Genomic DNA, 56,237 nt, shown 5'->3' on the forward strand with positions numbered 1-56,237 from the left:
TTCAGCGTGGACTTGAATTGCATTGCGCGGTATGGCCATCCGGTGTCGGTGCGCCACTGCGAGACCACCAGCCCGACACCGCCGGTGACGCCGAAGCGCGAGCCCGGCAGCAGATAGCCGCCGTACAGCTGGGCGACCTTGCTGTCCGCCTGGTCCTCGGCGTCCCACGACGATCCGGTGATCGGTGTCTGAACCGGGGTGGTGTACATGTTGGCCACTGGCGAGGACACCACCCGGTAGCCCAACGCATATGAGGACGCCAGGAATCCGCCGAGGACCCATCGACCGGGGGCGGTGCGGCGAAAGGTCAGCTCACCCCAGTGCTCGTCGGGTGGGGTGATCGGGGTGGCCTGGGTTCCCCACTGCCAGCGCCCGTTGACGAACCCCCAGCTGGAGTACTGCGACCGCCGGCCGATCTGGTCGGGCCGCACCCGCATCAGGATGATGCCCTTGTCGCGCTGAAATCCGGTCGCCACCACGTATACCCAACCATCGTGGGGGTCGAAGTCCCAGGACCAGCATTGCGCGTGACCATCGTGCAGATCTGCCGGGAACTTCGCCTGCTCCCCCATATGGGTCCAGGACACCCCGCTGTCGTCAGAGCGCCAGATCTCGGTCCAGATGACCGTGCCGAAGCCATGGTTGACGATCGCGTGTAGGTACAGCGAGTCGCCGACGCGCAGCAGATCCGACGGGATCACGGTGCTGATGCCGCCGCGCCGCCATCCGGATGCCTCGTCGTCATGGAGGTAATCCCACAGTTGCCGCGCATAGGCGGGGTCAGGTCCACCGGCCGTTTCGTAGACGATCTCGTGGTTGGCGTCGCCGGTGCCGATCAGTACCACCGGTGAACGCCAGTCGCCCTGCCCGACGCGGCTGCCGGAGAACGTGTCACCGAACACCGACACCAACTTGCCGTTGGGGGCGATGATCGACGCGCCGAGATCGGTGGCGGTGACCCCGAACCGGTCGGTGCGTCCCGGCCCGGTGATGTCGACGACCTTGCCGTCGATCAACGGGACGGCACCGCTCACATGCACAAGCGCAGGCCCCAGGTCTGACAATTCAGCGGATAGGTGTCGACCGGAATCTGCAGCGGCCGGTCGTACTTCAAGCTGAACGGAAAGGTGTGGATCGCCGGCGCCAACGTACCGCCACAGGCTTCGTTGTTCGCGACGCTGCGGGTGCCGGTGAGTGCGATGTCGTCGAATTTGTAGGTCTCGTTGGTCGGCGCCCAACTGCCATCCGAGCACTTGATGCCCTCGAGCACCGCAGTTGAATAGACCCACTGTCCGCCCGTCAGCCGGGCATCGCCGCCCTTGGTGCCGCGGGTGGTTTCCACGTGCAGTCGGCACGCCACCGCCAACTCCAGCGGCTCGCGCAGATCACCGACGGTCGGGACACAGGACGGCCAGACCGACCAGGACTCGTGCGCGATGCCCTCCTGCGTGTAGTTGTAGATGCCCTGCATGAGCGGCTCGGCCTGTGCAGGAGCTGCAACCCCCAGGCTGAGTCCGATTCCCAGGGTCGACATCAGGGCGGTCGCGGCCGCCGTGCGCTTGAAGGTCACAATGGGTGAGTATCGCAGTCTTCATCAGCGTCGTCACCGGTATGGGCCCATACGCGTCAATCTGGACCTGCCTGACGGCCCCAGCGGGTGAGCGCACTGGCGGATCGCCCGCGGTGATCCTGGAGAAATCGTGACCACACGACCAGCGGTGAAAACGTTGGCAGCAGTCCTGGCATTCGTGCTGGCCGCCTGTTCGATGGCCTGTTCCACCGGCAGTCGGGTAGACCTCGGCGACGAATCGGCGGGCAACCTCATCGCGGCCATCGCGGGGGAACCCGATCAACTCGACCCGCACCGCACCAGTGCCTACTTCTCGTTCGAGGTGCTGGAGAACGTGTTCGACACGCTGGTCGAACCGGACGAGAACCTGCAGATGCGTCCCGCGCTCGCCCGGTCCTGGGATGTCAGCGACGACCAACTGGTCTGGACCTTTCACCTGCGCGATGGCGTCCGCTGGCACGACGGCACCCCGCTGACCGCCGACGACGTGGTGTATTCGTACCGGCGCATCATCGACGAGCAGCTGACCAACGTCGATAAGTTCAGCGCCGTCAGCGGCGTCACCGCGCTCGATCCCGCGACCGTCCGGATCACGGTCCGCCGGCCCACGCCGAATCTGCTGACCAATCTCGGCGGATTCAAGGGCATGGCGATCGTGCAGCGGGCCAATGTCGAGAGCGGCCAGATCGCAACCCATCCCGTCGGCACGGGTCCGTTCTCGTTCGCCGGACGCCGCAGCGGTGACTCCATCACCCTGAAGGCCAACCCGCACTACTGGGGCGGCCCTCCCCCGATTTCGGGGGTGACGTTCCGGTTCATCTCCGAGCCGACGACGGCCTTGTCGGCGTTGCAGGCCGGCGAGATCGACTGGACGGATTCGGTACCGCCACAGCGCGTCTCCCAGCTGCGTGATGACGATTCGCTGACACTGGCCGTCACACCGGGCAACGACTACTGGTACCTCGCACTCAACGAGGCCCGCGCGCCGTGGAACGACCCGCGGGTGCGGCAGGCCATCGCATACGGCATCGACCGCGACGCGATCGCCACGGCCACCAGTTATCGCACCGCCGCGACCAATCAACTGGCGATCCCGCAGGGCAGCCCGTGGTTCACCGATTACCACCGCTACCGCTACTCCGTCGAAGAAGCGCGAAAACTCCTCGCCGAAGCCGGTGCCGCGCCGCACGACCTGGGCATGCTGGTGACCAGCGAGTACCCCGAGACGGTGACGGCAGCCCAGATCATCGCCGACAACCTTGCGCCCCTTGGCATCACGGTGAACATTCGCACCGTGGACTTCGCCACGTGGCTCGATGAACAGAACACCGGACACTTCGACATGTTGATGATGGGCTGGCTGGGAAACATCGACCCGGACGACTTCTACTACGCCCAGCACCACACGAACGGCACCAGCAACGCCCAGAAGTTCTCCGACCCCGAGGTCGACCGGCTACTGGACGCCGGCCGCACCGAAACCGATGTCTCCAAGCGAAAAGACCTCTACACCAAGGCCGCAACCCGGATCGCCGATGAGGCCAGCTACATCTACCTGTACAACCCGTCGGTGATCCAGGCCTGGGCCAACAACCTGTCGGGGTATCAGGTGCGCCGCGACGGCGCCGTCCGGTTCCGCACTGCCGACCTGGATGGAGGTGAAACCCGGTGAATCTGACAGCTTTCAACAAGGTCCGTGCCAACCACCCGATCGCGGAGTTCCTCGCCCGACGGCTGCTGTACTCGGCGGTGGTGCTCATCGGCGTGCTGATCGTGGTATTCGCCTTGGTCCATCTGGTGCCCGGCGATCCGGTCCGGATCGCGCTCGGCACCCGCTACACCCCGCAGGCCTACGACGCGCTGCGCGCCGCCAGCGGGATGGACCGGCCCATCGTCGAGCAGTTCTTCTCCTATCTCGGCTCCGCGCTGACCGGCGATCTCGGCGTCAGCTTCCGCAACGGTGACCCGGTCACCCTGACCCTGCTCGACCGGCTGCCGGCCACGTTGTCCCTCGGCGTGGTCGGGATCCTCATCGCCCTGGTGATCGCGCTGCCCGCCGGGATCTTCTCGGCGCTGAGGGAAGGTCGGCTCAGCGACGGAATCGTGCGGGTCGCCAGCCAATTCGGCGTGTCGGTCCCGGATTTCTGGTTGGGCATCCTGCTGATCGGGCTCTTCGCCTCGACGCTGGGATGGTTGCCCACCTCGGGATACCGCCCACTGCTTGCAGATCCGGGCGGCTGGGTGCGCCACATCATCCTGCCCGGACTGACCGTGGGCCTGGTGGCCGGCGCGATCATGACCCGGTATGTGCGCTCGGCGGTGCTGGAGGTCGCCGCCATGGGATACGTGCGGACCGCGCGGTCGAAGGGGTTGCCCCCACCGGTCGTAACCTTCCGCCACATCGTGCGCAACGCGCTGCTGCCGGTGTTGACCATCACCGGAATCCAGTTGGCCACGATCCTGGGTGGGGTGATCGTCGTCGAAGTCGTGTTCGCCTGGCCGGGCCTGGGTCGGCTGGTCTTCAATTCGGTTGCCGCCCGAGATTATCCGGTGATCCAGGGAGCGGTGCTATTGATCGCGGTCCTGTTCCTCCTGATCAATCTGCTGGTGGATGTGCTGTATGCGATCGTCGACCCGAGGATTCGGCTGTCATGACCCAAAACCAGGATTCCCGCGTCGCATCGTGGCGACTGTTGCTGTCCAATCCGGTCACGGCGATCAGCGCCGCGGTATTACTCGCTGTGCTGATCGTCGCCGTCGCCGCCTCCTGGATCGCGCCGTACGGGATCAACGACATCGACGTGCCCAGCGCACTGCAGGGCCCCGGCACCGCCCACTGGTTCGGCACCGATGAGCTCGGCCGCGACGTGTTCTCGCGGGTATTGGTCGCGATCGCGGCGTCGCTCCGGGTCGCGGTCGTTTCGGTGATGCTGGCCGCGGTGATCGGCGTGCTGATCGGCGTCCTCGCCGGTTACCGCGGCGGCTGGATCGACACCGTGTTCATGCGCGTCGTCGATGTGATGTTCGCGTTTCCGGTGTTGCTGCTCGCCCTGGCGATCGTGGCGGTTCTCGGCCCCGGTATCACCACCACCATGTTGGCCATCGGGATCGTCTACATCCCCATCTTCGCCCGCGTGGCCCGGGCGTCGGCGCTGGGAGTGCGGGTGGAACCCTTCGTCGCTGTGTCGCGGAGTATGGGGACCGGAGACGGCTACATCCTGATTCGGCACATCCTGCCGAATATCGCCGGGCCGTTGATCGTTCAGCTCTCGCTGTCGCTCGCGTTCGCGATCCTGGCCGAGGCCGCACTGTCGTTCCTGGGATTGGGCATCCAGCCACCGCAGCCGTCGCTGGGCCGGATGATCTTCGACGCCCAGGGATTCGTCACCCTCGCCTGGTGGATGGCAGTGTTCCCAGGTGCGGCGATCTTCGTGATGGTACTGGCGTTCAACCTGTTCGGTGACGGTCTCAGAGATGTCCTCGACCCCAAGCAACGAACGTCCATCGAGGCGAGAAGGGCGGGGCGACAGTGACTTCACCGACCTCACCAGTGCTGAAAGTCGATGATCTACGGGTCGCGATCGGCCGCCGCGAGATCGTGAGGGGTGTGTCGTTCGACGTGCATCGTGAGCAGACGGTCGGCATCGTCGGCGAATCCGGGTCCGGCAAGTCGATGACGGTGCTGGCCGCCACCGGCCTGTTGGACGCACCGGGGGCAGTCGTCGCCGGGAGCAGCACGCTGGCCGGTGACACCCAATTGGTCGGAGCCTCGGCGCGGGCTCTGCGGGCCGTGCACGGAAGCCGGATCGGATTCGTCTTCCAGGATCCCGGAACTTCGCTGAACCCCCTGCTGACCCTGGAACGTCAGATCACCGAAACCCTTGAGACACATCGTAAGATGACCCGCCGTCAATCCCGTGTCCGCGCAGGCGAGCTGCTCGATGCCGTCGGGCTCCCCCAGGACCGGCTCGATGCCTACCCGCATCAGCTGTCCGGCGGGCAACGTCAGCGGGTGATGATCGCGATCGCCCTGGCCTGTGATCCGGAACTGCTCATCGCTGACGAACCCACGACCGCCCTCGATGTGACCACGCAGGCCCAGATCATCGAACTGGTGGCGGATCTGCAGCGGGATTTCGGGACCGCGGTGGTGTGGATCAGCCACGATCTCGGGGTGATCGGTCAGGTGGCCGATGAGGTGACGGTGCTGCGTGACGGCGAGGCTGTCGAGCAGGCGCCGATCCTCGATGTATTCGATCATCCACAGCACGCCTACACCCGTGAGTTGTTGGCCGCCCGCCCCCTGGTGGACGGCCCCGGACCCGAACCTGCCGCCGACGACACACCGGTTCTGTTGCAGACCAAGGGACTTGAGGTGCACTACGGCGCGGTGCAGGCGGTCAAGGACGTATCGTTCGAGATCCGCCGGGCGACGACGCTGGGGATCGTGGGCGAATCGGGCTCGGGCAAATCGACAGTGGCCGCTGCACTGACCGGGCTGGCCGCATCGTCGGCAGGCACGGCGACGCTGGCCGGCGACGACATTCTGGCCGGCGGGCGCGAGTTGCGCCGAAGGATCAGCCTGGTGTTCCAGGACCCGTTCGCCTCACTCGATCCGCGGGCCCGGGTGAGCTCGGCGATCGGTGAGCCGCTGCGGGTGCACCGGTTGGCGGCAGGACGGCGGGCCCGCGCCGCACGGGTGGAAGAACTCCTCGAACTCGTCGGACTACCAACAGATTTCGCGTCCCGATATCCGCACGAGCTGTCCGGTGGGCAGCGCCAGCGGGTCAGCATCGCCCGAGCGCTGGCCACCGAGCCCGAGGTGCTCATCCTCGACGAGTCCACCGCATCGCTGGATGTGTCGGTGCAGTCACGGGTGCTCGACCTGTTGTCCGAGCTGCAGCGTGAGCTGGGTCTGACCTATCTGTTCATCGCGCACGACCTGGCGGTGGTGCACCGGATGTGCCACGACGTGCTGGTGATGCGGGCCGGCGAGGTGGTCGAGTACGGCCCGGCCGCCGAGTTGTTCAGGGCGCCGCAGCACTCCTACACCCGGACCCTGCTGGCCGCGGTTCCGCCGGCCAGGCCGCGTGAGAAGGTGTGAGCCATGACTGCTCTGGATGGAAAGGTCGCGCTCGTCACCGGTGCCTCATCGGGACTCGGCGCGGCAGTGGCCCAGTTGTTCGCCGCGCGCGGCGCGAAGGTGTTCGGGGTCGCCCGCGATGCCGAACGGATGGCCACGGTGTTCGAGGATGTGCGCGGAGGGGCGTACGCATCGGTGGACATCTCCTCGTCGGAAGCCTGCCGGGACGCGGTGGCTCAGTGCGTCGAGAAGTTCGGCCGTCTCGACGCACTGATCAACGTCGCGGGATTCCACCAGATGCGCCACACGATGTCGGTGACCGACGAGGACTGGGACAAGGATCTCGCGGTGAACCTGAACGGCCCGTTCTTCCTGTGCCGGGCGGCGCTGCCACATCTGCTGGAGGCCGGCGGCAACATCGTCAATGTCGCATCCATCGCGGGCATCGAAGGTGAGGTCTACTCGGCGGGGTATTGCGCCGCCAAGCACGGACTCGTCGGACTCACCCGCGCCCTGGCCATTGAGTTCACCTCGGAGCGCCTCCGCGTCAACGCGGTGTGCCCGGGCGGCATGCTCACTCCCCAGACCACCGAGTTCGCCGCTCCGGAGGACGCGGACTGGAATCTCATCATGAGAATCGCTGCGCCCCGCGGAATGATGGACGTGGCCGATGTCGCCAAGACCATCGCGTTCCTGGCCAGTGACGACGCGGCCGCCGTGCACGGTGCGGTCTACATCGTCGACGCGGGCAAGACAGCCGGATGAGCAGGTAAGGCTCCTAGCCGCCCGGCACCACCAGCACCGGCCGGTACGTGCGCTGCAGCGTCGCCGCAGCCACGCTGCCCAACAGCACCTTCTTCAGCGCCGATCGCCCGCGCGAGCCGACGACCACGACACCGGCCCGTTGGTCCTCGGCAAACGCCACGAGCGCGTCGGCCGTGGCGCCGGCGCCTGATCCGCGGAACCTGGGCACGCGGTGCCCAGGTTGGGCGGCAGCCACGTCGACGGCGCCACCGTCGTCCACCCCGACCGAGACCACCTCGCGGTCGGGGAACAGCGCGCCGGCGGTGGCAAGCGCCCGGTCGGATCCCTTTGAGCCGTCGACTCCGACCACGACCGGCCCGTCGGCCACCGCCTCGTATTCGGCCGAGATCATGTTCTGTGACACCACGAGCACCGCGCGGGGGGCGTGGTGTACCACCAGATCCGAGACGCTGCCCAGCTTCGAGTCGCTCGCGCCTGCGCCGCGGGCGCCGACGATCAGCACGTCGGGTTCGAGTTGTTCGGCCACCTGCGCCAGCCCGAGGCCCTCTCCGGCCCAGGTCCGCTTGACCAACGCCTCCGGATTCCAGCCGGCGGCCCGGGCGAGGATCACGCCGGTGTCGACCAGTCGCGCGGCCTCACCTTCGCTTTCACTGTCGACAAGATCGATCAGCTCGTCGACATTGCGTGCCGAGTGCCGCAGCCGGGCCCGCAGTCCCTTGCTGCCGAACGGTGGCGTGCACAGATAGACGACCACCGCATCGGCTGCCGGGAACAGCGCAGCGCCGCTGTTGATCGCCGCGTTGGCCGCCAGCGACCCGTCATACCCGAGCACTACCTTCATGTGCGTCCCCTTGCTCCGTTCGTGCGGTCCGGTTCGTGCCTCCGATCCCAGACTAGAGGGCTGTGGGAGTACCCATCGGGTTTGCACGCCGACCGGGAAGCAGGTAGCCGACTACGCTATCGGCCGTTCTGGTTACGCGCGCAAGCTCAGCTCATGGACGTCACCGTGAACGGCCTGGCCCACCTCAGGGCGCCCGTCGCTGCCGTGTCCGACGTCATCCACCGCGACGCCGGGGCCGAACTTCGGGATCAGACCTTCAAGCGCTGGGTGCGCAGTGCGGCCGTGGTCGGCGCCGGTGGCGGCGGGATAGTCGGCGCCTTCCTGGCCTTCGCTGCTCCCATCGTGTTGAGCCCGGCCGATACCCAACGCCTGCTGATGCGCGGCGGCACCGTACTGATCGTGTTCCTGGCCGTCGCGGTCCCGGTGATGATGCGGGTCCGGCGCCACCGGTTCGCCGCAGGCACCGCCTGGCTCAGCGAGGGCCGTGCGCCCACCCCGAAGGAGCAGCGGATGACGCTGGGCGCCTCCGGGGAGGCGGTGCGACTGTCGGCTGCGGTGTGGGGTGTGGGCGCGGTGATCTTCGGGTCGCTGGCGCTCAGTCAGCAGGTGTCCACCGCGGTGTACATCTTCAGTGTGGTGGCACTGGGCGGTATCTCGACGAGCGCGGTCTGGTACCTGATCGTCGAGCGGGTCATGCGGCCGGTGTCGGCTCGTGCCCTCGACGGCGCCACCCCGGACCGACGGTTCGGGCCGACGATCGGGCGCAGGCTGATGATGGCCTGGCTGTTGGCGACCGGCGTTCCGTTGTTCGGCGTGGCGGTCTTGGCGGTGGGCTATCTGGCCGACGTCGGTTTCCGCGCCCAACGCACGTTCGCGGCGATCCTGATCCTGGTGGCGGTGGCGATCGTGGTCGGGCTGTTCGCGATCCTGATCGCCATCCGCTCGGTCACCGAACGGGTCACCGCGCTGCGCCGGGCCCTGGCCCAGGTGCAGGCCGGCGATTTCGGTGCGCGGGTCGAGGTCGACGACGCCAGCGAGATCGGGCGCCTGCAGGCCGGTTTCAACACGATGACGGCGGGCCTGGCCGAACGCGAGCGCATCCGTCATACCTTCGGCACCTATGTGGATCGCGATGTGGCCGAACACATTCTGTGTGCTGCCGGATCGGTGGAAGCCCAGGAGGTGGACGTCACGCTGATGTTCGTCGACGTCCGCGGATTCACCACGCTTGCCGAGCAGTTGCAGCCCACCGAGGTGGTCACGACGCTCAACCGGCTGTTCGAGCGAATCGTCCCGATCGTGCACGATCACGGCGGCCATGTGGACAAGTACGCGGGCGACGGCCTGATGGCCGTCTTCGGTGCGCCCCGGCACCAGGACCGGCACGCTGACGACGCCCTGGGTGCGGCGCTGCAGATCGCGGCCGCCGTGCACGACGAGTTCAGCGGCACGCTGTCGGTGGGCGTGGGACTGAACTCCGGGCCGGTGGTAGCCGGAAATGTCGGTGGCGCAGGACGTTTGGAGTTCTCCGTGATAGGTGATGCGGTGAACATCGCCTCCCGGGTGGAGACCGCGACCCGCCAGACCGGCGACACCGTGCTGCTCACGGGTGCCACATTGAGCCAACTCACCAGGGACCAAGGGCGTTTCGAGGCTCGTCCCGGGTTAGCTCTCAAGGGCAAGACCAACCCGGTGGCCGTGTACGCCCCGGCGTGTCAGCGCTCGCCGTACTCCAGTGGCGGTTCTGACGAATCAACGTGGCCGTAGCTGCTGATGGTGAGTCCGTCGGGCCCGACCTCGTAGCGGGCACCATCAGCGGGATTGGTGGCCACGAATCCGTTGCCGGAGCGCTCGGCCGTGGGGATCTGAAGATTGGCGCCGTCGCTGAGCCGCTCACCGCGGTAGGAGAAGGAATCGGGGCCGCTCTGGCAGATGACCGCCAGCGACGACGCGGTTCGGATCACGGCGGCCGGGGTGGTCCCCTCGGCGCAGCGCGCGGTGTGATCGATGAAGCCCTGGTCGTCGGTGCCGCTGACGTTGGCGGTCGCCGAGCCGGCCGTGGTGGTGGTCGTCGTCGGCGCCTCGGACGTGGCGTTCGGTGGGGTCGGTGCGGTCAGCGTCTCGTGCGTGGAGGAGCTGTCGCCGCCGCTCGCCAACACTGCGGCCAGCACGGCGGCGATCCCGAGCAACCCCACGGACGCCACGATCAAGCTCAGCTGGGTGCGGCTGACCCGCGGCTTGCGGGCCGGAGCCTGCGGCGCTTGAGGTGCGGGCGGCACCGGCGGGTACGGCGTGAAGCCGGTGTGATCCGGGTTCGGGTAGATCGACGAGAACTCTCGGGTGCCCGGCGGATGTGACTGTGTCGGTGCCGGAGGGGACGGCGTCGGTGACGGCAGCGGTGGCGGCGCGGGAGCAGGAGCGGGCGGTACCGGTGGTGGTGGCGGAGGTGCCGCCGAGGCACCGGATGTGGTGGCAACGCGGGCGGCTTTGGCCAGTTCGCCGGCACTGGGATAGCGGTCGACCGCGTCCTTGGCCATGCCTTTGGCCACGACCTCGTCGAATGCCCGCGGGATGCCGCGACGCATGATGCTGGGCCGGGGGGCCGGGGAGAACATATGGGCGCTCATCAGCTGGCGCAGATCACCGGCCTCGTACGGCGGCCTGCCGATCATCATCTCGTAGAGCAGGCAGGTCAGCGCATAGACGTCGGCGGCCGGTCCGACGGGGCCGCCGGAGAATCTCTCGGGCGCCATGTAGGCGCTCGACCCGATCAACACGCCCGTCATGGTGACGCTGGCCTCACCCCCGACGTGGGCGATGCCGAAGTCCACCAGATAGGCGAAGTCGTCGGGGGTGAGCAGTACGTTCTCCGGCTTGATGTCGCGGTGCACCAGGCCGTCGGCATGCGCGGCGTCCAGCGCGGCGGCCACCTGCGTGACGATGGCAGTGGCCCGTTCCGGGGTGAGCGGGCCGCCCGACCGCAGCAGTTCCTTGACGCTGGCGCCCTCGACCAGGCGCATGTCGATGTACAGGACGCCGTCGATCTCTCCGAAATCGTGTACGGGGATGACGTGGGGTTCCTGTAGCCGGGCCGCCACGCGGGACTCACGCCGAAACCGCTCCTGAAAGCTCGCGTCGGCGGCGATCTCGGTGCGTAGCAGCTTGACCGCCACCGTGCGTTCCTTGACCGTGTCGTAGGCGCGGTACACCTCGCCCATTCCACCGACACCGATCAGCGATTTCAGCTCATACGGTCCGAACCGGGTGCCGAGGCGCGAGGCACCAGGGGGCGGCGTCATTGCACGATCCTTTCAGCCCTCCCCGACTGTCAGCGGTCCGCCGACCGTGTCGCACCGGCGCGGCGCATCGGGGTCCGGTGACGAGGATATACGTGCGCCGTCAGCCGAACGACGAGTGCGGCGCTCCCATACCAGGGTCGATCTTCGTCGGTCCCGAAGCCGACGGGGCTACCGGGAAATCGAAGATGGCTGTCGGGATGTACACCGTCGCACAGGCATTCGGGATGTCGACGACGCCGGACAGCCGTCCCTCGATGGGTGCGGCGCCCAGCAGCAGGTACGCCTGCTCGGGGCTGTAACCGAATTTCGTCAGATATTCGATCGCGTGCAGGCAGGCCCGCTGGTAGGACAGGTGCGAGTCCAGGTAGCGCTGCTCACCGTCGAGGGTGACCGAGGTCCCGGAGAACGCGATCCATTCGGAGTACTGCGGATCGGTGTTGCCCGGCATGAATATGGCGTTCTCGCTCACCCCGTAGGTCTCCATGCCGCCGGGGATCACGTCGACGCGCAGGTCGATGAAGCCGCCCATCTCGATGGCACCGCAGAAGGTGATCTCACCGTCGCCCTGCGAGAAATGCAGGTCACCCACCGAGAGGTTCGCTCCGTCGACGTACACCGGATAGAACACCCGGCTGCCCTTGGTGAGGTTCTTGATGTCCTGGTTGCCGCCGTTCTCCCGCGGCGGCGCGGTGCGGGCAGCCTCGGCCGCTGCCTTGGTGAAGGCGTCCCCGGTCAGCCCGCCCAGAATCGCGTCGCGCGGCTCCGGCGGCAGGGCGAGCGGCGGCACCCGGTCGGGGTCCGTCGCGATCAGTGCGGCCTCGCGCGTGTTCCACTTCCCGAGCAGCCCGGTCGAGGGCGCGGTGCCCATCAACCCGGGATGCACGATCCCGGTGAACTCCACGTGCGGCACATGGCGTGAGGTGGCCTTCTGGCCGGAGAAGTCCCAGATCGCCTTGTAGGCGTCCGGGAACTGATCGGTCAGGAACCCGCCACCGTTGAGCTTGGGGAAGATGCCCGTGTAGCCCCAGCCCTGGCCGGCCAGCGGCCCGGAGTCCTCCTGCGGGATCGGACCGACGTCGAGGATGTCGACGATCAGCAGGTCGCCGGGCTTGGCGCCCTCGACCGCGATCGGGCCGGAGAGCACATGCACTGTGGTCAGCGGGGCGTTGAGGATGTCGTCGGCCGAATCGTCGTTGACGATCGCGCCGTCGAACCACTCGCGACAGTGGACCCGGAAAGAGTCGCCCTGTTTGACGGTCACCGCGGCCGGGATGTCAGGGTGCCACCGGTTGTGGCCCAGCTTCTCCTGATCGGTGAACTTCTTGGTCGAGTCGAGTGGGAATACGACTTCAGGCATTGATCCTCCTTCGAAGACTTCAGGGACGGGGCAACTTCTGATGTAGCGGGTTGGTGGTGATGTTCTGTCGCCGTGCGGACTGGCCCGGTGCCGGTCGTCCGGTGACCACCGTGGGACGGTCCGCCGACGCGCGTGTTGAGTCCTGAAGCGCCATGGCGGTCGAGCCGCCGTGGCCGAGGTTCGGTGCCGCGATGGTTCGGCGCGCCGGTCCCCGGCAGTCGGGGCAGTCGATGACGTCGGGACGTGCGCTCATCGAATACATCTTTTTCGTCACGCCGCAACCGGACGCACAGCGAAATTCGTAGAGAACCAACAGGTTTCCTTTATGTTGCCGGGAGCTGCTCTGTCGACAACGGTCACACTACCGACGAACCCCGCTGTTGGCGCGCCACTTCGGCAATAGAGCCCCAAAGTTTGGACCTTTCCACCCTCGAAGGCCGCGAAGACTGGGCTCAAGTTCCACGCTGTCGACAGAGCGCGCTCTCCACGGCAGGGGCGCTATCGACCCACCCAGTTCATGTCGCGCGCATATGGATCGTCGAACAAAAATGCGACACCCAAATCGGATCCGAATTGTTCGTGTGCGGCCGATGCCTCGGCGATGAACCGGGCGCGCTTGGCCGCGGGGCCGAAGTCGGCGGGATCCCGACGATCCGATACCAGTGCTGGGAGTCGGGTGCTGTCCGAGAGACCGAGTCGGTCGAGAATGAAGGCCAACTCGGGTCCGATCACCGGGTCTCGCAGCAAAAGGCGAGCGATGCGCAACACGACGCGGCCACGTTGAGTGGCACGAAAGTACGACCCATCGACTGCTTGATCGAGCATGCCCGCCGCCAACAAGGACTGAACGCGCGGTCGGAGTGTCGACGGGTTCGCACCGACCGATCGTCCAAGGGCGGGAAAGTTTAAGAATCCTGTTGTCGCGATTGCGTTCAGAGCTGCCAGCAGCAGCCCTGGTATCCCGGTTCCTTGCAAGAGAATTTCTATGTCGACTGCCGCGATTCTGCCGAACAACACGTTGAGTACTAGATCATCTCGTACCTGACGATGAATGTTGTCCTGCACCAACTTTCGTTCCGACTCATTGTCGGCGTCGAATACCGGGTAGCGTATCAACCGCAGAAGCTCGACACGGTCGCCCAGGCGTGGTTGCGCACTGTGAAGAAACTCCCGGACGCGGCCTTCATTTCGGGCTTCAAGTGGATACAGATACACGGGGACCTGGCCTGAGGTGTCCAGCAGGAGCGATGCCAGATCCTTGTCGATGCCCGCCGCGTGATGCGTGAGAGTCTGTCCGACCACTAGCCGGGAATGATCCTGCGTGAGTACGGCGGCGAAATCGAATCTACTTCGATCCGCCTCTGCGTACGTGAACAGTTCCGACTTCGACAGCGACTCCGCGCATTCGATGAAAGCAGCCGTCACGAACTGGTGTTCCGCCGACGTCGCCATAGCGACAAATTACAGTGACGGCCGATGCGTCGCTCTTGCCACAGTGGCGAACGCGCCGGGTTACACGAGTGTTGGCATGAGCCCGGACCCACCGACTGCGGTAGCTTCACGCACACGCGTCGGCAGACCGGAAGAGGCCCCAGTGAACGATCTGAAACCGTTCTCGCCGTCGATCGACTGGAGCGCCGAACCCCTGCACTCGCTGTGGTGGCTGGCCCAGGCCTGGACCATCACCGCGATCTGCACTCTGGCCGTCCTGACCCTGCTCGCCCGGTACACCACCTGGGGGCGGCAGTTCTGGGCTGTCACCGGCGCCTACTTCACCGGACGCCACAGCATCAAGCCCTGGCTGATCCTGGCCGCGATGTTGCTGTCGGTCATCATCGGCGTGCGCCTGTCGGTGTTGTTCAGCTATCAGGGCAACGACCTGTTCACCTCGGCCCAAGTCGCCGTCGAAGGCTTGGCCACCGGCAACGACCAGGTCAGGGACTCCGGGATCCGCGGCTTCTGGATCGCGCTGGCGACGTTCATGGGGCTGGCCGCGATCCTGGTCACCCGGGTCCTGATCGACCTCTTCATGACGCAGCGCTTCATGCTGGCCTGGCGTGCGTGGCTGACCGACCGGCTCACCGGTGACTGGCTCGACGGCCGCGCCTACTACCGGTCCCGGTTCATCGACCAGACCATCGACAACCCGGATCAGCGCATCCAGTCCGACATCGACGTATTCACCGCGTTGTCCGGCCCGCAGCCCAACACCCCGCACCAGACCAGCAACGGCACACTGCCGTTCGGCGCCATCTCGTCGATCGTCTCGGTCGTCTCGTTCACCTCGATCCTGTGGAGCCTCTCCGGTGACCTCTCCTTGTTCGGGGTCGAGATACCGCGGGCGATGTTCTGGTCGGTGTTCGTCTACGTCGCGTTCGCCACGGTGGTCGCCTTCGCCCTCGGTCGCCCGCTGATCCGGCTGTCGTTCAACAACGAGAAGTTCAATGCCGCATTCCGTTACGCGCTGGTGCGCCTGCGCGACGCGGCCGAATCGGTGGCGCTGTACCGCGGGGAGAGGGCCGAGCGGTCACAACTGCGCGAACGCTTCGCCGCCGTCGTCACCAACTACAAGCACTTCGTCAACCGGACCATGGCCTTCACCGGATGGAACCTGTCGATGAACCACATCATCATTCCGCTGCCGTGGATGCTGCAGGCTCCGCGACTGTTCACCGGCCAGATCCAGCTCGGCACGGTCAACCAGTCGGTGGCCGCATTCGGCGCCATCCAGGACGCGTTGTCGTTCTTCCGCAATTCCTATGACACCTTCGCCGGTTACCGCGCGTCGATCATCCGCCTGCACGGGTTGGTCACCGCCGACAAGCAGAGCCGCGAGCTGCCCAAGCTGGACGTCGCGGGGCTCGCCGCGGACACCGACAGCCTGGTCGAACTGGACGACGTCGAGGTGCGCAACCCGGCGGGCGAGCAGTTGATCGACGAACTGAACCTGTCCCTGGCCGCCGGCGAGGCCCTGATCATCACCGGCAAGTCCGGCACCGGCAAGACCACGCTGCTGCGCAGCATCGCCCAGCTGTGGCCGTACGCCTCCGGGGCGGTGCGGTGTCCGCAGGGCGACAACGAGACGCTGTATCTGTCGCAGGTGCCCTACATCCCGCTGGGTGATCTGCGGACCGTGGTGTCCTATCCGCAGCAGCCCGGCGCGCTGCCCGATACCGCGCTGCGCGATGCCCTACTCGCGGTCGCGCTGCCGCGCTACGTCGACCGGCTCGACGAGGACGCCGACTGGGCCAAGGTGCTCTCCCCCGGCGAACAGCAACGGGTCGCGTTCGCCCGGGTGCTGCTGACCAAGCCCAAGGTGGCGTTCCTCGACGAGGCAACCTCGGCGCTCGACGAACCGCTGGAGTTCATGATCTACAGCCTGGTCCGCCGCGAACTACCCGACACCGTGCTGGTCAGCGTCACCCACCGCTCCACGGTCCACCGCCACCACAGCACCCACCTGGAACTGCTCGGCGAGGGAAAGTGGCGGCTGGGCCCAGTCGACGAGACCGAACCGGTCGGCGTGTAGCGCCTGGTGACGAAAGCTGGCCGCCTGTCGCCGTAGCGCGTCTGGTAAGACGGTGGGAACGACACCGCGTAGTAAGGTAAGCCTTCACACAATGCCCGACCGCTGCATCGTGTCCTCCCCACCGACCACCAAGGGTTCCTGATGGCCGATTCCAGAGCTCCCCACACGGGGATCGCTCGATGGATCCGTCGATTCGCCATTCCGGTGATTGTCGGCTGGATCGCGCTCCTGGCGTATCTGAGCGCCACCGTCCCACCGCTCGAGGTGGTGGGCCAGATGCGCTCGGTGTCGATGAGTCCCAGCGACGCGCCGTCGGTGATCGCGATGAAGCGCGTCGGCACGGTGTTCGACGAGTTCCATTCCGACAGCTCGGCGATGATCGTGCTGGAGGCCCAGGGGGACGGGGCCAAGCTCAACGACGACGCGCACCGGTTCTACAACGACATGGTCGACCGGCTCGAGGCCGACAAGAAGCACGTCGAGCATGTCCAGGACTTCTGGGGCGACCCGCTGACCGAGGCAGGCGCGCAGAGCAACGACGGCAAGGCCACCTACGTGCAGGTGTACCTGGCCGGCAACATGGGTGAGGCGCTGGCCAACGAATCAGTGGAGGCCGTCCAGAAGCTCATCGCCGGACTGTCCCCGCCGCCCGGGCTCAAGGTGTACGTCACCGGGCCCACCGCCCTGGCCGCCGATCAACAGATCTCCGGCGACCGCAGCGTCAAGATCATCGAGGGCGTCACCTTCGCGGTCATCATCACGATGCTGCTACTCGTCTACCGGTCGATCGTCACGGTGATCCTGGTGCTGGCAATGGTGGTGATCGAGCTGTCGGCGGCCCGCGCCGTGGTGGCGTTCCTGGGCTATCACGAATTGATCGGCCTTTCGACCTTCGCCACGCAGCTTCTGGTCACCCTCGCGATCGCCGCATCCACTGATTACGCGATCTTCCTGATCGGGCGATATCAGGAGGCCCGGGCCGTCGGCGAGGACCGAGAACAGGCGTATTACACGATGTTCCACGGCACCGCCCATGTGGTGCTCGGTTCCGGTATGACCATCGCCGGCGCGACATTGTGCCTGCATTTCACTCGGCTCCCCTATTTCCAGACCCTGGGCATTCCGATGGCCGTCGGCATGACGGTCACGGTTTTTGCCGCACTCACGCTGGGGCCGGCGGTCATCTCCGTGGCCAGCCGGTTCCGCAAGGTGCTCGAACCCAAACGCGCCATGCGGATCCGCTTCTGGCGACGCCTGGGCGCCTTCGTGGTGCGCTGGCCCGGGCCGGTGTTACTGGGCACCATCCTGCTGTCGCTGGTCGGTCTGCTCACGCTGCCGGGCTACCGGACCAACTACAACGACCGCAACTACCTGCCCACCGATCTGCCCGCGCAGGAGGGCTTCGCCGCGGCCGACCGGCACTTCTCGGCGGCCAAGATGAACCCCGAGTTGCTGCTCATCGAAACCGACCACGACGTCCGCAATTCGGCGGACTTCCTGGTGATCGACCGGATCGCCAAGCGCGTCTTCGAGGTACCGGGGGTCGGCAGTGTGCAGGCCATCACCCGCCCTCAGGGTGAGCCGCTGGAGTTCAGCACCATCCCGGCCCAGATGAGCATGGGCGGGGTCATGCAGACCATGAACCGCAAGTACCTCACCGACCGCGCCGACGACATGCTGCTGCAGGCCGACGAGATGCAGAAGACCATCAACACGATGGATCAGATGATCGCGCTGATGGAGGAGATGAGCTCCATCACGCACAACATGGTCGGCAAGATGGACACGATGGTCGTCGACGTCAAGGAATTGCGGGACCACATCTCCGATTTCGACGACTTCCTGCGCCCGCTGCGCAATTACCTCTACTGGGAGCCGCACTGCTCCAACATCCCGGTCTGCTGGTCGATGCGGTCGGTGTTCGACGGCCTCGACGGGGTGGACGCCCTGACGGACAGCATCCAGGAACTCATGCCGGACATGCACCGACTCGATGCCCTGATGCCACAGATGGCGACGATGATGCGGCCGCAGATCGAGACCATGCGGACCATGAAGACCATGATGCTGACCATGTATCAGACCCAGAAGGGTCTGCAGGATCAGATGGCCGCGATGCAGGAAAACCAGACCGCCATGGGCACGGCGTTCAACGACGCCAAGAACGACGACACCTTCTACTTGCCGCCGGAAACCTTCAACAACGCCGACTTCAAGCGCGGCATGAAGAGCTTCATCTCACCCGACGGAAAAGCGGTGCGCTTCATCATCTCTCACGAGGGTGATCCGCTGACGCCAGAGGGCATCGAGATCATCGACGACATAAAACTGGCCGCCAAGGAGGCCATGAAGAACACGCCGTTCGAGGGCTCCAAGATCTACATGGGCGGTACCGCGTCGGCCTTCAAGGACATGCAGGAAGGCAACAACTACGACCTGATCATCGCCGGGATCTCGGCGATCTGCCTGATCTTCATCATCATGCTGATCATCACCCGCAGCCTGGTGGCTGCCGCGGTGATCGTCGGCACGGTGCTGATTTCGCTGGGAACCTCGTTCGGATTGTCAATCCTGGTGTGGCAACACCTGATCGGGATCGAACTGCACTTCATGGTGATGGCGATGGCGGTGATCGTGCTGCTGGCCGTCGGCGCGGACTACAACCTGCTGTTGGTGGCAAGGCTCAAAGAAGAGCTGCCTGCCGGTATCAACACCGGCATCATCCGGGCCATGGGCGGCAGCGGATCGGTGGTGACCGCGGCCGGGCTGGTGTTCGCATTCACCATGATGTCGATGGTGGTCAGCGAGATGATCGTGGTCGCCCAGGTGGGCTCGACGATCGGTCTGGGTCTGTTGTTCGACACCCTGGTGATCCGCTCGTTCATGACCCCGTCGATCGCCGCACTGATGGGCAAGTGGTTCTGGTGGCCGCAGCTGGTGCGTCAGCGCCCGGCGCGCGGTGTGGTGGCGCGCGCGATGGAGCGGTCGAACCGTTGATGGCACCGGTGGCCCTGCGCGCCGCGTAGTGTCAGAGACATCGGGACCACTCAGGCCCTCACAAACAAGGGGCCCAGCAATGTCTGACACATCTCCTCGAAGATCCAATGCTCAGCGCATCGAGGTGGCACTGCATGACCAGAAACGCTGAGGTGAAACAGCTTTCGTTAGGCGTTCTGGCCCACTCCCGCAAACCCAACGAGCGTAGGCTGCCCATCCACCCGGCGCACTTGAGCAGGATCGATCCACCGATCCGGCAACGGGTCTACCTTGAGCGCGGCTACGGCCAGGCGTTCGGCTCCACAGATGATGCACTGGCCGAACTGGTCGGCGGCATCAAGACGCGCGACGAGATCCTCGCGGACTGCGACATCATCCTGCTGCCCAAGGTGCAGGCGGATGATCTGGCGGAGCTGAGGGTCGGACAAATCGTCTGGGGATGGCCGCACTGTGTGCAGGATGCCGCCCTCACGCAGATCGCCATTGACCGGCGGCTGACGTTGATCGCCTTCGAGGCGATGAACCACTGGCAGGCCGACGGTGGATTCGGTCTGCACGTCTTCCACAAGAACAACGAGCTCGCGGGTTACTGCTCGGTGCTCCACGCGATGCAACTGGCTGGGATCACCGGCAGCTACGGTCGTCGGCTCCGCGCTGCCGTCATCGGATTCGGGGCGACGGCACGCGGTGCGGTCACTGCGCTCAACGCCCATGGCGTCGATGATGTCCGCGTCCTGACCAACCGTGACGTGGCGGCCGTCGGATCACCGATCCACTCGACGCAGATCGTGCAAATGGGACGAGACAAGGACACTCCCGAGCAGACGTGGGCCGACACACCAGAGGACGGCTTGGTGCCGGTGGCTCGCTTCCTTGCCGAGAACGACATCGTCGTCAATTGCGTGTTGCAAGATCCCAACGCTCCCCTCACCTTCGTTACCGAAGACGATCTCGCCATGTTCAACCCCGGCAGCCTGCTCGTCGACGTCTCCTGCGATGCCGGCATGGGGTTCAGCTGGGCGCGCCCGAGTTCCTTCACAGACCCGGTCTGCACGGTGGCCAACGGCATCTACTACTACGCCGTGGACCACAGCCCGTCCTACCTGTGGAACTCCGCGACCTGGGAGATCAGCGAAGCGCTGATGCCACACATCGAGACCGTGCTCGACGGCTCCACGGCGTGGGAGGCGGACAACACGATCTCGCGGGCCATCGAGATTCGCGACGGCACCGTACAGAACCCCGACATCCTGAAGTTTCAGCGCCGCGAGGATGCCTACCCTCATGCCGTCTACCGGCAGATCCTCAGTTGATAGGTGCGGCTACGGCCGCCGCGATCAGGAGGCCGGCGGCTGCGTCTACCCGTGACCTGTCCTCGGTGACCAGACCGTCCTGGCACAGCCCGCGCAGGCCGGAGACCACCAGGGTGGCCCGCGCCCGCGCGTCGTCGGCGCCGTAGCCGATCGCGGTCAAGGCTTGAGCGATCGGGCCGATCATGGTCTCGACCGCGTTGCGGGCCGACCCGCCATAGGTCTGCGGATCGGTGATGGCCAGGCTGAGGACCTGAAGCAGCAGCCGAACATTCCGCCGTTCACCGCCATGGGTCAGCTCCCGCCACAATGTCGTTGCCGCATCGACGAATTCGTCAGAGCTCGTGACACCGGCGAACATCTCCCCCAGCTCCGGGCGGCTCGCATCCAGGGCCTGCGCCAGGAGTTCGGCCCGGTCACCGAAGTAGTACAGCAGCATGCGCTTGCTCGTGCCCAGGGCCTCGGCCATCGGCGCCAGCGACATCTCACCGATCCCGTGCTCTTCGAGGTACCGCACGATGCCCTTCAGCAGTTCTTCACGCTTTGCTGGATCTGCTGTCCTGGCCACCCCTTGACCGTACCGATCGGTACATTTATAGTCAATAGCGTACCGCTCGGTACATTTTCCGTGATTGAGGAGAATCTCATGGCTGAGCTACGAGTTGCCGTGGTCGGCGCCGGCATCGGCGGTTTGACCGCCGCGATCGCCATGCGCGCCAACGGAATCGACGCGACCGTGTACGAGCAGGCCCACGAGCTCAAGGCGCTCGGCGCGGGCGTCTCCATCGCGACGAACGGATCCCGCATCCTGAACACACTGGGAGTGGGCGCTGCGGTGGCCGCGATCGCGGGTCCCGTCACGCATTATCAGTTCCGCACCTGGCAGGCTGAGCCGATCGCCGGTGAGCCGTCGGCCCTCGGCTTCGGGGACCCGGCGACAACGTGGTGCCTGCACCGCGGCGGATTCCAGAAGGTCCTTGCCGACGCGCTGCCTGCCGGTGCCCTGCAGTTGGGTCGTTCCTGCGTCGACGCCTCCGAGCACGGCGACGGGGTCCGCGTCGAATTCGCTGACGGCACAACGGTCGACGCGGACCTTCTGGTCGGCGCCGACGGTATCCATTCCTGCCTACAGGCCCGCGTGGCCCGCGCCGCCCAACCTGTGAGCGAGGGAATCATGGCCTACCGCGGGCTCATTCCCGCCGACCGAGTGCACGGCGTCGTCGATATGCATGCCAGCTCCATGTGGCTGGGTCCTCGGCAGAGTTTCCTCGCCTACCCGGTATCGGCCGGCGCACTGCTCAACATCGTCGCGTTCGTCCCCACCAACCTCACCGTCGACGAATCCTGGACCGCCCCTGGCGATGTCGCCGAACTCGCCGCCGCCTACCAGGGGTGGGACCCCACGGTGCTGTCGATCATCGAGGCGATGGATTCCACGTTCCGGTGGGGTATCTACGACCGTGAGCCGTTGGCGCGATGGTCCACCGATCGAATCACGCTGCTGGGCGACAGTGCCCATGCGGTCACGCCGCACCTCGGGCAGGGCGCCAATCAGGCCATCGAGGACGCCATAACGCTGGCCGTGCTTCTGCGCGGCGCGCAGCCCGAACAGATCGGTGCGCGGCTGCGTCGGTACGAAGACCTGCGTATGAGTCGCACCCGCCACGTGCGCCGCCAGGCGCGGGCCGCCGGACTCGTCTACCGCTCGACCGAACTCGCCCCGCCCGCACAGGCAGAGCAACTGCACGCGATTCTCGACAGCGTCGCCATCAACACCTACGACGCCGAGCGGGTCGCCCTCGACGCGGACGTGGCCGCCTGAACCGCCTGGGCCACAACCGCTCCTGACTCACCGGGTGAGCAGCGCTGCTTCCTGCGGGGTGACCAGACGCTCCTGCTTGGCGGGATACCGCCGGCTCTTGATGGGGCAACGGATCAGCGAAAGGGCGATCCGCGTGGTGCGCGTGTCAACTGTTCGGCTGAGGTACACGATGGTTCACTCCGTTCCGCTGATTGATTGTTCTCGGCTCGGTGTCGGATATACGGTGCATGACGGCACCGGGTTCACGGCTCCCCCGGCAGGACCGGCACCCCGGGGAGCATCGGGTAGGCGCCGCTGGGTTGCTCAACGGTGCCTACAGCGCCTCCCGGCCGTCGAACCGCGCCGACCGGACCGCCGAGGCCGGGCTGAGCACGGTGGCCTCCGGTCAGTATCGACAACAGGTTCGCGTAGTCGTCGATGGCGTTGACCAACGCACCCGGGTCGAACGGCACCGCGGGCGCCTGGTCGTCGGATGGCAACGGCGCCCGCGGCGCGGCCGCCGCCATACCGTGGCTGACCGTCAGTGCCGCCAGCGCGCCGGCGACGCTCAGCGCCGTGTACCCGAACAGTCGGCCGACGGTGGCGTGCGCTGTCATGGTGGTCCTCCCCGATCTGACGTCGAGTGCTTCAGTGCACTTGTGTCACTCGGGCAACACTGGTCGGCAAGGGTCACATTCAGGCCACGACACCATCACGAATCGCACGCTATGGCGTGGCTTGGTCTTTGCCTGCAGTCCGCTGTGAGAAGGTGCCACGCTCCGCGCGAGGTCAGTCGTCCTTCAGTCCTAGGGCGCGGGCCATCGTGAAGTACAGGTCGGTCTGATCGCTCAGGCCGACGACGTTGGCCGCACTCGGACCGTAGGCCGCGATACGCAACTGCGCTCCCGTGTGGCCCTGGTCCATCGCATCGAGGTTGTCCGACGTGCCGTAGGAGATGGTCAGGTCCTGTCCATCCTTACCGCGCAGCACGCGGGTCAGGCCCGGGTAGATGGCATCGCGGGTGACCTCGAACGGCAGCTTCGCCTCGGCCGCGGCCTCGCGGACGTCATTGACACTCATGGTCTCGACGATCTGGCTGCTGTGGGCGTGGTCGGCGGTCACGATCACCAGGGTGTCCTTGTTCTCCTCGGCGAAGTCGAGGGCCACCTTCGCGGCCTCGTCGAGGTCGACCGTTTCGCCGATCTGCCCGCACGGGTTGGCAGCGTGATCCTGCTTGTCGATCGACGCGCCCTCGACCTGCAGGAAGAATCCGTTCTCATTGCCCTTGAGCAGGTCGATGGACTTCTGGGTCATGGCGGCCAGCGTCGGCACCGACGCGCCGCGCTCCGGGTTGTCCTTGCATTCGACGGCCGGCTCCAGGTAGCCGCCCTTGCCTGCCACCGGACCGCTCCACCGGGTCGGCATGTTGCCCTCGGCGAACAGGCCGAGCAACGGGGCTTCCTGGTCGGCCTTGTCGGCCTTGCCGAGTTCGTCGGCGTTGCGCACGATGGTGAATCCGCGCTCCTTGGCCTGAACCTCGAGCGTCTTGCCTTGGTAGTCACCGGCTTTGGCGACCTGCTGGAAGGTTTCGGCGCCGCCGCCCATCACGACGTCGGCGCGCGTGCTCAGCAGCTGCTCGGTGATCGACCCCTTGCCGCCCTTCTCCAACGCGTTGGTCGGGCATTGCGCGGTCGTCTCATCCGGCCCATAGCACTTGCGTCCGGTGACGTGCGCGAGTTGCACCGCGGGTGTCGCGTCCTGGATCTCGGCGGTGGAGATGTCTCCGGTCGCCTTACCCGCATCCTTGGCAAGCTGCAGCAACGTCCGCTGTTCCTTGCCGTGGATGTCTACCGAGATCGCGCCGTTGTAGGTCTTGGTCCCGGTGGCCCAGGCCGATCCGCTGGCGGCCGAATCGGTCACGTAGGTGGGCTTGCCGTCCTTGTCCAGGGAGTAGTGCGTGTACTGGCCGGTCAGCGGGAAGGCGTCGAGACCCGGGAAGGCGCCGCCGGCTCCTTGTGCGTAGTTACGGGCGACCGTGATCTCTGAGTCGCCCATCCCGTCGCCGATCAACAGGATGACGTTCTTGGCGCCGGTGTTCTTGATGGAGTCGGCGATGAGCGAGCTGCGGTCGTCGCCGGCGCGGGCCGCTCCGCCCTGCTCGGACAGGGTGCCCTTGGCTGCGGGGTCCAGCAGCGGAAGGGACGGGTCGTCCCCCTTGCCGCCATTGCAGGCGGTAACCAGAGCCGCCGTACACACCAACGCTGCCGCCACCGGGTACCGCTTGCGCCTCATCCATGTCTCCGTATCGTTGTCATCCGTCAAGCCCACACATGGTTGAAGCCGCACGTGAACTGATACTTTCCCGACAGTCGACACCTGGGTAACGACAATCAAACAGATAGCCGGTCTATCGGCGTCGACGGTTGCGGCAACGGGCGCGATGCGTTGTTGCAATCGGAACGACCTGTGGTTTCTCGCGTCAATATCGTCCAAACGCCTTTGCCTGCGTTGGTAGCGTGCGGCGAGACGAACGGGGACGCCATGACGAAGCACACCACGACCTGCCTCATCGGGGCGTTGGCGATCGGCCTGGCCGCCACGGCGTGCAGTCCGGTCACCGAGAAGGCCGAGGCCACCACGACGACGGCGCCGGTCGGCACCAGTGCCACCACCACCGCGGGCGGGGGCAGCGCGGCGGTGGCGGCACTGGTGCCGACACCGGCGGACGTGCAGCAGAGCAGAGGACCCGACGACATCGCCGACGGCGGAATCCACGTGCACTACCAGGTCAACGGGTCGCCGAATGACGTGATGACCGCCTACAAGGACGCGCTACAGAGCAAGGGGTGGACGGTCACCACGATCATCACCTCGGGCGGCGGCGGAGGCGGCGGTGCCACCTACACCGGCACCCACGGCGACGCCTATGGGGTGTTCGACGGCGGCGGATACGCCAACACCACCTACATCGACGTGTGCAGTTGGCCTGCCAAGCCGGCGAATCCGAACTGCAGTCGCGGCGATCGTTAGCGACGCTCCGTCGGCCCGGTTGCGCACCGGGTCGTCGAAGCGCAGCAGGCAGCCGATGTCGTCCGCGGGAATCTCATCAGATTCGATAATCCGGGGTTCTGAAATCACAACGTAGCCAACGTGTTGCGTGCGATCTATCCATCGGCTGCCGCTGAGCGCCTTACGCTTGAGGGCATGTCCGGCCCGCCACCGCGGTCGCGGTCTACGGTTGCCAAGTTGGCCATGCACTGTGTGCTGGCCGGTTTACTCGCGGCGGTCTTGATGTTTCCCGTCGTCGGCGGCATCGGCATGATGACGGCACGGCTGTCCGACACGGTGGCACAGGATTCCGCGGAGGTGCTCAAAGGGGACGCACCGCTCGTCACCACCATGGTCGACGCGTCGGGCAAACCGATCGCCTGGCTGTACGAGCAGCGCCGATGGGTGGTTCCTCCCGAACGGATCGCCGACACCATGAAACTGGCGATCGTCTCGGTGGAGGACAAGCGATTCGTCGAACACAACGGTGTGGATGTCCAGGGCACGCTGAACGGGCTCTTCGGCTATCTGCGCGGCATCGACGAGGTCCGCGGCGGGTCCACCATCGAGCAGCAGTACGTCAAGAACTACAACCTTCTGGTCAACGCCAAGACCAACGCCGAGCGCCTGGCCGCGGTCGAGGTCAGCCCCGCACGCAAGCTGCGCGAGATCCGCATCGCGCTGGCGATGGACAAGACGCTACCCAAAAGCGAAATCCTGGCCCGGTACCTGAACCTCGTGTCGTTCGGCAACGGCGCCTTCGGAGTTCAGGACGCGGCGCGTACCTACTTCGGCGTCGACGCCGCCGACCTCACCTGGCCGCAGGCCGCCCTGTTGGCCGGCGTGGTGCGGTCCACCAGCGCTCTTGACCCCTACACCAACCCCGACGGTGCGCTGGCCCGGCGCAACCTCGTGCTCGACACCTTGATCGACTATCTGCCGGACCGCGCCGAGGAACTGCGCGCCGCCAAGGCGACACCGCTCGGGGTACTCCCCCACGCAGAACCGCTTCCGCAAGGCTGCATCGCCGCCGGGAATCGGGCCTTCTTCTGCGAGTACGTCTTGAACTACCTGGCGCGCTCCGGTCTCACGATGGAGGACGTCGCGCGCAACGGTTACCTGATCCGCACCACGCTGGACCCCAAGGTGCAGGACAGCGTCCAGTCGGCCATCGAGAAGTATGCAGACCCCAACGCCGCCGGGGTCGCGAGCGTGATGAGCGTGATCACTCCCGGCAAGGACACCCATCGATTGATCGCGATGGGCGACAGCCGCACCTACGGACTCGATCTCGATGCCAACCAGACCGTGCAGCCCCAACCCTTTTCGTTGGTCGGTGACGGCGCCGGGTCGATCTTCAAGATCTTCACCACCGCAGCGGCACTCGACATGGGCATGGGCATCAATGCTCAACTCGATGTCCCCGGAACGTTTGTGGGCAAAGGTCTGGGCAGCAGCGACACTCCCGGGTGCCCGAAGGAAGCCTGGTGCGTGCGCAACGCGCACGGCTTCCGCAGCCCGCTGAGTGTCACCGACGCCCTGGCGCAATCACCCAACACCGCCTTCGCCAAACTCATCTCACAGATCGGGGTACCGCGGGCGGTGGACATGGCGGTCCGACTGGGGCTGAGGTCCTACGCCGAACCCGGCAGTGCGCGTGATTACAACCCCGACGGGACGAACCCCGACGAGAGCATCGCCGACTACGTCAAGCGGCAGAACATCGGATCCTTCACGCTCGGCCCGCTCGAGCTCAACGCGCTCGAGTTGGCCAATGTCGGAGCGACTCTGGCCTCGGGCGGCACTTGGTGCCCGCCGAGCCCGATCGACAAGATCTTCGATCGGAACGGCCATGAGGTGGGCGTGGAGACGGTCCCCTGTGACCAGGCGGTGCCCGAAGGCCTCGCCAATACGTTGGCCAACGCACTGAGCAAGGACCACGCCGGCGGAACCGCCGCCGGCGCAGCGAGTTCGGTCGGTTGGAAGCTGCCGATGTCGGGGAAGACCGGCACCACCGAGGCCCACCGTTCATCGGGTTTTCTCGGCTTCACCAACCGGTACGCTGCCGCGAACTACGTCTTCGACGACTCGTCGTCACCGTCGGGGCTGTGCTCGTACCCGTTGCGCAAATGCGGCGATGGCACCCTGTTCGGCGGTACCGAGCCGGCGTTGACCTGGTATGCCGCAATGAGTCCCATCGCCGAGGACTTCGGCCCGATTGGCCTGCCACCCACCGACCCGCGTTACGTCGACGGTGGCCCCGGCGGCGAAGTGCCGAGCGTGACAGGTCTGAAGGTCGACGACGCCCGGAAACGCCTGCTGGACTCCGGTTTCCGAGTGGCCGACAAACCCACCGCCGTCAACAGCAATGCCACGAAGGGTTCGGTGGTCGGCACAACCCCGAGCGGTAGGACCATTCCCGGCTCGATCATCACGATCAACACCAGCACGGGATATGTGCCGCCGCCGGTCTACATTCCCCCGCCCGAAGCTCCACCTCCGCCTCCCGGCGACCTGCTCAATCAGCTGGGCCCGCCCCCGCCGCCCAACGTCATCGAGATCCCCGGGCTGCCGCCGATCACGCTGCCGCCACCCGCACCGCCACCGCCTCCGGCACCGCCCCCTGCGTGACTGTCTGAACCGGGCCGGCGCCGAGCAACACTCTGCGCCGGTGCAGATTCGCCATGCTCGAGGACGCTAGCGGCGCCTACGTATCTGCACGTTTGAATATCGACGGATCTGGCAATTACTCCTGCGACAGACCGCGAGGTTTCCTACGTCGAACGGATTGACCATGATCGTGCTCGGCATCATTCTCCTGTTGATCGGCTACTTCGCCGGCATCTCCATCCTCTACACCATCGGCGGAATCCTCGTGGTGATCGGGGTCATTCTGTGGATTCTCGGCGCCGTCGGTCGCCCGGTCGGCGGGCGAAAAGTCTGGTTCTAGCGCAACCCGACCACCGGCCGTGATGGGCGTTCCCGCCCATCACGGCCGGTGGTTTTCGGGTGCGACGACTCAACGGTGGCGTTCGAAATACTTCTGGTAGGCCTCGGCGGACGCAGCCAGATCTGGTCTCGCGGCCAGCACGGGCTGCAGCTTCCTGCGGGCCTCTTCACGCTTGTACGGGATGAACTCCGTCGGGAAATTTCCCTCGTGCGGGTGGTAATCCCTGAGCACGCGGCGCGCCACCGTCGCCTTGTGCACCTCGTCGACGCCGTCGGCGATGCCCATGGTCGGCGCGCCGGCGTACATCGCCTGAAGGGGCGTGAGATCAGTGGTGCCAAGCGAACCGAGGATGTGCAGAGCGTTGAACGACACCTCCCGCAGCACCTTCGCCATGGTGAACTTGACGGCGGCGATCTCGGTGCGCGCTTCCTGCGTGGAGGTGTTGTCGATCTTCCACGCCGTTTCGAGGACGAACAGTCGCAGCATCTTGATCATCGCGTAGGACTCAGCGATCTTCTCCTGCACCATCTGGTGTTCGGATATGACCTTGCCGTGAGATTGCCGACTGAGTGCCCGCTCGCACATCATGTCGAACGCCAAGTTGCACTGGGCGATGGTGCGCATCGCGTGGTGGATCCGCCCACCACCAAGACGCCTCTGCGCCAATACCTTTGCCCCGTCCTCCGGGCCGAGCAGGTGGTCGAGCGGCACCCGAACATCGCGGTAGACGATGTGGTTGTGATTTCGCGGCTCGGGCATGATTTCGACACCCGGTGACGTGCGTGGCACCACGAACATGCCGTTGGTACACATCACGAACAGAATGTCGGCGACCCGGCCCGCCGACGTGAACCATTTCTCGCCGTTGATCACCCATTCGTTGCCGTCACGCACCGCGTGCGTCTTGAACAGGCTGGGGTCGCTACCGCCCTGAGGTTCGGTCATCGAATACGCCGAGAACAGGTCCTGGTTGAGCAGTGGAATCAGCCAGCGTTCTTTCTGTTCGTCGGTGCCGTAGGCGGCGAGCATTTCCATGTTCCCGGTGTCGGGGGCCGACGCTCCGAACATGTGCGGTGCGCCCGCATATCGTCCGATGATCTCGTTGAGCAAGCCGAGCTTGAGCTGTCCGAAACCGGGACCGCCGAGCTCAGAGTCCAGGAAGATGGCCCACAAGCCCTGATCCTTGACCTCCTGTTGCAGCTCTCGGACATACGATTTCACCACCGGATCGGGTGAACGCACCGCATATGGGAAGACGTGGTCGAGCGGCTCGACCTTGTCCTCACAGAATTGCTTGACCCAGTCGAGCTTCTTCTGGAACTCCGGTTCGGTGCTGAAATCCCATGCCATACAGGCCTCCTCGAGTGATGCCCTGATTGTCAGGCATGGTGTGACTTACCCGCGCGGTGATGGTGGATCCACCTTCGAGGCGATCTGACCCGCGATGTTGGTGGCAGAGTCCGCCGGGTTGGCGCTGCAGGTGTTGACGTCGACGACAACGTTGATGTCAGCAGTCAACGCCCGCCCGCACGCCCAACCGCCTGCCTTGGCCTGCAGTTGGGTGGTGATCACGCTCAGCATTCCTGCTTTGTTCGAGATGGGTCCGACCTCCCACTGGGTACCGGACTGGGTGTGCCTGTACTGGTGGCACTGCGTCCACTGTTGCGCCGACGCGTCGTAGAAGGCCTTGGCCTTCTCGGCGTCGGGGAACAGCACCACCGCCTGATGGGCGTAGTGGGTGAAGTTGTCACCATTTCGGAGCGTCACATCACGCACATCGGTGAAACCGCTGTCGGCGTACACCACTGCCTGCGCGGCACCGTCGACGGCCAGGCACTCCCGTGGTTCCATCGTTGCGCTGTCGTCCGGCAGTTCGGTCTGGGTACTGGTCACGGTCATATCCGGCGCCCCCGTCGCCGCACCGATCTGCTCAGGGGTGAGCAACAGTTTCGGCAGCGCTTTGTTCAACACCGGCGCCGGGGCGAATGACGTGATCATCGGCCTGGTCGGGGTGCTGGCGGCGGTCGGTTCGGGTGACTCGCCGCAGCCCGCGGCAAGGGCACAGGTAGCAGCGATGGTGATCACGGTTGTCGCTAAGCGCATTCGTCATTCCCCCATTTCTGCGCTCACACATCGGGTCCGCGGCTTTGGCCATGGTGGACACATCCAGAGAAACAGCAAGGTCGTATTCAATACAGAACATCGCTCGTTAACGTGTGAAGACTTTTCGAAACCGTAACCGAATCACCACCTGGCTGGTCACCGAACGTGGCGAGGGGCGCTCGTCGAACTGTTGAGTGGGGCGGGCGGGGCTCGAACCCGCGACCTAGGGATTATGAGTCCCCAGCTCTGACCAACTGAGCTACCGCCCCCGGGCGCATCTGCGCCGCAATATGGTCGCACACAGCGCAGACACAGACGCCAATGAGGGGCCGCAGGCACGCCCGTCGCGGATACGCTCACCCCATGGTCCGCTTTCTGCTGCGTATCGCGATCTTTCTGGGCTCGTCGGCCCTCGGCTTGTTGGTCGCCGCGTGGCTGATACCCGGCGTCTCGGTGTCGGCATGGGGCTTCGTCGCCGCGGTGGTGATCTTCGCCGTCGCGCAGGGCGTCCTGTCGCCGTTCTTCCTCAAAATGGCCAGCCGCTACGCGTCGGCGTTCCTGGGTGGCATCGGACTGGTCTCCACCCTGGTTGCGCTGGTCCTGGCGTCGGTGTTCACCCACGGGCTCAGCATCAGCGGAATCGGCTCCTGGATCGCGGCCACCGTGGTGGTCTGGCTGGTCACGGCGGTGGCCACGGTGGTGCTGCCGGCCGTGTTCCTCAAGAAGAAGGACGCCTCGACGTAGCCGTCGCCGGTAGGGATCATGGCGAAGGTGCCTTCTCACGCGTTCGCCTCCGACAACGCCGCGCCCGCTCACCCGAAAGTCATGGACGCGATCGTCGCGGCCAACAACGAGGCCGTCGCTTCCTACGGGAATGACTCCGCCACGCCGCGCGCCGCCGACGCGATCAAGGCCGTGTTCGACTCCCCGGACGCCGAGGTGCTGTTCGCGCTCACCGGTACCGCAGCCAACATCATCGCGCTGGCCTCGGCGGTGCGGCCGTGGCAGGAGATCCTGTGCAGCGACATCGCGCACTCACTGGTCGACGAGGCCGGCGGACCGGTCCGGCTCTCGGGCGCCCCGCTGACGAAACTCATCAGCGATGACGGCCTGATCGATCCGGCCACGCTCGACACCGCGGTGGCCCGCCGCGGGCCGGTGCACCACTCACAGCCACGCATCGTCAGCATCACCCAGTCCACCGAGAACGGCCGCGTCTGGACCCCGCAGGCCATCAAGGACTTCATCGATCACGCCCATGATCTCGACCTGTTGGTCCATATCGACGGCTCGCGGATCGCCAATGCGATTGCCGCCCTGGATATCTCTCCCCGTGAGGCCATCGCCGATGCCGACATCGTCACCGTGGGCGGCACCAAGAACGGCATGCTGATGGGCGACGCGATCCTGGTGCGCCGCCCCGAGTTGTTCGACGGAATCCAGTTCGTGCAGAAGCAGATCGGCCAGCTGGCCAGTAAGCAGCGGTTCGTCGCGGCCCAGTTCGAGGCGATGCTGCACGACGGGCTGTGGTTGCAGACCGCGGCCCACGCTAACCGGATGGCCACCCGGCTCAGCACAGGCTTCCAAGCGCTCGGTCTGAGGCTGGGCCCTCCCACCGAGGCCAACGAGGTGTTCGTCGACCTCGAACCCGCGGCCTACACCGCCATCTCAGCGAGCTATGCCGTGCACCGTCCCGAACCACTGCGGCCGACGGTGCGGTTCGTCTGCTCGTGGGCGACAACCGAAACCGAAGTCGACGATGTTCTGCGGTTGCTGTCGTCGATTTCTACCTGAGGGCGGTAGTTTCGGCGGGGCCACAACCCCCGGGTAGAAAACGGCGCAGGCCAGGCGCAAGCCAGGCGCGACCTACGCAACTCAGCTGTAGATCGGCTGTCCGTCAGCGCCGAGCCGGTACTCCTCAGTGCCCTCGTCGACGCGTGCCGCGTCGGCACCCAACGCTACGGCCACCTTGTTGCAGGCGTTGCGCATGACGTCCAGGGTCAACTCGACGGCTTCTTCTTCCGAAAAATGTTGGCGCAGTTCCTCACCTGACACCTGGGCGGGCGTCCAGATCAGCGCGTCGACGTAGCGCAGCGCGGCCTTGTGCCGATCGGACAGCTCGGAGTTCTCGAAGTCGTCGATACCGTCATAGTCGGACTCGGTGGCACCGGCCTCCAGGGCCGCGGCCTCCCGCAGCGACTTGCACAGCCGGCAGTTGTGCTGGCGGGCCCCGCGCAACCGCACGATCTCGGAGGTCACCGGGTCCAGCTCGCGCATCCGCCCCACGGCCGGGATGAAGGTGTCGAGCACGTAGTCGGCGGGATTGGTGTCGTGGTCCCACACCACGGGGCCCTCCGGCCAGTCCACGCCCAGGGCGGTCAGCCCGGCACGCATCCGAGGCACGAAGTCGGCTACATAGATCAACGTTGCCACGGTGAACACGTCGGACCCGAGCAGATCGGAGAACGCCGCCCGCTGGGCAGTGGTGATGCCGGTGACGTCGATGCTGAACTGCTCGGCGAACTCGGTGACCATGGGGTCGACCGCACCGCCGCGGGTCTCCGCGGGCAGGGGTGGCAATCCCAGCGTCGACGCGCACACCTCACGCACATCGGCGTTGATATCGGCCAACTTTGGTGGAGACAACGCGACCAGGTGCGTCAACTCGTTGAACAGATCGGCAGACACACCGGCAGTATCCTCCACCGCGTCCCGCGCCGTGGGGTTACCCGGAAGCTGACTTTCGACGACTCCGACCTCGACGTTCCCATGGCCACGTCATGAGCGCCCACACACTCACCACCAAGGCACTGGCCACCAACACATAGACCGGCCATGGCCCCATCAGGTCGAGCAGCGACGCGGTGGTGGGTTTGGCATTGAGGAAGCCGTAGTTGGTACCCGCCATGGCGTTGAACGCCATGGTTCCCACCGCCCACACCACGGTCACCACCACCGCGAACCGATAATCACGCCACTGCGGGCGCATCCCGCGGCCCCAGGTCAGATAGATTGCGGCCCACACGACGAGCAGGTGAATCGCCCAGAACGCCAGGAAGGCGTAATGCGGGAAGTCCGGGCTCTTCAGCACCGGCGAGATCAGTGCCTGCGTGCTCAGCACCAGACCCCAGTAGTAGGTCAGTACGAAGGCCCACTGACGCTGCGACCAGAGCGCGTACGCACCCGCGACGGTCGCCAGGTCGGTCAGCTGCAGGGGCACCGACCGTCCGATCGACGGTGGGATCAGGTTGTAGACCAGGATCGCGGCATAGATCGCGGCCGTCGATGCACCGAGGATGCGGCCGCAAAGCCGGGATTGACGTTCGGTCTGGCGACGGCCGAGCCAAACCAGCAGCACTGCCCCGACGACAAACACGGCGATGACGGCCCAATGTGACGGGCCGTAGGCCGTGAATTGCCGTTGGGACAGCATCCTTAACTCATTGTGCTTGGCTCACCGAGGACATGTGGAAATCCGGGATCCGGAGCGTCGGCATCGACGCGCGCGTCGCCCAGTCACCCCATTCGCGCGGGAGGGTGACCTCGCTGATGCCCGCCTCGGTGGCGCGCCGCAGCAGGTCCAGCGGGCTCTCGTTGAACCGGAAGTTGTTCACCGCGCCCGTCACCTCGCCGTCCTCGATCAGGTAGACGCCGTCACGGGTCAGCCCGGTCAACAGCAGCACGGTCGGGTCCACCTCGCGGATGTACCACAGCGTCGTCAGCAGCAGACCGCGTTCGGTACCGGCGATCATGTCCGCCAAATCCTTTGCGCCACCGGTCATCAGCAGGTTGTCGGCGGGCACCGCGACGGGTGTGCCGTATTCGGCGGCCACCGCCCGTGGATAGGCCAGTGCATTGACCACACCGTCGCGGATCCAGTCCACCCGGCCGATGTCCATGCCGTTGTCGAAGATCGACACCCGCTCCGAGGAACTCGGCACCGCCACGAACGGTTGGCAGGCCAGCGCGTCGGCGCGCGGATCGGAGTACAGCGTCAGCCCCAGATCGGTGAGCTTCTCCCCCACCCGGGTCCCCCCGGGCGCCGACAGTGCGGTGCGCCCCTCCTGCGCCCCGCGGCCATCCATGGTCCAGGTCAGGTAGATCATCATGTCGGCCACCGTCGACGGTGGCATCAGTGTCTCGTACCGGCCGGCCGGGAGTTCGACGGTCCGCTCCGCCCACCCCAACTTCAGCGACAACTCGTCGAGCAGCGAATCCACCTGCACGTCAGCGAAATCCGCGGTGCTCACCCCGGCCCAGGCACTCGCCCCGTCGCGTTTGGCATTGATCTCCACCGAGCCCGTCGGCTGGGTGTAACGACGACGCAGACCGGTCGAGGTGGCCACGAACGTGGTCTCCAAGACGTGGCGGGCGTATCCGTAAAGCTGGTCGGACCCGGCGAAACCTTTGGCCAGGTCATCGGCGATGCCGGTGAAGACCTGCGCCCCCGTGCCCGCCACCGGCGCATCCCAGTCGACCGGCACCTCGGAGCCCGGCAGCGGTGGTGCCGCGTCCCGTGCCTCGGGCGAGGACACCGCTGCCCGCTGCGCGGCGACCACCAACTCCGGAATCACCGCCGGGTCCACCTCGGTGGAGCGCACCGACCCGACATGGGCTTTGCCCCCGCGGCGCACGATCGAGATCACTGTGATGGTACGGCTGACCGACTGGCCGTTGGTGGTCATCGAGTTGCCGGCCCACCGCAACGACGCGTCTGCCCGATCGGTGACCAACACCATGGTTTCCGTGCCGGGATCTGCGGCGCCCAAGGCGATCTCGACGACCTGCTGTGCGCCGATCATCGGCCGCCCTCCGTCCGGGTGTTCAGTACGTTGATGCCGCGGAACAGCGCGCTCGGGCAACCGTGGCTGACCGGCGCCACCTGCCCGGGTTGCGCCTTGCCACAGTTGAATGCCCCACCGAGGCGCCAGGTGGATGGTCCGCCCATCGCTTCCATCGCACCCCAGAAATCGGTCGTGGTGGCCTGGTACGCCACGTCGCGCAACTGCCCGTCGAGGCGCCCGTCACGGATCCGGTAGAAACGTTGGCCGGTGAATTGAAAGTTGTACCGCTGCATGTCGATCGACCAGGACTTGTCGCCGACGATGTAGATGCCGTCGGACACCCGCGAGATCAGATCGTCCGTGCTGAGATCCTCCGGACCTGGCTGTAGCGACACATTCGCCATCCGCTGGATGGGCACATGGTGGGGCGAATCGGCGTATGAGCAGCCGTTGGAGCGAGCCTGCCCGAGTCGCGGCGCGAAAACCCGGTCCAGCTGGTAGCCGACGAAGACGCCGTCACGCACCAGGTCCCAGCGCTGGGCCCGCACCCCCTCGTCGTCGAAACCGACGGTGGCCAAACCGAATTCGACGGTGCGGTCGGCGGTTACGTTCATCACCGGGGAGCCGTACCGCATGGTGCCGAGCTTGTCCGGGGTGGCGAACGACGTGCCGGCATAGGCCGCCTCGTAGCCGATGGCCCGGTCGTATTCGGTGGCATGCCCGATCGATTCGTGGATGGTGAGCCACAGGTTGGACGGATCGATCACCAGGTCGGTGGGGCCGGCGACGACTGAGGGAGCCTTGGTCTTCTCCGCCAGGAGCGTCGGCAGCTCCGCCAGCTCGGAGGTCCAGTCCCACACATCATCTCCGGCCAGCGCCTCCCAGCCCCGGGCGGTCGGCGGCGCCAACGTGCGCATCGTCTCGAACGACCCGGCAGCGGAGTCGACGGCCACCGCCTCCATCGTCGGCATCACCCGCACCCGCTGCTGGGTGAGAGACGATCCGAAGGTGTCGGCGTAGAAGGTCTGTTCCTTGACCGCATGCACCCCGGCCGACACATGGTCCACACCGTCGGAGGCCAGCAACCGGCCCGAGTACTCGCCCAGCAGCGCGATCTTGTCGGAGGCGGGGACGGCGAACGGGTCGACGCCATAATCGGACACCCAGGTCACATCCGCGTACACCGGTTCGGCGGCCAACTCGATGCGCTCGGCATTCAGCGGCCCCAGTGTCGTCGCCACCTGCACGGCGCGGCGAGCCGTCTCGGCCGCCACCTCCGGTGCCAGCTCGGCGTTGGAAGCAAACCCCCACGCGCCGTCGACGATCACCCGGACCGCCAGACCCACCTCACGGTTGACCACGGACATTTCCAACTCGCCGTCGCGCAGCTGGATGATCTCGGTGGTGATCCGGTGAATCCGCAGATCGGCATAGCTGGCGCCGGCTGCGACTGCCGCGGACAGTGCCGCATCAGCCAACTCGGACCGGGGCAGCTCCAGAAAATCGGCGTCCACACGTCGTTGAGCGGTCATGATTCCCCACACTAAAGGGTGCTTGTCACCAAACTCATGCTGCGCACAGCAAGAACCCATAGCCTGACTAAATGGTGGAGCTCAGCAGGCGGACGGTTCTGGGTGGTGCGGCAGTGGCGGCAGGCGCGGCTGCGGTCGGATTCGGCGGCTATGAACTACTCAGCAGACGGACCCAGGACACGGCCGGTCAGCCCAACATCCTCGTCGTGATCGTCGACCAGATGCGGGCACCCCAGTGGTTCCCCGATACCCAGCAACTCGGCGCACTGCTGCCCAACCTCGACCGGTTGCGGACGCGAAGCACCTCGTTCGGTTCGCACTACAGCGCATCGAACATGTGCACACCGTCGCGCGGGGTACTGACCACCGGGCTGTACTCACACCAGACCGGGTGCCTCTACACCGGCGAGGGGCCCACCGAATCGACATTGGCGGCCCGCTTCCCCACCTGGGGCACGATGCTGCGCGATGCCGGCTACCGCACCTGGTGGTGGGGCAAGTGGCACCTGGGCAGTGCGGCCGACAACACCCCCGACGGCCTGGACGTCCACGGCTTCTCCGGTGGCACCTACCCGTCCCCCAACGGCGCACCGAACCAGGGCCTGCAGCAGGATCCCTCGATCGTCGATCAGTTCACCGGGTGGTTCGATGCCCACGCGACCGAGGGCCCCTGGTGCACCACGGTGTCGTTGGTCAATCCGCACGACATCTGCTGGTGGCCGAAAAACCCGCTGCCCGACAATGCTCCGCACGTATTCAGCGCAAAGCCGGTGAACTTCGAGACCGCGGACGATCTGCGCCGCAGGGGCAAGCCCCAGCTGCAGATCGACTACATGAACTTCATGTCGCCGCTGATGACCGGCGCGATGGACTACACCGGACCCGACTCCGCCGCACAGTGGGCCAGGTGCCTGGACATGTACCTGTGGCTGCATCAGCAGGTGGACACCCAGATCGGCCGGGTGCTCGACACTCTCGCCGCCAGGCCGGACATCGACAACAACACCGTCGTGGTCTTCACCTCCGATCACGGCGAGTACGCCGGGTCGCACGGCCTGCGCGGCAAGGGCGCCGCGGTGTACGAGGAGAGCATCCGGGTGCCGCTCTACATCCGTGACCCGTCCGGTCATCTGACACCTGGGCCTGGTGACACCCGTACCCAGTTGACTTCCAGCGCCGACCTGGCGGCGCTGCTCATAACGATCGCCCACGGCGGCGCCGGTTGGCGCTCCGACTCCCGCTACTCCTACCTGTCCGAGCGTGCCGACATCGCCGGGATGGCCGCCGATGCAGCCACACCGGGCCGGCCGTGGATCGCACACGCCACCGACGACATGTCGGTCGAGGAGATGGCGGCGTTGATGAAATCGCCACTGGCAAAGAAGTTCTTCGGCGCCTCCGGCCCGCCGATGGAAATCCCGACATCGGCGCCCAGCCACATCGTCGCCGTCCGTACCCCCGAGGCCAAGCTCGGCATGTACACGTACTGGAAACCCGGCACCATGGACATCGACGCGTCCCGGCCCATCCATCACGAACTGTACGACTACGCAACCGATCCCGGCGTGCAGGAGCTCGACAACCAGGCAGGCCACAGCCCGAAGCAGGCTGATCTGCAGGCCCTGCTCGACCATCAGGTGCTTCCCGAGCTTCGGGCCCCCTTGCCGAGTTTCCTGGATGAGGCGCAGGAGCAGGGGTTGGCGAATATGAAGGAGCTCGCGGAGCTTCGCGGAGGCTGAGCCGACCCGACCAGCACGGAGGCTGAGCCGAAACCGCTTCCCCTCAGCGCCGGACGTACTAGCGTCCTAGCGACGGTCGTCGCTTGCTAGGAGGTTCGCGTCATGCGCGTGTTGGTCACCGGCGGTACCGGATTTGTGGGCGGGTGGAGCGCGAAAGCGATTGCGGACGCGGGACATTCAGTGCGGTTTCTGGTGCGCAATCCGGACCGGCTACAGACCAGCGTTGCCAAGCTCGGAGTGGATGTCTCCGATCACGCTGTCGGCGACATCACCGACCGCGACTCAGTTCTGCGCGCGCTGGAGGGCTGCGACGCCGTCGTCCACAGCGCGGCGCTGGTCGCCACCGACCCGAGCCAGACCGCGCAGATGATGAGCACCAACATGGACGGTGCGCGAAATGTGCTGGGCGGCGCCGCGGAACTCGGTCTGGATCCCATCATCCACGTGTCGAGCATCACCGCGTTGTTCAATCCCGACGTGGACACTCTGGAAGCGGAACTGCCGGTGTTCGGCGGGACCGACGGCTACGGGCGATCCAAGGCGCAGGTCGAGATCTATGCCCGCGGAATGCAGGACGCCGGCGCACCGGTGAACATCACCTACCCCGGCATGGTCATGGGGCCCCCGGTCGGCAACCAGTTCGGGGAAGCCGGCGAGGGAGTCGCCGCCGCACTGCAACTGGGAGCGATCCCCGGTCGCAGCGCCGCGTGGACCATCGTCGACGGTCGAGACCTGGCGGCCCTGCACGTCGCGTTGCTCGAACCTGGACGCGGTCCCCGCCGCTACATGGCCGGCGGTCACCGCATTCCCGTGGACCAGCTGGCCAAGCTGCTCACCGAGGTCGGCAACAAGACGATGTTCGCCGTCCCGGTGCCCGACACCGTGCTGCGTGTGGCCGGGCAGGTGCTCGACCGGATGGGGCCGTTCCTGCCGTTCCAGACGCCGTTCACCGAAGCAGGGATGCAGTACTACACACAGATGCCCGCGTCCGACGACTCACCGAGCGAACGCGATCTCGGCGTCACCTACCGGGATCCACGAATCACATTGGCCGACACCGTCGCCGGATTCCGAGACCTCAACAGCTGACGGCCGGAAGCTCAGTCGCTTCCGGCCGCCAGCCTTGGTTCGATCGGCGTCAGTTTCCGGTGACGTCACCCGCGGTCTGCACCATGGTGGCCGACGGGGCGCTGCCACCCAACTGGCGGGCCGCGAAATCGGCTGCCTGGACTGCCATTCCGTTGTCCTTATAGGAGCTGTGGGCGGCGCGGTTCAAACCACCGGGGAAGCAGATGGGATCGCCGGGGGCGCACAGCTGGATGGTCTTGGCCACGTACGGCGCGCCGATCGCGATGGGCGGTGCACCGCGGTCGGCCAGGCCCAGAACCCACTCGTCGGGGGTTCCGAACAGCGCCACCGCCGCGACATGTGTGGCGACCGATGCAGGCATCGGGCCGCTGATGCCGGCGGGCAGGACGTATCCGGCGGGCACGGAGCTCGAGGTGGTGTAACCGGCCACCGCGGCGCCCTGCGAATAACCACCGAGCACGATCTTGGTCGCCGGGCAGGTCGCTGCGATCGACTGGATCCGGTTGCTCGCATCGGCGATGCCGTCGGTCGCCTGACCGAAGTTCAGCGATGCCGGGTAGTTGACCGCGTATACGTCCACCGACTTACCGGGCAGATCGGCGCTGAGCGCGTCGACGAACGCCTGCCCCGTGGCGCCGACACCCGGCGCCTCGTTGGTGCCGCGGGCGAACACCACCTCGACGTCGGCACACCCGTCGGCGGCGTTGGCCGAGGCGATCGGGCCGGCCAGCGAACCGAAGACCAGGGCGGCCAGCGCGAGTGCAGTGAAGATCGTGGACTGTGCCACCGTGGAGATCACGCTGCCTTTTCGGGCTCGCTGCGCTGTGCTCATGAGATAACCCCCGGTCCTTGTGTTGCTGTCATCAGCTACAAGCGCGAAGTCCGGGCTTCGATTCCGCAGCGGTCAAGTGATGTACGTCATCTGAGCAAATTTCGCCGACGGGGATGAGAGTCCGGCTGTTGGGCGTTGAGGTTGCCCGCCGTGGCGGCCGCAGGTCACGAACCGCTTTAATAGCTCGATGGCCACCTCGCGTGTCCGCACGACCGCACTGGGGTACGCGCTTGTCGCACCCAGCCTGTTCGGCGTCGTCACCTTCCTGCTGCTGCCCATGCTGGTGGTGCTCTGGTTGAGTCTGCAGCGGTGGGACCTGCTCGGCCCGATCGAGTATGTGGGGCTGGACAATTGGACGTCCGTCCTCACCGATTCGTCGTTCGGCACCTCTCTGGCGGTGACGCTGCTGTTCGTGCTGCTCGTGGTCCCGACGCAGACCGTGCTGGGCCTGATCGCCGCGTCGCTACTGGCTCGGGGACTTCCAGGCACCGGATTTTTCCGCACCGTGTACGTGCTACCGTGGATCTGTGCGCCGCTGGCCATCGCGGTGTTGTGGAAATGGATCCTGGCCCCCACCGACGGGGCGCTGAGCACCGTGCTGGGCCGGCCGGTCGAGTGGCTGACCGACCCGGGACTGGCGCTGCCGGTGGTATCCGCGGTGGTGGTGTGGACCAATGTCGGCTACGTCACGCTGTTCTTCCTGGCCGGCATCCTGAACATCCCCGCCGACGTCCACAACGCCGCCCGCACCGACGGCGCGACGGACTGGCAGCGGTTCCGGCACATCACCCTGCCGATGCTGCGGCCAACCATGTTCTTCGTGTTGGTCACCGGAATCGTCAGCGCCGCGCAGGTATTCGACACCGTGTACGCGCTGACCGCGGGCGGGCCGCAAGGCCACACCGATCTGGTGGCGCACCGTATCTATGCGGAGGCATTCGGCGCGGCGGCAGTGGGCCGGGCCTCGGTGATGGCGATCGTGTTGTTCGGCATCCTGGTCAGCATCACGCTCGTCCAGCACTTCTACTTCCGCCGCAGGATCAGCTATGACCTCACGTAACGCACTGATCTACGCGGGCCTGCTCCTCGGCGCGGTGGTCACGCTGCTGCCTTTCGGGCTCGGACTGCTCACCTCGTTCACCTCGGCCGAGCAGTTCGCCACCGATCCCCCGCTGTCGCTGCCCACACCGCCGACGCTGGAGAACTACGTCGGGCTCGCCGACGCCGGGTTCGGCCGGGCCATCGTCGTAACCGCGTTGATGACGGCGGTCATCCTGTTGGGCCAGCTGGTGTTCTCGGTGCTCGCCGCCTATGCCTTCGCGCGGCTGCAGTTTCCCGGCCACGACGCCCTGTTCTGGGTCTACATCGCGACTCTGATGGTGCCCGCGACCGTTACCGTGGTACCGCTGTATCTGATGATGGCCGAGGCCGGATTGCGCAACACCTTCTGGGCGCTGGTGCTGCCGTTCATGTTCGGCTCGCCGTATGCGATCTTCCTGTTGCGCGAGTACTTTCGGTCGATCCCGGGCGATCTGATCAACGCGGCCCGCCTCGACGGTGCCCATACCCTGGATGTGATCACGCACGTCGTCGTGCCGGCCAGCAGACCGATCCTGGTCACCCTGGCGTTGATCACCGTGGTCAGCCAGTGGAACAACTTCCTGTGGCCGTTGGTGATCACCAGCGGCAGCAAGTGGCAGGTGATCACCGTGGCGACCGCCGGGCTGCAGACGCAGTACAACGCGCAGTGGACGCTGGTGATGGCGGCGACCACGGTGGCGATCGTGCCGCTGATCGTGTTGTTCGTCGCGTTCTCGCGCAACATCGTCCGCTCGATCGTGGTGACGGGGATCAAGTGATCGTCGAGATCCACACCAGGGCTGCCTATCCGCGGCCACAACGACCCTCACGTCGATCTCGCGACAGGAAGCAGCCATGAGGCGCTCGACGACGGCCGCGATCGGCCTGGCGCTGACCATGGCCGTTCTGTTGGTGGCCGCCGTGCTGTTGGGCCGCACCACCGAACCCGAGGGCCGCACCGTGGTCACCGTGCGACTGTGGGATTCACAGGTGGCGGCCGCCTACCGGCAGTCCTTCGCCGAGTTCACTCGGGAGCACCCCGACATCGAGGTGCGGGTCAACACCGTTGCCTACTCCGCCTACTTCGACAGCCTGCGTACCGACGTGGCCGGGGGCAGCGCCGATGACATCTTCTGGCTGTCCAACGCCTACCTGGCCGGATATGCCGACAACGGTCGGCTGCTCGACATCGGACAGACCTTGGGCGCCAACGCCGCCCGGGCCTGGGAGCCCTCAGTGGTCAACCAGTTCACCCGCAACGACGCCCTGTGGGCGGTTCCGCAGCTGACCGACGCCGGCATCGCGGTGTACTTCAACGCCGACCTGCTCGACGCCGCCGGGGTGGACCTCGCCGAACTGACCACGATGCGGTGGTCGAACGGACCAGACGACACACTGCGGTCACTGGCGGCGAGGCTGACCGTCGACGAGCAGGGCCGCGCGGCCGGCACCGAGGGTTTCGACACCGGCCGGATCCGGCAGTGGGGCTACAACGCCGCCAATGATCTGCAGGGCATCTACCTCAACTACATCGGCTCGGCGGGCGGCATCTTCAACATCGGAGATCGTTTCGCCTTCGACAACCCGCAGGCCGCCGAGGCGTTCACCTACCTGGTTCGGATGATCAACGACGATCACGTCGCCCCGCCGGCCTCGGCCACCAACAACAACGGCGACTTCTCGCGCAACATGTTCCTGCAGGGCCGGATGGCGCTGTTTCAGTCCGGCACCTACAACCTGGCCGCGGTGGCGAACCAGGCCCGGTTCCGGTGGGGCGTGGCGATGCTTCCGGCCGGACCCAAGGGACGGGTCAGTGTCACCAATGGCATTGCCGCAGCCGGGAACTCGGCCACCCATCATCCTGACGCGGTACGCGAGGTACTGAACTGGATGGGTAGCAAGCGCGGCAACGAATACCTCGGCGCGGGCGGTGCCGCCATCCCGGCCGTGCTGGCAGCCCAGCCCGTCTACCACGACTACTGGACGCGACGAGGAGTTGACGTCGGCCCGTTCTTCCGGGTGCTGCGGGGGCCTCGGATCCCGGCGCCGGGCGCGGCCGGCTTCCCGGCCGGATTTCAGGCCCTCAAGCCCTATTTCGACGAGATGTTCCTGGGACGTCGCGATGTGGAGAAGTCGCTGGCCGACGCTCAGTGGGCGGCCAACACGGCAGCAGCGCGCTGACCGACGGAATATTTGCCGCCCGTGAACGCCGGCTTGTCGCTTACATTGGGCTGATGCGCAAGCAAACCAGCGGATCCCGTCACCGCCGCATGACGGTGGCACTGTTTGCCGCGACGATGTTGGCGGTCGCACCGGCCTGCGCGGGCGGTCACTCCCCCAATTCCTCGGCACCGGCGGCCACACAGAGCGATGCCGGGTTCGCCCCAGCCGCACCCGCACCGGTGCCGGAAAGCGGTGCAGGGCTGAAGGAAGCGCCGATACCCACCGACGTCAAGCGGGACATCGTCAAGACCGCATCGATGTCGATCACCACGGGCAACCCGGCCGCAGTGGCCGACAAAGCCGTATCTCTGGCCACCGATGCCGGCGGCCGGGTCGACAGCCGCTCCGAGGATGCCGGCTCCAGTTCCGGCCGCGCGCGCATCTCACTGGCGCTACGCGTCCCGGCCGCCGAACTGGAAGGCACCCTCGACGAGTTCAAGAAGCTCGGCACGGTGCAGACCGTCGAGGTCCGCTCCGACGACGTGACCTCGCAGCGTGTCGATCTCGATGCCCGCATCAAGGCGTTGCAGACTTCGGTTGACCGCCTGCTCGGGATCATGCGCGACGCCAAGGACCCCGAGGCGTTGATCAAGGCCGAGGGCGCCTTGTCGCAGCGCCAGGCCGAACTGGACAGTCTGCGTGCACAGCGCACCCAGCTCGGCGATCAGATCGACTACAGCACCGTCAATCTCGACATCACCGCCGAGCAGATCGGCGGCCCGGCCCCGCAGTACCAGGGGTTTTGGGGCCAGGTCGAGCGTGGTTGGCACGGCCTGGTGTCAGCGGCCTCCGGGCTCGTGATGTTGTTCGGCCTGCTGCTGCCGTGGCTGGCCGTCGTCGTCATCGCAGCCGCCGTCATCTACGCCGTCATTCGGCTGGCCCGGCCGCGGGCCGGGCAGCGGTCAACGCCGCGGGAAGCTGGTCGGCAGGACGGTGAGCTCCAGGGCCAAGGCAGTGCCGCAGACCAGAACGAGGATGGCGAAGGCGATCCAGTCGCGCGCCCGGGGACCTGACGGCGCGGCCGAAATCTGGCCGGCGCCTCCGCGAGCTGTGATGGCATCGCCCATCTCGTCGCCGCGACGCAGCGCCACGGTGACCGCTGCGGCCAACAGATCGACCAGATTCCCCACCCGCTGTCGACGTCTCGCCCGGAACGTCTCCGCAGGTTCGACCGGACGCAACCGGTGCGCCGCATACAAGGTGCGGAACTCGTCGATCAACATCGGGAAAGCCCGGAGCGCCAATGCAATCGTCACCGCCCAGTCGTGCACCGGGACGCGCAGTACGCGCAGAGGACGGCCCAGGGTGGCCACCGCCGGGGCGACGTCGGCGACATTCGTCGTCCAGGAAACCAATGCCCCCAGACCCAGTAGCACGATCGCCAGCGCGGTGATGCGCAGGTAGTTGAGTAACCCGCCCAGGCCGATCTGCACCGAACCGATGTCGATGAACGGGGATCCACCGGCCAGCGCGGCGAGCACCCCACCCAACGCCACCAGGATCCACAGGAAGAACGGGATCGAGGGCAGTGCCCCGCGTGGGATGTGGGCCAGTCGCGCGGTCACCAGGACCAGTACGGCGACGGCGCCGATGGGCACCCAGCCGGGATAGAACGTCAGCAGCACACCGATGCCCGCCACGGAGAGCAGTTTGGTTCCGGCCCACAGCCGATGGATCACGGTGTCGCCGGGGACCGGACGCAACAGCACGACCGGTTTGCGTTGTCCTCGCGTCGGAGCGGTCATCGCGCGCCTCCGGCAGTCGTCGGGGCAAGGGCGAGCTCGCCGTGGTGCAGGTGCAGGGTGCGCGGGCAGAGATTCTCCAGACCGGTGAAGTCGTGCGAGATGACGACGACGGTGAGTCCGTTGTTGTGCCGCAGGTCCTCCAGCAATCGCAACAAACCTCGCTGGCTGGCGGCGTCCAATCCGGCCAGCGGCTCGTCGAGAATCAGCGCGCGCGGCGACCGGGCCAGCAGTCCGGCCAGTACGACGCGACGCATCTGGCCGCCCGAGAGTTGGTCGATGCGCCGCTGGGCCAGCGTCGCATCGAGTCCGACCATTTCCAGCGCGGCCGCGATCCGGTCGGTCTCGTGCCGGGAGAAGCCTGCGGCCGAGGCGATTTCGCGGCCGACGGTGCTGCGCATCAACTGCAGGCGGGCGGCCTGGAACGAGATCGCCACCGCACCCACCTGCTGCGCCACGGGCGCCCCGTCGAGCAGGCAGGCACCATACGTCGGGACGGTCAGCCCGGCCATGATCCAGGCCAGGGTCGATTTGCCCGAACCGTTCAGGCCATGCACCAGCACCCCGTCACCCTCGTTGACGGTGAACGTGATGTCGCGCAAAGCCGTTTTCGCCCAGGGTGTTCCGCTGGCGTACTCGTGCCCGACGCCGGTCAGTTCGAGTACCGGCGCACCCTGGTGGGTTGCGGCCGCGTCGTTGACGGGCACCGCAGAGGTCTGCACCATGTCGGTGTTGTCGGCGGTGCCGCCGTTGCCGCTGAGTTGCACCGAGCGGTCAGCAGAATCGGCCTCGTCGTTGTAGTGCGTGATGTGCACCAGCGACATGTCGTGGTGATCGGTCAGCCCGGACAACACATTCATCAATGTGTCGCGGCCCTGCTGGTCCACCATGCTGGTGACCTCGTCGGCGATCAGCAGGGAGGGCTCTCGGGCCAGCGCCGCGGCCACGGCCAGGCGTTGCAGTTCGCCACCGGACAGTCCCCCGGTGTCGCGCTCGGCCAGCCCGTCGAGCCCGACTTCGGACAGCAGTCGCTCGACGTCGGCGGTGGCGCCGACGGGCAGCCCCCACACCACGTCATCGGCCACCCGGGTGCCCAGTACCTGGCTCTCCGGGTGCTGCATCACCACGGCAGTGCCGCCGATGCGGCCCAGTCCCACGGCCCCGGCCCGCTCGATGCTGCCCGAAGTAGGTTGGCGACCGGCCAACATGAGCATGAGAGTGGTCTTGCCCGAGCCGTTCGGCCCCGTCACCGCGACATGCTCGCCGGGCTGCAATTCCATGGACACGGGACCCAAGGCGTCGTGATCGATCCCCGGGTAGCGGAACCGTACGTCGGTCAGCCGGGCCGGAACCGGTGCGATCACGGCAGAGTCATCGGCATCGGTGTCGGCGTCGAGCTTGTGCACGTCGGGCACGCCGAGCAGCCGCGCCAGAATCCGCGAAAGCGCCCACCAGCCGACCATGCTGATCGAGGTGATGGTGAAGATGCCCAGCACCAGCATCAGCAGCGGCCAGTACTCGATCATGGTGGCGATGGTGGTCCTGAGCGGTTCGGCGATCACGTCGAGCACCGGGATGCGTTCCAGCACCTTGGCCAGGCCCTCGACGCTGGCGGTCAGCGAGTCGAAGACCAGATTGCGTAGCCGTGACAGCACCGACAGCGCGACGACGGCGGCCGCCCCGAATACTGCCCCGGCCACGATCGAGGCCCCGAATGCCATGGCGGTGCCGCGCCCCCTGCGCTTGACCACACCCGTCAACCCGCCGATGTAGGCGCAGTCGACGACGGTCATCAGGCCGCCCATGCCCGCGATCAGGAAGGCGATCGTGCCGGCGGCGACAGTTGCCGCGAGGAGCACGCGCAGTCGGTACCGGTAGGCCAGCAGGCCCATCGGCACGGTGCCCAACACTGAAAGGCCTGCCGCGAACGGCACCACCACGGCAATGATCGCGGTGGCCGCACACAGCGCAGCCATCACCGCAGCCTGCGCAAGCTCGCCGGGAGTGAGGCCGCGCCGAGGCGTCGTCGCCGGTGGTATCGCGGTCATCGTTCGATTCTGCCAGCCGCGATCGCCGGCGTCGGCTGCCCGTTGTGTGAGCGAGCGCACGCCGAGCAGGTAGACTACATAGCAAATCTATGTAAATATGGTGGGTATGCCGACCCCGACCGAGGATGTCACGGTAACCGATCAAACCGAGCTTGGCGCCGACCTGCTGTCGGTGGTCGCCCGGTTGAACCGACTGGCCACCCAACGCACCCGCTTGCCGCTCCCCTGGGCCCAGGCCCGGTTGCTGTCGACGATCGAGGACCAGGGTGAGGCCCGCATCTCCGATCTCGCCTACCTCGACCACTGTTCGCAGCCGACCATGACCACCCAGGTTCGCCGCCTCGAAGACGCCGGACTGGTGTCGCGCACCACCGATCCCGGTGATGCCCGCGCCGTGCTGATCCGGATCACCGAGCAGGGGCGGCAGACCCTGGAGCAAGCCAGGGCGGACCGCGCCGCGGCGATCAACCCGAGACTCGAACGGCTCACCGCCGAGGAGCGCCGGACGCTGGCCGCCTCCGTCGGCATCATCCGCCGGTTGCTCACCGACGTCGACGATCATCCGCTGTCGCACAAGAATTAGTTAGGAGTCAACGCCCTGATGTGGCGCCAACCCAAGGCCGTATGGGCCGTCGCTTTCGCCTCCGTCGTCGCCTTCATGGGCATCGGACTGGTCGATCCCATCCTCAAACCGATCGCCGACAACCTCAACGCCTCGGCGTCGCAGGTGTCGTTGCTGTTCACCAGCTACATGGCGGTGATGGGCGTGGCGATGCTGATCACAGGTGTGGTGTCCAGCCGCATCGGTCCCAAGCGCACGCTGCTACTCGGCCTGGTGATCATCATCGCCGGCGCCGGTCTGGCCGGGATGAGCGACACCGTGATGCAGATCGTGGGCTGGCGCGCAGTATGGGGGCTCGGTAACGCACTGTTCATCGCGACCGCACTCGCCACCATCGTCAACTCCGCGAAAGGCTCTGTGGCGCAGGCCATCATCCTCTACGAGGCGGCACTCGGCCTGGGCATCGCGATCGGCCCACTGGTCGGTGGTGTGCTCGGTTCGATCTCCTGGCGCGGCCCGTTCTTCGGCGTCTCCGCGCTGATGGCCTTCGCCCTGGTGATCACCGCGTTCCTGCTGCCGGCCACCCCACGCGCCGAACGCGCCACCACGCTGGCCGACCCGTTCCGGGCGCTGCGCCATCGCGGGCTGCTCGGTGTCGCGATCACCGCACTGCTCTACAACTTCGGCTTCTTCACCCTGCTGGCGTTCACGCCCTTCCCGCTGGACATGACCGCTCACCAGATCGGGCTGATCTTCTTCGGCTGGGGTCTGGCATTGGCATTCACCTCAGTGGTGGTCGCGCCGCGGCTGCAGCACCGTTTCGGCACTGTCCGGGTGCTCATCCTCAACCTCATCGCCTTCACCGCCGTGCTGGCCGCGATGGCGGTGTGGACGGATTCCAAGACCGTGCTGGCCTCGGGCGTCGTGATCGCCGGCCTGTTCATCGGCATCAACAACACACTGATCACCGAGACCGTGATGAAGGCCGCCCCGGTCGAACGCGGCGTGGCCTCGGCCGCCTACAGCTTCCTGCGCTTCGGCGGGGCTGCCGTCGCACCGTGGCTGGCCGGGGTTCTCGGCGAACAGGTCAGTGTCCACCTGCCGTACTGGGTGGGCGCGGGGGCCGTCCTGGCGGGCGCCGTGGTGCTGTTCCTGACGCGTCCGCACCTCGCCGGAATCGATGTCGAGGAAGCCGAACTCGACGAGCTCACCGACGAGGCGACCGCGGTCACCGTGGGTTCCGACAGCTGACACAGGGGCGAAATCCGCCCCGAGGTCAGCAAAGCTCCCCACAATGGGGGGATGTCGCAGCAGCTCGACGGCGAGGCCCGGTTGTCGTGGATTCTGGCTGGCCTCGCCGGAGTACTGGGAGCCGCGGCGTTCACCCATTCCGCGGGGTATTTCGTCACCTTCATGACGGGCAACACCGAGCGGGCCTTCCTCGGCTTGTTCCAGGGTGAGGAGTGGCTGGCGATCGGTGCCGCGCTGCTGTTGCTCTCCTTCGTCGCCGGAGTGGTGATCGCCTCGTTGTGCCGCAGGCACCTCTGGGTCAATCATCCCCACGGCGCGACGGTGCTGACGACGCTTGCGCTGGTGGTGTCCACCGTCGTCGACCTCGTCGAGCGCGGCTGGACGGCCCGCGATGTTCCGTACGTCCCAATCCTGTTCGTGGCCTTCGGGATCGGAGCCCTGAATACGTCGTTCGTGAAGGACGGCGAGGTGTCCATCCCGTTGAGTTACGTGACCGGGACGCTCGTGAAGATGGGCCAGGGCATCGAACGCCACATCAGTGGAGGCCAGCTGAGCGATTGGCTGGGGTACTTCCTGCTGTGGGCCGGATTCGCCGGTGGTGCGATCATCGGTGGCTTCATCAGCGTGGTGGTGAGCGGATCTCAGATGCTGCTGGTGGCCACCGTCATCTGTGCCGTCACGGCGAGCTACACCTACTTCTACTTCGACCGCCACGCGTTGTTGAAGTAGCGGATCTTGCGCCACGCGTTCGCGTTTGTAACGTCACGGCGGAAAAGATCGCCTGCGGCCGCCACCTGGTTACGAACGCGAGTCCCGCCGAAACCCGCGTGGTCATATGTGCCGATGCGCCCAACGAACCGGATGCCCGAGCGCCGCGCCAACCAGTGCGAGTGTTTCCTCGCCTATTGCGTACACCGGGTTTCGTGCCGCCACCGACCAGGACGCGAAGCCCTGGGGCGCGTCATAGACCAGTTCGTTCAAAGAAGTCTGAACACCACAACACGGTGTCGTCACATCCAGCGGCCAGAACCCACCGCTGTCGGTCCAGACTCTGTTCAGCTGAGCCACCCACCAATCCATGCTCTTCGGGTTCTCCCCCACCAAGGTCCCACATGCCGGGCAACCGATCGTTTCGATGCACTCACCAGCATCTTCCAACACCACCCTGCCGGGCCGGTTCACCTTGACCTCGATATCAGCGCCCATCAGCACCTCGAACACGGCACGCGCAGCATCCTCGCGATCCTGGCTGGGAACCCATTGCGGGTCGGTCGGGAAAACCGCAAACCACTCGACGCTCACGAAACAATCATCCAGCACACCCGAGGCGCCCCAGCACGTGAATTCTCACAGCGCGAACAGCAGGAACTGCGTCACCTGGGTGGGCGAGAAGTTGTCGTCGCTGACCGCGATCACCGATTGTCGGCCGTCGGGCAGCTTGGGCCCCAAGGTGATTCCCTCGATGTTGTCCAGCGGCGCCAGACCGGGCGTGCTGGTCAGGTCGGCCAGCAATGTTTTCGTCATCTCGGTGGAGCCGTCGACCAGGCTCGCACGGTAGATCCGCACCGCCACATGGGTGCCGAAACCACGCTCGATCACCAGGAAGTTCCTGTCGTCGAGTGCTACCAGGTCTGACAACCCGTTGTCGCCACCCGGCCCGGCACTGACCGGATCGAGCGGGTAGGTGTACCGCCCGTCGACCGCCCCGGAGTCCGCATCGAAGCGGAACACGCGGGTCAACGCGCCGCGCTGCGCGTCGGGCGGTGGGCCGTCCTCGTAGCCTGGCCCCTCCATCGCCGCCCACAGATGGCGTCCGTCCGGCGTCAGCGTGAGCCCCTCCAGCGTGCTGTTGCGGCGCGGGCCGTGCTCGTCGGCCGACATCCGCAGATCCTCGGGCAGCGCGAACTCGCCGAGGAAGCTGCCGTCGAGTCCGGCGGACCGCACCCATGGATCCAGCAGGATCGGCGCCCCGGGGCCGGTCCGCCTCTCCCCCTCACTGGTCCAATACAACCGCTGCCTCCCGGCATCGAAGGCGATCGCCTCGGGGTCCGGCGGGACCACAGCCGGCACCGCGTCAACATCCAACGGGCGAAACGGTTGTCCGTCACGATCCAGCCACGGATGGGTTCCGACGAATTCGACGTCACCGATGCCGTTGTCCGACACGTTGATCCGTGCGGTGTAAAAACGCGCCGGACTCTTGGCGGAGCGATCGTCGCTGATGATGTAGTACAGGTCGTCGGCCGCGTCATAGCTGATTCCCGACAGTCCGCCGATGACGGTGCCAGCGAATGGCGTCGCGAAGGCAATCTGCCGTTGGCCGAGGAACTCGAAATCCGCTACGGCGCGCGCAGGAGAACAACCGGCCAGGACCAGCAACCCGGCCGCCAGGATTCGATACAACATCAGGTGATGACGGCCCCGACCAAGATGCCGACGACGTAGGTCGCCGCGATCGCGACCGCACCGAACACCAGTTGCCGCAGTCCCGCGACGGCCACCGGCTTACGGGTGAACTTCGCGGCCACCGCACCGGCGATCAACAGACCCACCCCGCCGCACGCCAGCCCGGCCCACAACGATTGGAAGCCGAGCAGATACGGGATGAGCGGGACGATCGCACCGATCGCGAACATCACGAAGGACGAGCCCCCGGCCACCCACGGCGACGGCTTCTCCGTGGGGTGGACACCCAGTTCCTGCACGAGGTGAAAGTTCAGGGCCCGGCTCTCGTCGCGGTGGATCTCCTCGCTGGCTTTCACGGCCGTTTCCGGCGTCATCCCCATTTCCTGAAGCATCGCCACGAGCTCGGCCTGCTCGGCCTCTGGGTTCTTGCGGAACGATTTGCGCTCGACCCTAACCTCGGAATCGACCTGCTCGTTCGCGGTCGTCACCGAGGTGTACTCGCCGAGCGCCATCGAGAACGCCCCGGCCAGCAATCCGGCCACACCACTGAGCACCACAGTCTGAGCCGGAGCGCTGGCCCCGACACCGGCGATCAACGCGGTGTTGCTGACCAGACCGTCCATCGCACCGAAGGTGGCCGCGCGCAACCAGCCGCCCGTCACATCGGCGTGCCGGTGATAGCTGACATGCGGCAAGCCCGTGGGAGATAGCGACTTACCGATCGAGTCCGGCATGTTCGCCAGTCTTTCGCGGCGAGGTCGGGCTTGTCCAGGAAGGCTTGCCTTCCCCGCAGATACAGGGCCAAGCGGCCTACTACAGCAGCCGCACGCGTTACCGTCGGATATGACCTCAACTGCCGAACATCTGCGAAATGCGCTGGACGGCCGCTGGCGCGACGTCAAAAACGCCATGCGGGCCAGGTTGTCGGACGAGATCTTCCGACCGCATTACACCCCCAATACGGTGATCGCCCGCGCGAAGGTGGGCGAGCAGCTCAAGATCATGGCCGCGGCCGGCGCTGCCGAGGACGGCTTCCGCAAGGAGCACGGCGGCAATGGCGACGTGGGCGCCGCCATCACCCAGATCGAGATGCTGGCCATGAGCGACCTTTCCCTGATGGTCAAGGCCGGCGTGCAGTGGGGCCTGTTCGGCGGCGCCATCGAGAACCTGGGCACCGAACGTCACCACAAGGCCTACGTCCGACCGCTGATCGACCTTGACCTGCTGGGTTGTTTCGCCATGACCGAAACCGGCCACGGCAGCGACGTGCAGTCGCTGGAGACCACCGCCACCTACGATCCGGCGACCCAGGAATTCGTCATCCACTCCCCAACCCCCACGGCACGCAAGGACTACATCGGCGGGGCCGCCGAAACCGCCCGGGTAGCAACCGTATTCGCGCAGTTGATCACCCCGGACGGCGAAGGCCACGGCGTGCACTGTTTCGTCGTGCCGATCCGCGACGACGAGGGCAACGACCTGCCCGGCGTGACGACGTCGGACTGCCACTACAAGGGTGGCCTCCCCGGCGTCGACAACGGCCGCATCGTGTTCGACCACGTCCGGGTCCCGCGGGAAAACCTGCTCAACCGCTACGCCGACGTCGCCCCCGACGGCACCTACAGCTCACCCATCGAGAACCCCGGCCGGCGGTTCTTCACGATGCTGGGCACGCTGATCCGCGGCCGCGTCACCGTCGGCGGCAGTGCCGCGGCGGCGGGGCGGGTGGCACTGGACATCGCCACCCGATATGCGCTGGAACGCAGGCAGTTCGAAGCCCCGAAGAGCGACGAGGAAGTCCTCATCATGGACTACCTGGTGCACCAACGCCGACTGTTGCCGCTGATCGCGAAGTCCTACGCGCTGCAGTTCGCCCAGAACGAGCTGGTGGCCAAATGTCATGAGCTGCAGACCTCCGACGACCCTGACGCCGAGGAGCAACGCGAACTGGAGGCCCGCGCGGCCGGCCTGAAAGCCGCCAACACCTGGCACGCCAGCCGTGCCATCCAGGAAGCCCGCGAAGCGTGCGGCGGTGCAGGCTATCTCGCCGAGAACCGGCTGATCGCCCTGCGCGCCGACACCGACGTGTTCACCACCTTCGAGGGCGACAATCACGTGCTCACGCAGTTGGTCGCCAAGGAATTGCTGACCGCCTACGCCGACGACATCAAGGGCATGAGCCCGGTCGAGTGGGTCCGGTTCGCGGCCAACTACGCCGGCGAGCGAGTGCTGAAACGCACGGCCGCCGAGACCATCATCCAGACCGTCCTCGACACCCGCCAGGACAACGAGGAGGAAGGCAGCCTGTTCAACCGCGGTACCCAGGTCAAGATGTTCGAGGACCGCGAGGAGTACATGCTGGCCTCGGTGGCGCGGCGTCTGCAGGGCAAGTCCAAGGAGATGTCGGCGTTCGACGCGTTCAACGCCGTGCAGGACCACGTGCTGCACGCCGCGCAGGCGCACATCGACCGGGTCATCCTGGAGGCGTTCGTGGCCGGCATCGACGCCTGCGAGGACGACACCGCCCGCGAACTCCTCGACGATGTCTGCGACCTGTACGCGCTGTCGGTGATCGAGGACGACAAGGCCTGGTTCATCGAACACCGCTACCTGTCCACCGAACGCGCCAAGGCCGTTACCCGGGGGATCAACGAACGCTGCCGCTCACTGCGCCCGCACATCGAAATCCTCGTCGACGGGTTCGGTATCCCGGAGCAGCTGCGCTACGCGGCGATGCTCGACCCCGCCGAGCTGCTCAACGGCTGACGCGCCTCAGGGCTTCGGAATCGGGTCGACGGCAACCAGTTTGCCGTCGTCCCCGATCCGGAACCGCACGGTGGCGATGCCGGTCGGCGCGGTGGGCGAATCATGCCCCTGCTGCCACTGGTAGTTGACCACCACCGTGTCATCGGCGTTGGTGACCACGTTGATGTAGGGCCGAGGTTCCGGGGTGGCCGGGCCGAGCGGGGTCTGCCGGTCGAAGAACAGCAGCTGTCCGGTGCTGTTGGGCTGAGGGTTGGTCTGGCCCACCTGGACCCAGTACAGCCGGCAATTGCTCGTGTGGCCGGAGCCGATCTGCGTCCACTGTCTGCCCGCTTCGGGCGCCGGCAGTTTGGCGATCTGATCGGCGACCGCATCGGCGCTGGGGCCGTCGGTCGGTGCGCAGGTATCGGGCTTCGGAGGCGGCGCGGACGACGGTTTCCAGCCGCAACCAACCGCGAGGAGACCGATGAAGGCGACGATGGCGATCAGCCGTGGGTACACACCCCGAGGGTAGCGAATCAACCCGGCTGAGCGAGTGGGCTGACGACGGCGCGTCGATAGGTGACACTGTTTGCGATCCGACCGCGGATCACCGCTCACGAACATTTACCCAAGGAGACACAGATGGCTTGGTTCCTCGCCATGGAAGGCCCTGCCAACAAGGCCGTCCTGTACCAACTGCAGGAATCAGTCAACGTCCAACAGCTCGCCGAGGAGATGTCCAGCGCGGCCACTCTCGATCGTGCGGTCCCCGTCCCTGCCGTGCTGGCCAACAACCGGCAACAGGTGACGGTGTACGTGCGGCCGGCGGCTTGGGGCGTGTGGACGTTCTACCAACTGTCCGAAGAGGAGCGGAAAGCTCTCGCGTCGGCGTCCAACCCACTGGTGGAGGCGCTTACCCAGGCGGCCCGTCAGGCCCAGACCCGGCCCCAGTCCTAGGACTGGGGTTTGGAGAACTTGCTCCCCCGATTGGACTCGAACCAATAACCGCCCGATTAACAGTCGGGAGCTCTGCCAATTGAGCTACAGGGGACTACCTTCCGCGGAAGCTCCGCGGCCGAGCGTTGACTCTAGCGTACGGACCGCCGCTGCCGCCAACTCGCTCCCAGACGGGCGCGCCGGGGCGGCGGTGAGGCAGGATGGAGCACACAAGTTGGTTCTCTGGGGGCACGTCGCATTGGGAGGTCCGTCGCTTTGGGAGGTATTCAGTGATCCGCTATGCCGCCGTGATCGCCGTCGGCTACGTGCTGGGCGCCAAGGCCGGGCGACGTCGCTATGAGCAGATCGCCAGCACCTACCGCGCGGTGACGGCCAATCCAGCCACCAAGGCGGTGATCGACGCCGGACGGCGCAAGATCGCCAAGCAGGTGTCTCCGGATCCGCAGTTCCTCACCCTGACACCCATAGACGCAGAAACGTCGGTGCTCGCCACGAAGGAGAGCACCGACGGTTCGGCGAGAAAAGTAGCTGGTAGGGGCTAGCCGATCCCCTGGTTGATCGAAGTTCCGGGCAGCAGCGGCCCAGTGACGAATC

General features: G+C 66.2%; 52 protein-coding genes and 2 tRNA genes (2 of these 54 running past the window's edge). 28 read left to right on the forward strand and 26 right to left on the reverse strand.

Features of this window, described 5'->3' with window-relative positions:
- Both AC4ELS_RS28580 and AC4ELS_RS28585 read right to left on the reverse strand, forming a co-directional pair.
- Positions 1 to 1,034: the 5' portion of a glycoside hydrolase family 183 protein gene (locus AC4ELS_RS28580; RefSeq protein WP_064878068.1), read on the reverse strand. It extends 46 nt beyond the left edge of the window; 1,034 of the gene's 1,080 nt are visible here — the first part of the coding sequence; the start codon lies at positions 1,032 to 1,034; its stop codon lies beyond the left edge, outside the window.
- The gene (locus AC4ELS_RS28585) at positions 1,031 to 1,570 is read right to left on the reverse strand and encodes a hypothetical protein (RefSeq protein WP_082941463.1); all 540 of its coding nucleotides are present in this window, start codon (positions 1,568 to 1,570) and stop codon (positions 1,031 to 1,033) included. The genes AC4ELS_RS28580 and AC4ELS_RS28585 overlap by 4 nt, the downstream gene beginning before the upstream one ends.
- Positions 1,571 to 1,575: 5 nt before the next feature.
- Between AC4ELS_RS28585 and AC4ELS_RS28590 the strand changes: the two genes are divergently transcribed.
- The 6 genes from AC4ELS_RS28590 to AC4ELS_RS28615 all read left to right on the forward strand — a co-directional run bounded on the left by AC4ELS_RS28590 (position 1,576) and on the right by AC4ELS_RS28615 (position 7,418).
- Entirely contained in the window at positions 1,576 to 1,704 is a 129-nt protein-coding gene (locus AC4ELS_RS28590; RefSeq protein WP_264010623.1) for a hypothetical protein, read from the forward strand.
- 62 nt (positions 1,705 to 1,766) lie between these two features.
- Positions 1,767 to 3,242 carry an ABC transporter substrate-binding protein gene (locus AC4ELS_RS28595; RefSeq protein WP_499050818.1) on the forward strand — a complete coding sequence of 492 codons (1,476 nt, stop codon included), beginning with the start codon at positions 1,767 to 1,769 and terminating at the stop codon, positions 3,240 to 3,242.
- The gene (locus AC4ELS_RS28600) at positions 3,239 to 4,225 is read left to right on the forward strand and encodes an ABC transporter permease (protein ID WP_254358850.1); all 987 of its coding nucleotides are present in this window, start codon (positions 3,239 to 3,241) and stop codon (positions 4,223 to 4,225) included. Before AC4ELS_RS28595 ends, AC4ELS_RS28600 begins: the two co-directional genes overlap by 4 nt.
- Positions 4,222 to 5,103 (forward strand): ABC transporter permease, encoded by an 882-nt coding sequence (locus tag AC4ELS_RS28605; protein ID WP_064960896.1) that lies wholly within the window; start codon positions 4,222 to 4,224, stop codon positions 5,101 to 5,103. The genes AC4ELS_RS28600 and AC4ELS_RS28605 overlap by 4 nt, the downstream gene beginning before the upstream one ends.
- Entirely contained in the window at positions 5,100 to 6,674 is a 1,575-nt protein-coding gene (locus AC4ELS_RS28610) for a dipeptide ABC transporter ATP-binding protein (protein ID WP_499050327.1), read from the forward strand. Before AC4ELS_RS28605 ends, AC4ELS_RS28610 begins: the two co-directional genes overlap by 4 nt.
- A 3-nt stretch (positions 6,675 to 6,677) precedes the next feature.
- A complete protein-coding gene (locus AC4ELS_RS28615; protein WP_498886274.1) occupies positions 6,678 to 7,418 on the forward strand; it encodes an SDR family NAD(P)-dependent oxidoreductase in 741 nt (246 codons plus the stop codon).
- Between the two features lie 13 nt (positions 7,419 to 7,431).
- Here the strand turns inward: AC4ELS_RS28615 and AC4ELS_RS28620 are convergent, their stop codons facing one another.
- On the reverse strand, positions 7,432 to 8,259 hold the full coding sequence (locus tag AC4ELS_RS28620) for a universal stress protein (RefSeq protein WP_499050330.1): 828 nt from the start codon (positions 8,257 to 8,259) through the stop codon (positions 7,432 to 7,434).
- Between the two features lie 153 nt (positions 8,260 to 8,412).
- Between AC4ELS_RS28620 and AC4ELS_RS28625 the strand changes: the two genes are divergently transcribed.
- Positions 8,413 to 10,026: an adenylate/guanylate cyclase domain-containing protein gene (locus AC4ELS_RS28625; protein ID WP_499050333.1), complete on the forward strand. Its 1,614-nt coding sequence runs from the start codon at positions 8,413 to 8,415 to the stop codon at positions 10,024 to 10,026.
- Here the strand turns inward: AC4ELS_RS28625 and AC4ELS_RS28630 are convergent.
- The 4 genes from AC4ELS_RS28630 to AC4ELS_RS28645 all read right to left on the reverse strand — a co-directional run bounded on the left by AC4ELS_RS28630 (position 9,975) and on the right by AC4ELS_RS28645 (position 14,367).
- Positions 9,975 to 11,558 (reverse strand): serine/threonine-protein kinase, encoded by a 1,584-nt coding sequence (locus tag AC4ELS_RS28630; RefSeq protein ID WP_499050335.1) that lies wholly within the window; start codon positions 11,556 to 11,558, stop codon positions 9,975 to 9,977. The two genes, AC4ELS_RS28625 and AC4ELS_RS28630, sit on opposite strands and share 52 nt — an antisense overlap.
- Before the next feature lie 100 nt (positions 11,559 to 11,658).
- On the reverse strand, positions 11,659 to 12,915 hold the full coding sequence (gene fmdA, locus AC4ELS_RS28635; protein ID WP_498886266.1) for a formamidase: 1,257 nt from the start codon (positions 12,913 to 12,915) through the stop codon (positions 11,659 to 11,661).
- Positions 12,916 to 12,934: 19 nt separating this feature from the next.
- Entirely contained in the window at positions 12,935 to 13,168 is a 234-nt protein-coding gene (locus AC4ELS_RS28640; RefSeq protein ID WP_498886264.1) for a zinc ribbon domain-containing protein, read from the reverse strand.
- Between the two features lie 245 nt (positions 13,169 to 13,413).
- Positions 13,414 to 14,367 (reverse strand): hypothetical protein, encoded by a 954-nt coding sequence (locus tag AC4ELS_RS28645; RefSeq protein WP_499050337.1) that lies wholly within the window; start codon positions 14,365 to 14,367, stop codon positions 13,414 to 13,416.
- Positions 14,368 to 14,509: 142 nt separating this feature from the next.
- Here AC4ELS_RS28645 and AC4ELS_RS28650 point away from each other — a divergent pair, with 142 nt between their 5' ends.
- The 3 genes from AC4ELS_RS28650 to AC4ELS_RS28660 all read left to right on the forward strand — a co-directional run bounded on the left by AC4ELS_RS28650 (position 14,510) and on the right by AC4ELS_RS28660 (position 20,754).
- Positions 14,510 to 16,444 carry an ABC transporter ATP-binding protein/permease gene (locus tag AC4ELS_RS28650; RefSeq protein ID WP_499050340.1) on the forward strand — a complete coding sequence of 645 codons (1,935 nt, stop codon included), beginning with the start codon at positions 14,510 to 14,512 and terminating at the stop codon, positions 16,442 to 16,444.
- A 141-nt stretch (positions 16,445 to 16,585) separates the two neighbouring features.
- Entirely contained in the window at positions 16,586 to 19,441 is a 2,856-nt protein-coding gene (locus tag AC4ELS_RS28655) for an MMPL/RND family transporter (RefSeq protein ID WP_064878083.1), read from the forward strand.
- Positions 19,442 to 19,575: 134 nt separating this feature from the next.
- The gene (locus AC4ELS_RS28660; protein WP_498886258.1) at positions 19,576 to 20,754 is read left to right on the forward strand and encodes a N(5)-(carboxyethyl)ornithine synthase; all 1,179 of its coding nucleotides are present in this window, start codon (positions 19,576 to 19,578) and stop codon (positions 20,752 to 20,754) included.
- Here AC4ELS_RS28660 and AC4ELS_RS28665 read toward each other — a convergent pair.
- Positions 20,747 to 21,319 (reverse strand): TetR family transcriptional regulator, encoded by a 573-nt coding sequence (locus AC4ELS_RS28665; protein ID WP_498886256.1) that lies wholly within the window; start codon positions 21,317 to 21,319, stop codon positions 20,747 to 20,749. The two genes, AC4ELS_RS28660 and AC4ELS_RS28665, sit on opposite strands and share 8 nt — an antisense overlap.
- Before the next feature lie 78 nt (positions 21,320 to 21,397).
- On the opposite strand from AC4ELS_RS28665, the gene AC4ELS_RS28670 reads away from it, so the two are divergent.
- The gene (locus AC4ELS_RS28670) at positions 21,398 to 22,573 is read left to right on the forward strand and encodes an FAD-dependent monooxygenase (protein ID WP_499050343.1); all 1,176 of its coding nucleotides are present in this window, start codon (positions 21,398 to 21,400) and stop codon (positions 22,571 to 22,573) included.
- Positions 22,574 to 22,815: 242 nt separating this feature from the next.
- Here the strand turns inward: AC4ELS_RS28670 and AC4ELS_RS28675 are convergent, their stop codons facing one another.
- Positions 22,816 to 23,169 carry a hypothetical protein gene (locus AC4ELS_RS28675; RefSeq protein WP_448443396.1) on the reverse strand — a complete coding sequence of 118 codons (354 nt, stop codon included), beginning with the start codon at positions 23,167 to 23,169 and terminating at the stop codon, positions 22,816 to 22,818.
- 172 nt (positions 23,170 to 23,341) lie between these two features.
- Positions 23,342 to 24,844, reverse strand: coding sequence for an alkaline phosphatase (phoA, locus tag AC4ELS_RS28680; RefSeq protein WP_499050346.1), 1,503 nt, complete (start codon positions 24,842 to 24,844; stop codon positions 23,342 to 23,344).
- Positions 24,845 to 25,093: 249 nt separating this feature from the next.
- Here phoA and AC4ELS_RS28685 point away from each other — a divergent pair, with 249 nt between their 5' ends.
- The 3 genes from AC4ELS_RS28685 (at position 25,094) to AC4ELS_RS28695 (ending at position 28,550) form a co-directional block, all read left to right on the forward strand.
- Entirely contained in the window at positions 25,094 to 25,582 is a 489-nt protein-coding gene (locus tag AC4ELS_RS28685; protein WP_499050348.1) for a hypothetical protein, read from the forward strand.
- A gap of 174 nt (positions 25,583 to 25,756) precedes the next feature.
- Positions 25,757 to 28,231, forward strand: coding sequence for a transglycosylase/D,D-transpeptidase PonA2 (gene ponA2 / locus AC4ELS_RS28690; protein ID WP_499050351.1), 2,475 nt, complete (start codon positions 25,757 to 25,759; stop codon positions 28,229 to 28,231).
- Positions 28,232 to 28,394: 163 nt separating this feature from the next.
- A complete protein-coding gene (locus tag AC4ELS_RS28695) occupies positions 28,395 to 28,550 on the forward strand; it encodes a hypothetical protein (RefSeq protein WP_110777212.1) in 156 nt (51 codons plus the stop codon).
- A 69-nt stretch (positions 28,551 to 28,619) separates the two neighbouring features.
- Here AC4ELS_RS28695 and AC4ELS_RS28700 read toward each other — a convergent pair whose 3' ends face one another.
- The 3 genes from AC4ELS_RS28700 to AC4ELS_RS28710 all read right to left on the reverse strand — a co-directional run bounded on the left by AC4ELS_RS28700 (position 28,620) and on the right by AC4ELS_RS28710 (position 30,922).
- Entirely contained in the window at positions 28,620 to 29,900 is a 1,281-nt protein-coding gene (locus tag AC4ELS_RS28700; RefSeq protein ID WP_064886547.1) for an acyl-CoA dehydrogenase family protein, read from the reverse strand.
- Positions 29,901 to 29,945: 45 nt separating this feature from the next.
- Positions 29,946 to 30,653, reverse strand: a complete 708-nt coding sequence (locus AC4ELS_RS28705; protein ID WP_064960283.1) for a sensor domain-containing protein — start codon at positions 30,651 to 30,653, stop codon at positions 29,946 to 29,948.
- A 195-nt stretch (positions 30,654 to 30,848) separates the two neighbouring features.
- A tRNA-Ile gene (locus tag AC4ELS_RS28710) sits at positions 30,849 to 30,922 on the reverse strand.
- 94 nt (positions 30,923 to 31,016) lie between these two features.
- Between AC4ELS_RS28710 and AC4ELS_RS28715 the strand changes: the two genes are divergently transcribed.
- Both AC4ELS_RS28715 and AC4ELS_RS28720 read left to right on the forward strand, forming a co-directional pair.
- A complete protein-coding gene (locus AC4ELS_RS28715; protein ID WP_448443406.1) occupies positions 31,017 to 31,397 on the forward strand; it encodes a phage holin family protein in 381 nt (126 codons plus the stop codon).
- An 18-nt stretch (positions 31,398 to 31,415) separates the two neighbouring features.
- On the forward strand, positions 31,416 to 32,447 hold the full coding sequence (locus tag AC4ELS_RS28720) for a threonine aldolase family protein (protein WP_448443408.1): 1,032 nt from the start codon (positions 31,416 to 31,418) through the stop codon (positions 32,445 to 32,447).
- An 81-nt stretch (positions 32,448 to 32,528) separates the two neighbouring features.
- Here the strand turns inward: AC4ELS_RS28720 and AC4ELS_RS28725 are convergent, their stop codons facing one another.
- From AC4ELS_RS28725 to AC4ELS_RS28740, 4 genes are read right to left on the reverse strand one after another with little or no spacing between them, the layout of a single operon-like run.
- A complete protein-coding gene (locus AC4ELS_RS28725) occupies positions 32,529 to 33,341 on the reverse strand; it encodes a carboxymuconolactone decarboxylase family protein (RefSeq protein ID WP_448443410.1) in 813 nt (270 codons plus the stop codon).
- Positions 33,342 to 33,378: 37 nt separating this feature from the next.
- A complete protein-coding gene (locus AC4ELS_RS28730; protein ID WP_499050354.1) occupies positions 33,379 to 34,086 on the reverse strand; it encodes a YwaF family protein in 708 nt (235 codons plus the stop codon).
- A 7-nt stretch (positions 34,087 to 34,093) separates the two neighbouring features.
- Positions 34,094 to 35,455, reverse strand: a complete 1,362-nt coding sequence (locus AC4ELS_RS28735) for a metallopeptidase TldD-related protein (RefSeq protein WP_499050356.1) — start codon at positions 35,453 to 35,455, stop codon at positions 34,094 to 34,096.
- Positions 35,452 to 36,969, reverse strand: coding sequence for a TldD/PmbA family protein (locus tag AC4ELS_RS28740; protein ID WP_499050359.1), 1,518 nt, complete (start codon positions 36,967 to 36,969; stop codon positions 35,452 to 35,454). The genes AC4ELS_RS28735 and AC4ELS_RS28740 overlap by 4 nt, the downstream gene beginning before the upstream one ends.
- A gap of 71 nt (positions 36,970 to 37,040) precedes the next feature.
- Here AC4ELS_RS28740 and AC4ELS_RS28745 point away from each other — a divergent pair, with 71 nt between their 5' ends.
- Entirely contained in the window at positions 37,041 to 38,708 is a 1,668-nt protein-coding gene (locus AC4ELS_RS28745) for a sulfatase-like hydrolase/transferase (protein ID WP_499050362.1), read from the forward strand.
- A gap of 102 nt (positions 38,709 to 38,810) precedes the next feature.
- Positions 38,811 to 39,797: an NAD-dependent epimerase/dehydratase family protein gene (locus AC4ELS_RS28750; protein WP_499050364.1), complete on the forward strand. Its 987-nt coding sequence runs from the start codon at positions 38,811 to 38,813 to the stop codon at positions 39,795 to 39,797.
- A 49-nt stretch (positions 39,798 to 39,846) separates the two neighbouring features.
- On the opposite strand, the gene AC4ELS_RS28755 is transcribed toward AC4ELS_RS28750, so the two are convergent.
- Positions 39,847 to 40,629: a cutinase family protein gene (locus tag AC4ELS_RS28755; protein WP_499050366.1), complete on the reverse strand. Its 783-nt coding sequence runs from the start codon at positions 40,627 to 40,629 to the stop codon at positions 39,847 to 39,849.
- A 187-nt stretch (positions 40,630 to 40,816) separates the two neighbouring features.
- Between AC4ELS_RS28755 and AC4ELS_RS28760 the strand changes: the two genes are divergently transcribed.
- The 4 genes from AC4ELS_RS28760 (at position 40,817) to AC4ELS_RS28775 (ending at position 44,945) form a co-directional block, all read left to right on the forward strand.
- The gene (locus tag AC4ELS_RS28760; protein WP_499050368.1) at positions 40,817 to 41,689 is read left to right on the forward strand and encodes a carbohydrate ABC transporter permease; all 873 of its coding nucleotides are present in this window, start codon (positions 40,817 to 40,819) and stop codon (positions 41,687 to 41,689) included.
- A complete protein-coding gene (locus AC4ELS_RS28765) occupies positions 41,676 to 42,488 on the forward strand; it encodes a carbohydrate ABC transporter permease (RefSeq protein ID WP_499050370.1) in 813 nt (270 codons plus the stop codon). The genes AC4ELS_RS28760 and AC4ELS_RS28765 overlap by 14 nt, the downstream gene beginning before the upstream one ends.
- Positions 42,489 to 42,564: 76 nt before the next feature.
- Entirely contained in the window at positions 42,565 to 43,890 is a 1,326-nt protein-coding gene (locus tag AC4ELS_RS28770) for an ABC transporter substrate-binding protein (protein ID WP_448443426.1), read from the forward strand.
- A gap of 89 nt (positions 43,891 to 43,979) precedes the next feature.
- Entirely contained in the window at positions 43,980 to 44,945 is a 966-nt protein-coding gene (locus tag AC4ELS_RS28775) for a DUF4349 domain-containing protein (RefSeq protein ID WP_448443530.1), read from the forward strand.
- On the opposite strand, the gene AC4ELS_RS28780 is transcribed toward AC4ELS_RS28775, so the two are convergent.
- Positions 44,835 to 45,677, reverse strand: a complete 843-nt coding sequence (locus tag AC4ELS_RS28780) for an energy-coupling factor transporter transmembrane component T family protein (protein WP_064960295.1) — start codon at positions 45,675 to 45,677, stop codon at positions 44,835 to 44,837. The two genes, AC4ELS_RS28775 and AC4ELS_RS28780, sit on opposite strands and share 111 nt — an antisense overlap.
- The gene (locus AC4ELS_RS28785) at positions 45,674 to 47,722 is read right to left on the reverse strand and encodes an ABC transporter ATP-binding protein (RefSeq protein ID WP_064960366.1); all 2,049 of its coding nucleotides are present in this window, start codon (positions 47,720 to 47,722) and stop codon (positions 45,674 to 45,676) included. Before AC4ELS_RS28785 ends, AC4ELS_RS28780 begins: the two co-directional genes overlap by 4 nt.
- Before the next feature lie 106 nt (positions 47,723 to 47,828).
- Here AC4ELS_RS28785 and AC4ELS_RS28790 point away from each other — a divergent pair, with 106 nt between their 5' ends.
- The 3 genes from AC4ELS_RS28790 to AC4ELS_RS28800 are packed head-to-tail and all read left to right on the forward strand — an operon-like array spanning position 47,829 to position 50,264.
- On the forward strand, positions 47,829 to 48,305 hold the full coding sequence (locus tag AC4ELS_RS28790; protein WP_082941458.1) for a MarR family winged helix-turn-helix transcriptional regulator: 477 nt from the start codon (positions 47,829 to 47,831) through the stop codon (positions 48,303 to 48,305).
- Between the two features lie 18 nt (positions 48,306 to 48,323).
- A complete protein-coding gene (locus AC4ELS_RS28795; RefSeq protein ID WP_499050374.1) occupies positions 48,324 to 49,535 on the forward strand; it encodes an MFS transporter in 1,212 nt (403 codons plus the stop codon).
- 51 nt (positions 49,536 to 49,586) lie between these two features.
- Entirely contained in the window at positions 49,587 to 50,264 is a 678-nt protein-coding gene (locus AC4ELS_RS28800; protein ID WP_448443432.1) for a YoaK family protein, read from the forward strand.
- 102 nt (positions 50,265 to 50,366) lie between these two features.
- Here AC4ELS_RS28800 and AC4ELS_RS28805 read toward each other — a convergent pair whose 3' ends face one another.
- The 3 genes from AC4ELS_RS28805 to AC4ELS_RS28815 are packed head-to-tail and all read right to left on the reverse strand — an operon-like array spanning position 50,367 to position 52,675.
- The gene (locus AC4ELS_RS28805; RefSeq protein WP_499050377.1) at positions 50,367 to 50,837 is read right to left on the reverse strand and encodes a hypothetical protein; all 471 of its coding nucleotides are present in this window, start codon (positions 50,835 to 50,837) and stop codon (positions 50,367 to 50,369) included.
- Positions 50,838 to 50,882: 45 nt separating this feature from the next.
- On the reverse strand, positions 50,883 to 51,941 hold the full coding sequence (locus AC4ELS_RS28810; RefSeq protein WP_499050380.1) for an esterase-like activity of phytase family protein: 1,059 nt from the start codon (positions 51,939 to 51,941) through the stop codon (positions 50,883 to 50,885).
- On the reverse strand, positions 51,941 to 52,675 hold the full coding sequence (locus tag AC4ELS_RS28815) for a VIT1/CCC1 transporter family protein (protein WP_499050383.1): 735 nt from the start codon (positions 52,673 to 52,675) through the stop codon (positions 51,941 to 51,943). The genes AC4ELS_RS28810 and AC4ELS_RS28815 overlap by 1 nt, the downstream gene beginning before the upstream one ends.
- Positions 52,676 to 52,784: 109 nt before the next feature.
- Between AC4ELS_RS28815 and AC4ELS_RS28820 the strand changes: the two genes are divergently transcribed.
- Entirely contained in the window at positions 52,785 to 54,707 is a 1,923-nt protein-coding gene (locus tag AC4ELS_RS28820; protein WP_064877928.1) for an acyl-CoA dehydrogenase family protein, read from the forward strand.
- Positions 54,708 to 54,713: 6 nt separating this feature from the next.
- Here AC4ELS_RS28820 and AC4ELS_RS28825 read toward each other — a convergent pair whose 3' ends face one another.
- Positions 54,714 to 55,205, reverse strand: coding sequence for an LppP/LprE family lipoprotein (locus AC4ELS_RS28825; protein WP_064877926.1), 492 nt, complete (start codon positions 55,203 to 55,205; stop codon positions 54,714 to 54,716).
- Positions 55,206 to 55,328: 123 nt separating this feature from the next.
- Here AC4ELS_RS28825 and AC4ELS_RS28830 point away from each other — a divergent pair, with 123 nt between their 5' ends.
- On the forward strand, positions 55,329 to 55,643 hold the full coding sequence (locus AC4ELS_RS28830; RefSeq protein WP_055120379.1) for a hypothetical protein: 315 nt from the start codon (positions 55,329 to 55,331) through the stop codon (positions 55,641 to 55,643).
- Positions 55,644 to 55,664: 21 nt separating this feature from the next.
- On the opposite strand, the gene AC4ELS_RS28835 is transcribed toward AC4ELS_RS28830, so the two are convergent.
- A tRNA-Asn gene (locus tag AC4ELS_RS28835) sits at positions 55,665 to 55,737 on the reverse strand.
- A gap of 175 nt (positions 55,738 to 55,912) precedes the next feature.
- Here AC4ELS_RS28835 and AC4ELS_RS28840 point away from each other — a divergent pair.
- Positions 55,913 to 56,185: a hypothetical protein gene (locus tag AC4ELS_RS28840; RefSeq protein ID WP_064877924.1), complete on the forward strand. Its 273-nt coding sequence runs from the start codon at positions 55,913 to 55,915 to the stop codon at positions 56,183 to 56,185.
- Here the strand turns inward: AC4ELS_RS28840 and AC4ELS_RS28845 are convergent.
- A protein-coding gene (locus AC4ELS_RS28845; protein WP_499050821.1) for a DUF7155 family protein crosses the window boundary here: on the reverse strand, positions 56,182 to 56,237 show its 3' end. It continues 244 nt past the right edge of the window; only the last 56 of its 300 coding nucleotides appear in the window; the start codon falls outside the window, past its right edge; it ends in the stop codon at positions 56,182 to 56,184. The two genes, AC4ELS_RS28840 and AC4ELS_RS28845, sit on opposite strands and share 4 nt — an antisense overlap.

The organism is Mycobacterium shunyiense (genome assembly GCF_058270035.1).

Excerpts from the sequence above, each read along its gene's own strand:
- AC4ELS_RS28595 (WP_499050818.1), top strand. The coding sequence starts at position 1,767 with ATGGCCTGTTCCACCGGCAGTCGGGTAGACCTCGGCGACGAATCGGCG.
- AC4ELS_RS28605 (WP_064960896.1), top strand. The coding sequence starts at position 4,222 with ATGACCCAAAACCAGGATTCCCGCGTCGCATCGTGGCGACTGTTGCTG.
- AC4ELS_RS28615 (WP_498886274.1), top strand. The coding sequence starts at position 6,678 with ATGACTGCTCTGGATGGAAAGGTCGCGCTCGTCACCGGTGCCTCATCG.
- AC4ELS_RS28620 (WP_499050330.1), bottom strand. The coding sequence starts at position 8,259 with ATGAAGGTAGTGCTCGGGTATGACGGGTCGCTGGCGGCCAACGCGGCG.
- AC4ELS_RS28625 (WP_499050333.1), top strand. The coding sequence starts at position 8,413 with ATGGACGTCACCGTGAACGGCCTGGCCCACCTCAGGGCGCCCGTCGCT.
- AC4ELS_RS28630 (WP_499050335.1), bottom strand. The coding sequence starts at position 11,558 with ATGACGCCGCCCCCTGGTGCCTCGCGCCTCGGCACCCGGTTCGGACCG.
- fmdA (WP_498886266.1), bottom strand. The coding sequence starts at position 12,915 with ATGCCTGAAGTCGTATTCCCACTCGACTCGACCAAGAAGTTCACCGAT.
- AC4ELS_RS28640 (WP_498886264.1), bottom strand. The coding sequence starts at position 13,168 with ATGAGCGCACGTCCCGACGTCATCGACTGCCCCGACTGCCGGGGACCG.
- AC4ELS_RS28645 (WP_499050337.1), bottom strand. The coding sequence starts at position 14,367 with ATGGCGACGTCGGCGGAACACCAGTTCGTGACGGCTGCTTTCATCGAA.
- AC4ELS_RS28655 (WP_064878083.1), top strand. The coding sequence starts at position 16,586 with ATGGCCGATTCCAGAGCTCCCCACACGGGGATCGCTCGATGGATCCGT.
- AC4ELS_RS28660 (WP_498886258.1), top strand. The coding sequence starts at position 19,576 with ATGACCAGAAACGCTGAGGTGAAACAGCTTTCGTTAGGCGTTCTGGCC.
- AC4ELS_RS28670 (WP_499050343.1), top strand. The coding sequence starts at position 21,398 with ATGGCTGAGCTACGAGTTGCCGTGGTCGGCGCCGGCATCGGCGGTTTG.
- AC4ELS_RS28675 (WP_448443396.1), bottom strand. The coding sequence starts at position 23,169 with ATGACAGCGCACGCCACCGTCGGCCGACTGTTCGGGTACACGGCGCTG.
- phoA (WP_499050346.1), bottom strand. The coding sequence starts at position 24,844 with ATGAGGCGCAAGCGGTACCCGGTGGCGGCAGCGTTGGTGTGTACGGCG.
- AC4ELS_RS28685 (WP_499050348.1), top strand. The coding sequence starts at position 25,094 with ATGACGAAGCACACCACGACCTGCCTCATCGGGGCGTTGGCGATCGGC.
- ponA2 (WP_499050351.1), top strand. The coding sequence starts at position 25,757 with ATGTCCGGCCCGCCACCGCGGTCGCGGTCTACGGTTGCCAAGTTGGCC.
- AC4ELS_RS28695 (WP_110777212.1), top strand. The coding sequence starts at position 28,395 with ATGATCGTGCTCGGCATCATTCTCCTGTTGATCGGCTACTTCGCCGGC.
- AC4ELS_RS28700 (WP_064886547.1), bottom strand. The coding sequence starts at position 29,900 with ATGGCATGGGATTTCAGCACCGAACCGGAGTTCCAGAAGAAGCTCGAC.
- AC4ELS_RS28705 (WP_064960283.1), bottom strand. The coding sequence starts at position 30,653 with ATGCGCTTAGCGACAACCGTGATCACCATCGCTGCTACCTGTGCCCTT.
- AC4ELS_RS28715 (WP_448443406.1), top strand. The coding sequence starts at position 31,017 with ATGGTCCGCTTTCTGCTGCGTATCGCGATCTTTCTGGGCTCGTCGGCC.
- AC4ELS_RS28720 (WP_448443408.1), top strand. The coding sequence starts at position 31,416 with ATGGCGAAGGTGCCTTCTCACGCGTTCGCCTCCGACAACGCCGCGCCC.
- AC4ELS_RS28730 (WP_499050354.1), bottom strand. The coding sequence starts at position 34,086 with ATGCTGTCCCAACGGCAATTCACGGCCTACGGCCCGTCACATTGGGCC.
- AC4ELS_RS28735 (WP_499050356.1), bottom strand. The coding sequence starts at position 35,455 with ATGATCGGCGCACAGCAGGTCGTCGAGATCGCCTTGGGCGCCGCAGAT.
- AC4ELS_RS28740 (WP_499050359.1), bottom strand. The coding sequence starts at position 36,969 with ATGACCGCTCAACGACGTGTGGACGCCGATTTTCTGGAGCTGCCCCGG.
- AC4ELS_RS28745 (WP_499050362.1), top strand. The coding sequence starts at position 37,041 with ATGGTGGAGCTCAGCAGGCGGACGGTTCTGGGTGGTGCGGCAGTGGCG.
- AC4ELS_RS28750 (WP_499050364.1), top strand. The coding sequence starts at position 38,811 with ATGCGCGTGTTGGTCACCGGCGGTACCGGATTTGTGGGCGGGTGGAGC.
- AC4ELS_RS28755 (WP_499050366.1), bottom strand. The coding sequence starts at position 40,629 with ATGAGCACAGCGCAGCGAGCCCGAAAAGGCAGCGTGATCTCCACGGTG.
- AC4ELS_RS28760 (WP_499050368.1), top strand. The coding sequence starts at position 40,817 with ATGGCCACCTCGCGTGTCCGCACGACCGCACTGGGGTACGCGCTTGTC.
- AC4ELS_RS28765 (WP_499050370.1), top strand. The coding sequence starts at position 41,676 with ATGACCTCACGTAACGCACTGATCTACGCGGGCCTGCTCCTCGGCGCG.
- AC4ELS_RS28770 (WP_448443426.1), top strand. The coding sequence starts at position 42,565 with ATGAGGCGCTCGACGACGGCCGCGATCGGCCTGGCGCTGACCATGGCC.
- AC4ELS_RS28775 (WP_448443530.1), top strand. The coding sequence starts at position 43,980 with ATGACGGTGGCACTGTTTGCCGCGACGATGTTGGCGGTCGCACCGGCC.
- AC4ELS_RS28780 (WP_064960295.1), bottom strand. The coding sequence starts at position 45,677 with ATGACCGCTCCGACGCGAGGACAACGCAAACCGGTCGTGCTGTTGCGT.
- AC4ELS_RS28785 (WP_064960366.1), bottom strand. The coding sequence starts at position 47,722 with ATGACCGCGATACCACCGGCGACGACGCCTCGGCGCGGCCTCACTCCC.
- AC4ELS_RS28790 (WP_082941458.1), top strand. The coding sequence starts at position 47,829 with ATGCCGACCCCGACCGAGGATGTCACGGTAACCGATCAAACCGAGCTT.
- AC4ELS_RS28795 (WP_499050374.1), top strand. The coding sequence starts at position 48,324 with ATGTGGCGCCAACCCAAGGCCGTATGGGCCGTCGCTTTCGCCTCCGTC.
- AC4ELS_RS28800 (WP_448443432.1), top strand. The coding sequence starts at position 49,587 with ATGTCGCAGCAGCTCGACGGCGAGGCCCGGTTGTCGTGGATTCTGGCT.
- AC4ELS_RS28810 (WP_499050380.1), bottom strand. The coding sequence starts at position 51,941 with ATGTTGTATCGAATCCTGGCGGCCGGGTTGCTGGTCCTGGCCGGTTGT.
- AC4ELS_RS28815 (WP_499050383.1), bottom strand. The coding sequence starts at position 52,675 with ATGCCGGACTCGATCGGTAAGTCGCTATCTCCCACGGGCTTGCCGCAT.
- AC4ELS_RS28820 (WP_064877928.1), top strand. The coding sequence starts at position 52,785 with ATGACCTCAACTGCCGAACATCTGCGAAATGCGCTGGACGGCCGCTGG.
- AC4ELS_RS28830 (WP_055120379.1), top strand. The coding sequence starts at position 55,329 with ATGGCTTGGTTCCTCGCCATGGAAGGCCCTGCCAACAAGGCCGTCCTG.